Here is a 55,201-nt window from a genome sequence, read left to right on the forward strand (position 1 = left end):
ACACCACCAGCCGCCGGCTGCGGCCACAGCCCAGCGGCCGACTACAGGTACAGCCCCGCGTCCGCGCCTTCGCGCGGCTCGGGGAGGGCCGTGGGAGACGTGCCCCGGCGCAGCGCGTACAGCTCCGCCAGGGTCGCGCCCTCGCGGCCGACGCCCTCCTCGGTGCCCAGCCAGTCCACCGCCTCCCGCCGGGTCAGCCTCCCGACCTCGATACGGGCCAGGCAGCGGCCCGGGCGGACCACGGCCGGGTGCAGACGCTCCAGGTCCTCGTTGGTCGTCACGCCCACCAGGACGTTGCGGCCCTGGCCGAGCAGCCCGTCGGTGAGGTTCAGCAGCCGGGACAGCGCCTGGCCGGCCGTGTGCTTGGCCTCGCCGCGGATCAGTTCGTCGCAGTCCTCCAGCAGCAGCAGCCGCCAGCGGCCCTTGCCCGCCGAGTCGTCCTCGCCGATGGCGATGTCCATCAGATACCCGACGTCGGAGAAGAGGCGCTCGGGGTCCAGGACGCAGTCCACCTGGCACCAGTCGCGCCAGGAGCGGGCCAGCGTGCGCAGCGCGGAGGTCTTGCCGGTGCCCGGTGGGCCGTGCAGCAGGAGCAGCCGGCCCGCGATGTCCTGCGGGGTCGTCTTCATCAGACGCTCCATGGCGTCCGCGACCGGCGCCGTGTAGTTGGCCCGGACCTCGTCCCAGGTGCCCGCCGAGATCTGCCGGGTGGTGCGGTACGGGCCGCGCCGGGGCGAGACGTACCAGAACCCCATCGTCACGTTCTCCGGCTGCGGCTCCGGCTCGTCGGCCGCGCCGTCCGTGGCCTGGTCGAGGACCTTCTTGGCCAGATCGGCGCTGGTCGCCGTGACCGTGACGTCGGCGCCCCGGTTCCAGCGGGAGACCAGCAGGGTCCAGCCGTCGCCCTCCGCGAGGGTCGCGCTGCGGTCGTCGTCCCGGGCCACCCGCAGCACCCGGGCGCCGTCGGGCAGCAGGGTGGCACCCGAGCGCACCCGGTCGATGTTCGCCGCGTGCGAGTACGGCTGCTCGCCCGTCGCGAAGCGGCCGAGGAACAGCGCGTCGACGACGTCGGACGGCGAGTCGGAGTCGTCGACGTTGAGCCGGATCGGCAGAGCGTCGTGTGGGTTCGCAGACATGCCGCCATGATCCGTCACCGGACCGCCGTACGCACCCCGTTTCCGGTGCGTGCCTCACGTGTCGGCGCTCCCGCCGGCACGGGTGCGCCCCGACCCGCGCCACGAGCCTGCGCAAACCCTCCCGGAGGGGCGAATTCCGCCCTTATTGTTGTCCTTGATGGGACGTCATGGGTGGTATTCGGGGGCGGGGCGGTGGCGGCTCACCGCGCTGCTCGGTGTGGGTGCGGCCGTCGTGGCCCTGGTGGTGGCCCTGGTCAACGCGCTGCCCGGCGGCGCGAGCAGCGAGGGCACCACACGTGACGGCGCCAAGGTGCACGGCACGCCCGCGACCCCCCGGGACGCGGACGAGCCGTACGTCGGCTGGGGGTTCACCCACACCCAGTTCAGCGCCGACGAGGGCAGCGCCGCCGCCACGGACCGCGTCGAGGGGCTGCTGTCGAAGGGCGGCGGACCACCGCAGAACCAGGCGATCATGGGCTGGGGCGCCGACAACCCCGAGCCCGTCAAGGGGCGTTACGACTTCGGCGCCCTGGACCGCCGCGTCGACTTCATGCGCAAGTCCGGCGGCGTCCCGGTGATCACCCTGTGCTGCGCCCCCGACTGGATGAAGGGCGGCAAGGCCGGTGTCGGCAACACCGACTGGAGCCAGTCCGCCCTGGAGACCGCCCCGACGCCCGACCACTACAAGGACTACGCCGCGCTCGCCGCGACCGTCGCCAAGCGCTACCCGGACGTGCGGCACTTCCTGGTCTGGAACGAGTTCAAGGGCTTCTGGAACAACGCCCGGGCCCGCTGGGACTACGAGGGCTACACCGAGCTGTACAACCTGGTCTACCGGGCGCTCAAGAAGGTCGACCCCGAGATCATGGTGGGCGGGCCGTACCTCGTCATGGACAGCGTCGACCCACGGCAGAAGGACGACGCCTCCACCGCCCTGCGCGGCCCCTGGGGGGCGATGGACCAGCGGGTCCTGGACGCCTTCGGCTACTGGAACACGCACAAGGCGGGCGCCGACTTCGTGGTGGTGGACGGCTCCAGCTACACCAAGGACGACGAACTGCTGCCGAACGAGTTCGCCGCCACCGACAAGCTGACGGCGGTCGGCCGGTGGGTGCGGCAGCAGACCCACGGACTGCCGCTGTGGTGGGCCGAGTACTACGTCGAGCCCGCCGACGGCAACGACGACCGCAAGGGCTGGTCCGAGGCGCACCGCGTCGCCGTCCAGGCCGCCGGCCTGATCGCCATGGTCGAGGGCGGCGCCTCCTCCGGCTTCTACTGGAACCCCGAGGAGGAGAAGGGCACCGGCTGTCCCGGCTGCCTGTGGACGCCCACCGACAGCGCCGCCGGCGGCCGGGCGCTGCCCATGTACGACCTGCTCTCCCGCTTCGACAAGGCCTTCCCGCCCGGGACGACGTACCAGACGGTCCCGATCGCCTCCGACGACGTGCCCAACGTCCGCGTCCTGGCGAGCGCGAGGACCGTCCTGGTGGTCAACACCCTGAACCGGCCGATCAGCGCCCAGGTCGACGGCAGGCGGTTCGACATGGGGGCCTACGAAGTGAAGTGGCTCGAACGGTAGACCGTCCGAGCCACTTCACCAGCCACCGTGCCGCCCCGCCGCTCAGCCCTTCCCCATCGTCATGAACCGCTGCACCAGCGAGGCGAGCAGCACCGCCAGCAGCGGCAGCGAGAACCAGAAGCTGCCCTGGAGCCACCGCAGTTGGCGCACGCTCGGCCGCATCGCGACCCGGACGACCTCCCGGGCGGTGAGCATCAGGACCAGGGCGAGCGCCGCGAGTCCGCCGACCACCGACCACGGCGTCCAGGTCACCTTCGGCCCGATCGGCCCCGGATCGGGTTTCGGCACCGCCCCCGCGGGCTGCTCGCGCAGCGTGTACAGGGTCGCGTCCTCGTTGGTGAGGACCTTCTTCAGCTCATGCCGGTCGTCCAGGCTCTCGACCAGCCGCGACGGCCAGGCGGCCGAGTAGCCGACGTCCATCTGGAGATAGGTGACCTGGCTCTTGTTCACCATCAGATACGAGTTGGGGCCCGCGTCCTTGAGCGCCTTGACCAGCCCGGACACCAGGACCGGGTCGACCGGCGCCAGGGTCGGCACGTAGTTGACGCGCTCCATGTCCCGCGCGCCCCACGGCATGGCCGGGGTGACGTTGGTGACGGGGTCGTTGCTCAGCCACAGCAGTCGTACGGTCGGCCGGTCGTGGGCGTAGACGTAGTCCATGGCCGCCACCTCGCCGGGCCGGATCCGCTCGAACGGCTCGTTGCCCCAGCGGGCCACCAGGAAGCCGCCCATGAGCAGCAGCCCGGCCAGCAGCGCGGCGACCGGCGCGAGGCTCACCCGGTCCTTCTCGCGTTCCCGGGCGGTGACCCCGGCACGCGGGAACAGCGCGAGGGCGGCGAGCAGACCGGCCCCGGGCAGCGCGAACATGAAGACGCGCAGCGCCATCTCGCCGCCGTAGGACTGCATGCCGAAGCCCAGGAACGGCACGAAGGTCAGCACCAGCAGCGACCGCTCCCGGTACTTGTGCTCGCGCCGCCGCCACCAGCCCCAGCAGGCGAACAGCATGATCGATCCGGCCAGCAGCACCCGTGTGTAGAGCACCAGTTTGTGCGTGGAGTCGCCGCCCTGGATCCGGCCGGAGACGGACGTCGACACATTGCTGCCGACCCCGCCGACCCCGCCGAACAGCTCGTCGAAGTGCCCGGACCAGTACGGCTCGGCCATGAAGCCCAGCCAGAACACCACCAGCACCGCGAACAGGACGGGCAGCCCGCGCAGTTCGGACCGGCCGACCAGGACGAGGACGGCCAGCACGCCCAGCATCACGAACGGCGTGAGCTGGTGGGCCGGGACGCTGGCGGCGAACAGGCCGATCACCACCATGAGCAGCACGGCCCGCTGCCGCCGGTCCGCCGGCTCGACCTCCGCCTCGCCGGGGCGCGCCGTGGCCCACAGCACGCGCGGCGCCCGGAACCAGACCAGCAGGATCGCCACGAAGGCCAGGTAGAGCAGATAGGTGAAGCCCTGCGGGGAGAAGTAGTCCTGGCCCACCCAGCCGCTGAGCACGAAGATCCACACCCCGGTCCACTTGGCCCGCCAGCTCGCCCGCAGCGAGCGGGTGAGCAGGAACATCGGTGCCAGGTACAGGAGCTGGACGGTCAGCGGCCACCAGCGGATGACCTCGGTGAAGTCGCTCAGCCCGCAGGCCCGCGCCACGAACGCGGCCACCGCGAAGAAGCCCGGCCAGCTCCAGCGCGCGTCCAGGTCCGGTACGGCCGCCCCGGTGCGGTCGATGTAGTCGATGAACCCCAGGTGCTGCCAGGCCGTCGCGAACCGTGGTTCGGTCTCGATCACCGCGGGCAGCGCGTGCAGCGACACGACGGTGGCGAGCAGGGTGAGCAGCAGCAGCGCCCGGTGCTCGCGGCGCAGCCAGAGCAGCACGGCGAACACCGTGATCAGCAGGGCCGCGCCGACCAGCGTCGGCAGCGGCAGCACCGAGATCAGGCCCAGCCCGCCCATCCGGTCCAGGGCGGCGTCGTCGAGCCGTAGCGCGGGCACCCAGTACAGCAGCAGCGCGGCGGCCAGCAGACAGCCGAGAACGACCCCGGACCGGGTGGGCGCCAGGCGCTCCCGCCAGGAGCGCGGCGGCGCGTCGGCCGCCGGTGCCTGTGCCCGCGGCCCCGGGCTCGGGGCCTTCACCGGCTCGGCCGCCGCCGGGACCCCCGTCGCCGGTCCGGCCGCCTCCGTCACTTCTTCCTCGGACACGGCGGCCGGCTCCCCGGCGGTGAGCGGCAGCGCGTCCGGCACCACCGCGCGCTCCTCGGCCGCGAACGGCGCGTCCACCTCCCGGTCGGCCGGTCCCAGCGAGGCCTCCGAACCGGGTTCCCGGTCCTCGACGGGCAGCCCGAGCGGATCCGGGCGCCGTGGCCCGAGCGTCCACTGGGCCGGCCCGCCCACTCCCGTCACGGCGGTGCCCGCGGGCGGGGTGCCCGGTCCGGGACGTACGTCGGGCCGGCGTTCCACGTGGTCGAAGTCGACGTGGACGCCCAGGGCGAGGGTGTCGGACTCCAGCGCCCAGGCGGGCCGCGGGTGCGGTGCGGTCCGGGCGGGGACCTCGCGCGCCCCCAGGTCGGCGAGGTCCCCGTCGGGTGCCGCGTCCTCGGGGACGGCGGCGGCCGGTGCGGCCCGGACGGTCCGGAACAGCTTGGGCGCGGCGATCGCGACGATCACGGCGAGGCTGGAGATCTCCGCGACGCCCGCACCGGTCAGCCCCATCCGGGGGAGCAGCAGCAGTGTCAGCCCGAGCACCAGCACGCACAGCAGGCCCTGCAGCCAGGCCAGTCCGGCGGTGCGGCTCTGCGCGCGCAGCACCGCGAAGTAGGTCTCCATCACCACCCGAAGCAGCGCGCCCACCGCGAACCAGCGCAGCAGCGGGGTGGCGGCGTGGGCGTAGCCCTCGCCGAAGACGTGCAGGATCTGCGGCGCCAGCAGGAACAGCAGACCGCAGATCGGCACCATGATCCGGGCCATCCGCCTGAGCGCCGCCCGGGTGTTGGCGGCCAGCCGCGCCGGGTCGTGGGAGCCTTCCACGGTCAGCGAGGCGCCCATGTTGATGGCGAGCAGGTTGACCGTGCCGCCGATGGTGGTGGTGATGTAGAAGTAGGCGTTGTCCTCGGAGCTGACCTGCGAGGCGATGATCACCGGCACCAGGTAGACCACGGCGAGCGAGAACAGCGAGCCGGTGTAGTCGCCCGCGAGGAAGTGCCCGAGTTCCCTCGCCGACGGCGGCTTGGCGTGCTCCTCGGTGGCCGTCACATGCCGGGGCACCAGCCGCCGGAACACCAGCCAGCCCAGCGGCACGATCGAGGTGGCGATCGCCAGGCCCCAGGAGACGAACACACCGGTCGTCGGGATCGCGGCGGCCAGCCCCACCAGCAGGGCCAGCTTCACCGCCGAGAACACGGTGTTGCCCACCGGCACCCAGGGTGCGCTGCGCAGCCCGGTCAGCACCCCGTCCTGGAGGGTGAGCAGGTTCCAGGCCATCACGACCAGGATGAAGCCGAGCCCGTTGACCGTCCCGTGCAGGAAGCGGTACGACGGCCCCCAGGTGTCCAGGGTGAGCAGGAAGACCGCCGCGGCGCACGCCACGATCAGCGAACTGCCCGCGTACGTACGGGCGATCAGCCGCCCGGTGGCACGGCCGGAGACCGGGATGAAGCGGGCCAGGGCGCCGGTGAGCGTCACCGCGGTGAGCCCGGCGAGGAACTTCATGGCGGCGATCGCGGCCGAGCCCTGGCCGACGGCGGATTCGGAGTAGTAGCGGGCGGCGACCAGCCAGAAGCCGAGGCCCAGCACCGCGGAGATCCCGGTGTTGAGCATCAGCGCGTAGGCGTTGCGGAACAGCTGGTTGCCGCCGCCGGACCGGCCGCGTCCGGGCAGCCGCAGCCGGCGCCGCGGTTGCCCGGGCGCCTCGGGTCCGGTGGCCGATGCCTCGGTGGTGGTCGTCGTGTCAGACACGGGTACGGATGGCCTTCCGGCGGACCTGTCGGGCTCTGCGGACCATGGCGTAGCCCTTGGTGAGGGCGCGGTCCCTGGCGAAGTTCCGGGCGATCGCGCGGCCCTGGACGAGCCGCCCGAACTCCTCGGGGGTGGTGGAGCGGCGCACGGTGAGGCGTTGCAGGGCGTACGGGCCCTGGGCGCGGCGGGCCAGGCCGTTGCCGACGGCGAGCGCCTGTGCGAACCCGGCCGCCCGCACCCGCGCCCGCACCCGTCGGCTGGAGTAGCCGTAGGGGTAGGCGAACGAGGCGGGCACGGCGCCCAGTTCCCCGGCGACGATCTCCTTGCAGCGGATCAGCTCCGACCACAGCGTGTCGTCGTCGAGCTGGTCGAGCTGCGGATGGGTGTGGCTGTGCCCGCCGATCTCGACGCCGCCGGCCGCCAGTTCGCGCACCTGGTCCCAGTCGAGCATGGTGTCCAGGCCGCCGCCCGTGTCGTGCTCGCCCCGGATCCAACCGGTGGAGACGAACAGCGTGGCCGCGAAGCCGTGCTTGGCGAGCGCCGGCAGGGCGTGCCGGTGCACGCCCTCGTAGCCGTCGTCGAAGGTGATCAGCACCGGGTCCGGCGGCAGCGGCGCGGCGTCCGGCGCACGCCAGTGCGCCGCCAGTTCCGCGGTGGTGACCGGGCGGCGGCCCAGGTCCTCCAGCACCGCCATCTGCTCCGCGAACGCCTCCGGTGACACCGACAGGCCCCGCGTGGCCTCGTTCGGTTCCCGGGCGACCGCGTGGTACATGAGCACCGGCACGGGTGTGTTCATACGGCTCCTCCCCCCTTCGTTGCCCCCTCGCCGTCCTCGATCCCCACGACCCGGAAGCGGGCGCCGCCCCGGCGCGCCCGGACGCTGCCGACGGCGTAGCCGCCCGCGGCCGTGAGCACCCCGGCGACGATCGCGCCGGCCCGGCCCGCGCCGCCCGGCCGGGCCAGCAGCGCGTCGCGCAGTCCGCGGGCCACCCCGGCGGGCAGCACCCGGGTGGTGTAGCGGCGTTCGGACTCCAGCCCCTTGTCCGCGCCGACGCTGCGCGCCACCAGCGCCTTGGACAGGCCCTCGGCGTAGGTGCGGGTGCGGAAGTAGCGGAAGCGCTCGCGGGCGCCGGGCACCCGGTGGTGGATGACCGCGCGGTCGTCGATCAGCAGGACCGCGTCCGGCCGGGCCCGGGTCAGCCGGATGCACAGCTCCGTCTCCTCGCAGCCCAGCGGGCGTTTGTCGCCGTCGCGGCCGATGCCGGTGGCGAAACCGCCGGCCGCGTCGAACGCCGTACGCCGGAAGGAGGCGTTGCCGCCGAGGACGTTGCGCACCCGGACCCGGCCCGGTGGCAGGCCCTTGTAGGTGCAGCCCACCACCCAGTCGAACTCCTCCGGGAACCAGGCGGGCCGGCGGCCCGACGCCCAGACCGGCATGGTCCGGCCGCCCACCGCCATCACCCGCGGGTCCGCGTACCCCTCGGCGAAGCGGCGCAGCCAGTCCCGTTCGGCCACGGCGTCGTCGTCGAGGAAGGCGATGACCTCGCCGCGGGAGGCGGCGATGCCGGTGTTGCGGCCGGCGGACAGGCCGCGCGGGCCCGCGTTGGCGAGCACCCGCACGTCCCCGGCCTCCTTGTACTCCCCGGCCAGACGCTCCAGCAGCGCGGGGTTGTGGTCGACGACCAGCAGTGTCTCCAGGGCCGTCCGGGACTGCGCCCGCACCGAGGAGACCGCCGCGAGGATGTCCTCCCAGCGGTCCTCGGTGTAGACGCAGATCACGACGGAGATGCCGGGACCGCTCAAGACACCTCTCCCGGGTAGGAGCCGAGCAGCGGGGAGTGGCGTTCCTGCCGGCGCAGCTCACGCCGGTTGGAGCGTTCCTTCAGGATCACCTTCAGCACCCGTAATCCGTCCCGCACGGCGCGCAGATTGCTGGCGCCGTGGATGCGCAGGTACTCGTAGCTGGGGATCTCCTGCACCTTCAGTCCGGCCTTGACCACTCTGATGTTCATCAGCGTCTCGACCTCGAAGCCGGTGCAGTCCAGCTCGATCTTGTCCAGGCAGTGCCGCCAGAACGCGTTGTACCCGTAGCACAGGTCGGTGTAGCGGGCGCCGAACTTGCGGTTGACCACCGCGCACAGCGCCCGGTTGCCGAGCTTGCGGATGAAGGTCATGTCGTCGGTGCCGCCGCCGTTGGCGAACCGGGAGCCCTTGGCGAAGTCGGCGCCCGAGACCAGTGCGGAGACGTAGGAGACGATCTCGCCGCCGTCGGCCGAGCCGTCCGCGTCGACCATCACGATGATGTCGCCGCTGCACGCCTCGAATCCGGTGATCAGGGCGTCGCCCTTGCCCTTTCCCTGCTGCGGGACGACCTTGACATTCGGCCACAGTTCACGGGCGACATCGACGGTGTTGTCGGTGGAATTTCCGTCGACAAGAACGACTTCGTGTATCCAGTCCGGAAGTGTCTTGAAGACGTAGGGGAGATTCTCCGCCTCATTCATGGCGGGAATCACCACGCTCACCGGCGGCGCGATGGCCAGGTGAGAGGAGATCGGCCGGTACTGGGCGTCGACGAACGGATCTCGGTCCGAGGACGGCGGATGGAGAACGGAGCTCATGAGTCTGGTCCCTCTCGTCCGGCGGGACCGCCCGCCCCCGGGCGGTCCGGCTGTGTGTCCGGTTCGAAAGGGGGGTTCTCACGCGGAGCGCGCGGAAATCGGATCTCCGTGCACGCCGGGTGAGCTGGCAAAGCTGCCGGAATGCCGAAGAACGGCAGCCGGTCGCGCGGCACGGCCCGGTGATTCCTTAGGTCACCGGGCACGGCACCCCCCTACCGCGCTCCGCTCGGGAACGTCCCGGTTCAAAGCCCTCCCCTGGAACCGAGTGCGGACGTCGCCGATGCGGTGAGATGTACGACGGTATTGATGATTGAACCAGTATGGCAAGGCCCGGAACGATGCCTCACGTTTTTGTTGGTTTTTCCGTTACGCAGATTTGTACCGGCTGTTCACCGCTTGGAACGGATCTTTCCCATCTGTTTGAGAATTCTGTCCGCGGGTTCGAACAGTTCCGGCCGGGACTGCACCGCGTTGCGCAGCGCCCGGATCGGGGCGCGGCGCGCCCGGTGTCCGGCCGCGATCGGGTGACGCCGGGTCACCCACCCCTCGGAGACGGCGAGTTCCCGTGTCTTGAGGGAATCCTTGTATTCCTTCTGACCCCGGCCGAGATCGAGATACGCGATGCCGTCGGCCGCGGCCGCCTCGGCCATGCGCAGATGCAGGATCAGCCCGGGGGAGTACTTGGCGTACGCCGGGTCGTAGGCCGGGAACCAGCACGCCAGCACCCGCTCGGTGCGCAGTCCGAAGTGCGCGGCGATCGGCCGGCCGTCCGCGTGGAGCACGGACAGGATTCCGGCGAACGGCTCGGAGCGGGTGTGGAACAGCCGGGTGACGAGTGCGGTGATCCACTCGTGCGCGAAGCGGTCGCTGCGCCCGGTCCGCCGGTACTGCGCGGACTTCCAGGCCATCAGCGTCTCCAGCACGGCCGGGTCGCGCTCGTCGTGGACGTACGTCACCTCTCCCGCGTCCCGCCCGAGCCTGCGTTCCTTGGCGAGCGTGGTCCGGGTGAACTTGGGCGAGCGGGCGCGCAGTTCGCGCAGATAGGCGTCGTACCCCTGGTCGACGTCCATGACCGGGGACGGGAAGGTGCCGGAGGCCGCCGCCTCGAACGGCCGCTGGCCCGCCACCAGGTGGTCGAACTCCCACACGGCGAGCCGGCAGGCCCGCAGCAGCCCGTGGGCGTCCCAGGTGAAGCCGGGGCGGTGCACCAGGCCCTGGCAGTCGGAGACACCGAGCCCGATGGCCCGGCCGACGCCGACGGCGGATCTGTGGAACGGGAAGAACGCGGCCGGCTCCCCGTCCTCGCGGACCACCGCGATCCGCACCCCGCGTCTGCACCTGCCGACCGCGAGCGCGAACTCGGGCGAGAGAAAAGGGTTCGCCAGCTCCTCCGAGCCGTGCAGGTGGGCCTTGGACTGCATCGCCGTCCAGGCCGCCCGGTCGGCCTCGCTCAGCTCGCCGGGGCGGTACACGCTGATGTCCACGTCAGGAGCCCTGTCTTCTCGCCGTACGGCCGCGCCGCCGCCGTACGGACACCAGCAGGAGAACGAGGGAGCTGAACACGGTGACGGCCACGACTCCGCCGTGGACGGACCACCGGTGCACGGCCAGCATTCCCTGGGCCACCAGCATGTCGAGGACGACCGCGCCCGCCAGTGCGGCGAGCGTGCGGCCGAACGGATCCAGCCCGGCGAGCCCGGCCGCGATGGCGGCGGCCGGCGCCGCGAGCAGGAAGAAAAGCGTCAGCGGGCCCCGCAGCGGGGAGCCCGAGTCGGTGAGCGAGAGCAGCGCGCCGGTCCCCGCGACGGCCGTCGCGGCACCCGCGAGCAGCGGCGACAGGTCCCTCCCCGGCCCTGGCCGCGCCCGCTCGGCACCGTCTGTCGAAGCATCTGTTGAAGCTGTCTTGATGCGGATGGTCTGCATTGGCGACTTTGCCCCCCGAAGCGCCGGATGCCGGGCTTCAATGTCGCGCAGCCTCCAGGGGGCCGTCAAGACGCGGAAGCCCCACATACGGGTTCTTGTCCGACTTTGAACCGGCCTTCACCGAATCTGACCTCGCACGTTCGGCTGACGGTCCGTCGGTGTCCGATCTCCCTTTGCCGCAGGACTGGTTGAGGACCGGAAAAGTTCTTGGCATGAACACTTCCAGTCAACACGCGTAGCTGCTACCACGGGTGGAGCAGAGATCCTGCTAAAGGGAGGTTCCATGAGACGTTCCCGAATTGCCGCATACGTCGGCTCCCTCCTCCTCACCGTCGGTCTGGCCCTCACCGGGGCGGCCTCCGCGCAGGCCTCCGAACAGGCCTTCAATGGCGGCTACGTGGCCCTCGGCGACTCCTACTCCTCCGGAGTCGGAGCCGGCAGCTACATCGGCTCCAGCGGCGACTGCGACCGCAGCACGAAGGCGTACCCCTACCTCTGGAACGCCGCCCACTCACCCTCGTCGTTCGCCTTCACCGCCTGCTCGGGCGCCCGAACGGATGATGTTCTGGCGAACCAGCTCGGCCCGCTCAGCTCCGCCACGTCCCTCGTCTCGATCACCATCGGCGGCAACGACGCCGGGTTCGCCGACGTCATGACGACCTGTGTGCTCCAGTCCGACAGCAGCTGCCTGTCCCGCATCGACACCGCCGAGGCCTACGTCGACACGACCCTGCCCGGCAAGCTCGACAACCTCTACTCCGTGATCCGCGGCAAGGCGCCGAACGCCCACGTCGTCGTGATCGGCTACCCCCGCTTCTACCTGCTCGGACGGTTCTGCCTCGGCCTCTCCGACACCAAGCGCTCCGCCATCAACGGCGCCGCCGACCACCTCGACGCCGCCATCGCCAAGATCGCCTCGAACCACGGCTTCACCTTCGGCGACGTCCGCACCACCTTCAGCGGCCACGAGATCTGCTCCGGCAGCTCCTGGCTGCACAGTGTCAACTGGCTCGACATCGGCGAGTCCTACCACCCGACGGCCTCCGGCCAGTCGGGTGGCTATCTGCCGGTGCTCACCAACGCGGCCTGAGAGCCTGTGACACAGGCTCTGAGCCCTCACGGCGACGCCGAAGGCGAAGGGGAGGCCCCGCCCGTCGGGGTCTCCGTCGTCGCGCAGCTCACCGAGAACGGCACCGCGTCGGACGTCGTACGCACCGGAGCGCGTACCTCCACACTGATCGCGTTCTCGATCGTCCCGCTCTCGGAGTACGTCGTCACGATCAACCGGTCCTGCCGGGTCCTTCCCCCGCCCGCCGGGAACGACAGCGTCTTCCACCCCGGGTCGGAGACCGAACCTCTCGCCGCCACCCAACGGTAGGTCACCTGCGCGGGCAGCCTCCCCACCGTGAACTCCGCCGTGAAGGCGGGCGCCTGGCCGGCCGGCGGCGGACACGTCCCGGAGTACGAGGTGTGCGTCCCGGTCAGTGTGACGTGCACGGTCTGGGCGGGCGTGCCGTCGGCCGGGGTGCTGTCCGAGGCGGGCGGGGGAGCGCCGGTGCGCGAGTCGGTGGTGCGCGAGGGGGACGGGGAGCTCGGGCCGCTCGCCGTCCGGCTGTTGCTTCCGCTCGCGGCCGCGCCGCCTCCGCCGCCGTGGTCGCGGCCGAGCAGCGCGTACGTCAGCCCCGCGAGCGCGAGAGCGACGGCGACCAGGCCCGCGACGAGCACGGCGGCGGCACGTCGGTCGCGCCGTGGTGGGCCGGACCGGGTCCGTGGTGCCGTGGGCGGTACCGGGACGGGCATCGGCGGTGTGGCGGAGGGTCCTTGGCGCTGGGCCGCGACCGTCGGGGCGTACGACGACATGGGCACCGTGCCGGGGCGTGGCGCGCCGCCCGCCGCGACGAGCCGCAGGTCCCGCTCGGCCAGGTCGGCCGGCGGCCGATCGGCGGGGTCCTTGCGCAGCAGGCCCTCGATGACGGGCGCGAGCGGCCCGGCCCGGCGCGGCGGCGGCAGCTCCTCGTCGACGACCGCGCGCAGCGTGCTGAGCGGGGTGTTCTGCCGGAACGGGGAGCTGCCCTCGACGGTCGCGTACAGCAGCACGCCGAGCGACCACAGGTCGGACTCGGGGCCGGGCGTGCGCCCGAGCGCCCGCTCCGGGGCCAGGAACTCGGGCGAACCGATCACCTCGCCGGTCATGGTCAGCGCGGAACTGCCCTCCACCATGGCGATGCCGAAGTCGGTGAGCACGACCCGGCCGTCGTTCGCCATCAGCACGTTGCCCGGCTTCACGTCCCGGTGCAGCACCCCGGCCTCGTGCGCGGAGCGCAGCGCGGCCAGCACCTCGGCACCGATGTGCGCGGCGCGCTGCGGGGGCAGCGGGCCCTCCGCCTCCAGCAGGTCCGCCAGGGACAGGCCGCGGATCAGCTCCATGACGATCCACGGCCGGCCGCCCTCCATCGCCACGTCGTACACCGTCACCACGTTGCGGCTCGCGACCCGGGCCGCCGCCCACGCCTCCCGCTCCAGGCGGGCGTACATCCGCTCGACGTCCGGGCCCGGCAGCCCGGCGGGCGCCCGCACCTCCTTGACGGCGACCTCGCGGTGCAGCACCTCGTCGCGGGCCCGCCACACGGTCCCCATGCCGCCCTCGCCGAGCGGGGACAGCAGGCGGTAGCGGCCCGCGATCACACGTTCACGGCCCGGTTGTTCGGACACGGGCGCCCCCCACGGCATCTCGCGTGAATTCTCCCCAAAGTAGCTCAGCCGAGTGCGGATGCCGCCCCCCTGAACACCAGTCCGGCACCCAGGGCCACGACGACCAGCGCGGAGGCCAAGGGCATGGTCCGGCGCACCAGGGTCGTCACCGGGTGGGTGGTCCACCGCGGGCCCCTGCCCATCACCCGGGTCACTCCGCTGCCCAGCTTGACCACGGCGAACCCGGCGGCGGTCAGGGTGAGCGCGAGCCCCGCGCCGTACGCGACGACGAGCAGCAGCCCGAACCAGGCCTGCCCGAGCGCCGCCGCCCCGACCAGCACGACCACGGCGGAGGGGCTGGGCACGAGCCCCCCGGCGAATCCCAGCAGGATCGTGCCGCGCAGGGTGGGCGCGGTGGGATGGGTGTGGGTGAGGCCGCCGTGCGTGTGCTCCACGGCGTGCGCGTGACCGCTGTGACGGTGGTCGTGGTGACGGTGGTCGTGGTGACGGTGGAGGCGGTGGGTGTGCCCGTGCACGCGGTGGCGCCAGGCCCGTCGTGCGAGGCTCGCGCCCGCGAGGATCACCAGGGCGCCGCTGGCCGTGCCCAGCCAGGCGATCACCGAGGGCGTCGCCGCCGAGCCCGCGGTGACGAGCAGCCCCAGGGCGACCACGCCCAGGGTGTGAGTGACCGTCACCGAGGCGGCCAGCGGCAGCACGTCCCTCAGTCGGGCCCGGCCGCCGCGGGCGGCCGCCGTGGCGGCCATCAGGGTCTTGCCGTGGCCGGGGGCGAGGGCGTGCGCCGCACCCAGTCCGATCGCGAGGACCAGCGCGAGGGCGGCGAAGCCGAGCGTGAGGTCGTGGCGGGCGACGAGGCCGTCCAGGGCACGGGTCCAGCGGTCGGCGCCGCGGGGCAGCACGGAGGCGGCCGGGGCGGTCCGGCGGTCCTCGGTGAGGGCGGAGCCGCCGGGGCGCACGCGCACGGACGCGGTGGCGGTGTCGGCCGGTGAGGCGAGCAACTCCTTCGGATAGACGGTGAGTTCGTGTGAGACGGACTCCTTCGGCACGTCCGTGGCGATGAGCGTCATCCGGTCGCCGCGCGCGGTGATCTCCCGCCAGCCCGGACCGGAGGACGCGCCCGCGCCGTGGAAGCGCAGCACCACGGTGTCGCCGTCGGGCAGCGGGGCGGTGAACCGGCACTCCACGCGGAGGGTGCTCAGCCCGGCCTGCCCGGGACGCGTGAGCGCGTGGCTGTCGCGGACGGACAGGACGGTCGTGCGCCCGTCGACGGCGAGCCTGCTGCCCCCGGCGGCCGAGGCGCACCGCCGCCGGGCCCACTCGGACATGCCCAGCCGCTCGATGCCGGGCCGGGCCTGGGTGGCCGGGATCTCCGCGAGGTCCTCGACATGGTCGACGCGCAGCTGCCCCGGGGCGGCCACGAGTCCGTCGTAGCGATTGACGGTGAAGTTGCCGAGGGGGTGCGCCCCGGCGTTCGCGGCGGGGACGAGCACGAGCGCGCAGGCGGCCGTGAGCACGGCGGCGGCACCGGCGAGCGATCGGCGGAGCGTCACTTCGCGGCCTCCAGCGCCGTGCGGGCCCGCCTCGCGCCCAGGGGCGAGAAGCCGGGGTTCAGCTTCAGGGCCGCCGTGAGCAGGGCGCGGCCCTCCTCGCGGTGGCCGGTGGCGAGCTCGATCGTGCCGCGGTGGTAGAGGAAGGACGCGTTGCGGTATCCGGTGGCCGTGGCCCGACGGGCGTAGGGGAGCGCCTCCCGGTCCCTGCCGCTCACGTGCAGGGCCCAGCCGAGGGCGTCCGCCGTGTGCACGGTGTGGCGCCGGGCCCACTCGGCGCGGGCCGCGCGCAGCGCGTCGCTCCTGTTCCCGTGGTCGGCCGCGGCGAGCGCGGTGTCGAGGTCGGCGTCGACGCCGTTGGCCCGCGCGAGGGCGATCCAGGCGTCGACCAGGGCGTACTGGTCACGGGCCCTCGCCCGGTCGCCCTCCGCGCCACGCGCCTCGTACAACTCGCCGAGCTCGACGAGGGGGCCGGGCAGCGGGTAGCGGGAGACGACGAGTTCCATGCCCTTGACGGCGCCGGCCAGGTCGCCGCTCGCGGCCTGCGCGCGGGCGCGGCCCTCCAGCGCGGGGAGATAGGTGTCGTCGGCGGCCAGCGCGCGGCCGTAGCAGCTCAGCGCGGTCTTGTGGTCGCCCTGGTTCCAGGCGAGCTGGCCGAGCTGGGAGGCCACGTACGCCACGTCGCCGGGCGAGGTCGCGCTCGACAGCGCCCGCTCCAGCACGCGCCGGGCGGCGCCGGTCTCTCCGCGCAGTTCGTGGACGTAGGCGTACCGCGTGAAGACCGGCACCCCGGGGCGCCGGGTGTCGGCCGTGTCGGCGGCCTTCGACGCCTCGTCGTACCGGCCCAGTTCGACCAGGGCGTCGATGCGGGAGGACAGGGCGCGTTCGCTGTAGGGGTTCTGTTCCAGGGCCCGGTCCGCGTAGGTCAGGGCGCCCTTGAAGTCGTGCCGGGCGGCGGCCAGCGCGGCGCGGCCGGCCAGGGCCTGGTCGTCGTCCGGGGCCAGCCGGAGCGCGTGCTCGAGCGCCTGCTCCGCCTGCGGGTACCGGGACGGGTCCCCCTTGGTCCGCGCCTGCTCCACGTAGGCCAGCCCCAGGGTGGCCCAGCCGCCGACGTCGCGCGGCTGCGACCGGAGATGGGCCTGGAGGGCGGCGACGCTCGCGTCGAGGTCCCCGCCGTTCAGCAGGGCCGGGGAGACGGTACCGGCCGCGGCGGCGGCCGCGGGCGCCCCGTCTCGCGCGGCCCCGGCCGCGATGGCCCCGCCGGTGAGGGCGACGGCCAGCAGGGCCGCACAACCGGCGAGCCGGGCGGCCCGCCATCGGCGCCCGGCGACGCCGAGCCGGCGCACCGCGGCGACGCGCTCATCGGGCTCCGGGGCGACGCGCTCGTGGGGCTCCGGGGCGATGCGCTTGCCGGGCTTCGGGGTGTCGTGGTCGTGGGGCTCCGGGGCGATGCGCTTGCCGGGCTTCGGGGTGTCGTGGTCGTGGGGCTCCGGGGCGACGCGCTTGCCGGGCTTCGGGGTGTCGTGGTCGTCGTGCTCCGCGCCGACGCGCTCGTCGGGCCGCGGGCCGTCGTGCCCGGTGGCCGAGGGTGCCGGAGCCGGACCGGTCTGCGGCGGATCGCCCCCGTCCGTGTTTGCCGGGTGCCCGGTGGGCTCGCTGTCGTTCGTACGCGGGGACATGCCCTCTCCTCGGTGGCCGGGTGGTGTCGCGTGAGGCGGCGCGGCCCGCGCCGTGGGGGATGGGAGGTACGGGCCGCGCCGGTCGGTGGGGTGCGGTCGCGGGTCAGTACGGGCGCTGCATCCGGCGGCGCCACCACGCGAGGGCGGTGCCGATCAGCAGGATCCCGGCCGCGCCCGAGGCCGCCGAGGCGGCGATCAGGACCGTGTCGCCGGAGCCGCCGGACGTCGAGCCGGCCGGCTCGAGCGCGTCACCGATCTGGCTGCGCACGTCCGCGCCGCCGGTCGTGCCCTTGGCGAGCGGACCGCGCGAGCCGGACGTCGGCTCGGCGACGTAGGGGAAGGTCTTCTCGAACTTCTTGTCGTTCGCGTCGACCGCGTCGCCCAGGTCGTTCTTGGAGCCGACCAGTTCACCCTCGACCACCTGGAGGGAGGCGTCGATCACGTCGTCCGTGAGGCGACGGCCGTTCGGGAAGCCCGCGTTGTCGCCGTCCAGGACACCCAGCCGCTTCGGGTGCATGCTCGGCTTGATCGAGGTGTTCAGGCGCAGCTCCTCCGCCGGACGCACGTGCGGCGGCTGGTTGAGGCCCTTGACGCCCTTGAGGAACACGTCGACCAGGTCGTTGCGCGGCTCGGCCGGTGCCTTGATCTTGTAGATCGCCTCGATGAGCTTGGGCAGCTCCGGGTCGGTGACGTTCTTCAGGAACTGAGCGTCGTTCCAGGGCGCGGACGCGTTGAACTCGTCCTTGTCCTTCTGCGGGTTCACGACCTCGTTGACCAGCGGGTTGCCCAGGCGTGAGACCTGCGTGTAGTACCCCTGCGCGTTCCGGCGCTGGGTGGTGGACCAGATGCCGACCACCGGCTGCCGCGCCGACTCGCGGATCAGGTCGTTCGGCACCTGGAGGGCGATCGTGTTGACGTTGTAGCCCTTGAGCGTGTCGTTGCCTACCTCGGAGAGGTTCCCGCCGTACAGCAGATCGAAGACCCGCAGGTCGAGGAAGAAGGGGTCGTCCGCCTGGCCGGCGAAGGTCTGGGCGCCGCCCGCCGTCCGGTGGACGGCCTGGTAACGCAGCTTGGCGTAGTCCGGCATCGACGCCTTGCCGACGTTCGACGGCGCGACCGGCACGTCGTCCGCCAGCTTCGTCCTCGACATCACGTGCTGGTTCCTCAGCCGGATCAGATCGATGTCGTACGTCTGCGTGATGTTGAGGTCGGGGTCGTCGAGGCTGGTCACCGGGCCCGTGTTGAAGAGGAAGGTGTCCCCGTTCTTCCGGTGCGTGGTGAAGGTGTAGCGGAAGAGCAGCTCGCCCTGCGCGTCACCGTTGCTGTCGACGTGGATGTCGTACTGCGCGTCGTCCGCGAACGTGTAGAAGTTCGGCCCGCCGGCCGGCTCCTCGAAGGGGATCCAGTTCGCCACGATCGTCGTGGTGTCGGGCCTGTCCGGGCTCACGAACGCGTACACGTCCGTGTTGTCGTACTGCGGGGTCCCCGAGATCAGCGGGGCCTCCCGGTGGGAGGAGGCGGAGGCCGCCCCCGGTTCCAGCGTGGCCACACCGGCGGCTGCGAGCCCCCCGGCGGCCAGCGCACCACAGACGAGGGTGACGAGGCCCTTGCGCCCCGCACCGCTCCTGGAGATAAGAGGTGTCATGCCGTCCGTCCTCGGTGCCAACTTGCCTGACGTCCGGGATTCGGAGACGGCGGCGGGGCGGATTGGTCGCGGGGGAGTTTTCTTTTTCCGCCTGCTCGACCCGCGTTTCGGGGCCGCAGATCCGTAACTCCGTCGGGAGGTGCGTTCCTTGCGAGTGCCGGATGTGACGGGACGGCCGGGATGCGGCCGAAGAGAGGGGGACCGCGTGGAGGCGGACGAACTTCTGGTGCTCGTGGCGGGCGGTGACCAGAAGGCCTTCGAGGAGCTGTACGGGCTGGTGTCCGGGCCCGTGTACGGGCTGGTGCGGCGCGTGGTCCGCGACCAGGCGCAGTCCGAGGAGGTGACCCAGGAGGTGCTGCTCGAACTGTGGCGCTCCGCCGCGAGGTTCGACCCCGCGCGCGGCAGCGCCCTGTCCTGGGTCCTCACCCTCGCCCACCGCCGCGCCGTCGACCGGGTGCGCAGCGCCCGCGCCGCCGGCGAGCGCGAGGAGCGCGAGGCGCTGCGCGCCGGGCTCCCGGCCTTCGACCAGGTCACCGAGGAGGTGGAGGCCGGCCTGGAACGCGAGTGGGTGCGCCGCTGCCTGGACCGCCTCACCGCCCTGCAACGCCAGTCCGTCACCCTGGCCTACTACGACGGCTACACCTACCGTGAAGTGGCCGAGCGGCTCTCCCTGCCGCTGGGCACCGTCAAGACCCGCATGCGCGACGGGCTGACCCGGCTGCGCCAGTGCCTGGGAGGTGTCGCGTGAGCCTTCTCGACCGCCTCCTGCGCCGCGAGGACCCGCACTCCCTGGCCGCGCCCTACGCCCTCGACGCGCTGGAACGGGCCGAGCGGATCCGCTTCGAGCGGCACCTGGCGCGCTGCGCGCGCTGCGCCGCCGAGGTGCGCGCGCTCTCCGAGGACGCCGTGCGGCTGGCCTGGTCCGCCGCCGCCCCGCCGCCGCCCGCGCTGCGCGACCGGGTGCTGGCCGCCGTACGCGACACCCCGCAGGACCCCGCACCCGCCGGACGGGACGCCCCGGGCGCCGGACGGAACGCCTCGCGGGAGCCGGCTCCCGCCCGCGGGCACAGCCCCCAACTGCCGCCGCACGTCTGGGGCGCCGAGCCGCCGCCCGTACGCACCCGTGCGCCGCGGCCGCGCCCCCTGTTCGTCCCCTTCGCCACGGCGACCGCCGCCGCGGCCCTCGTCGTCGCCGCCCTCTTCGCCGTGCAGGCGGAGCGGACCCAGGACCGGCTGGATGCCCAGCGGGACCGGGCGCGTGAGATCGCCCACGTTCTGGGCGCGCCCGACGCACGCGCCACCACCGGCCACGACGCCGGGGGACACGGAATCGGAGTGATCGCTTCCGCCGCTGAGGGCCGAGCCGTCGTCACCCTGAGCGGATACTCCTCCCCGCCCACGGGCCGGGTACGCCAGCTGTGGCTCATGCGCCCCGGCGCACAGCCGCGGTCCCTCGGGCTCTTCGCGGGTGACACGCCCTTGGTCGTCTCCGGTCTCGACCGGTCCGCGACATCACTGGCCGTGACCGTCGAACCCGACGGTGGCTCGGCTCAGCCCACTGGCCAGCCCATTGTCCAACTCGCCTTGGAATCGGTCGGATTCGGAGAGTAGCCGTCAACACCCTTACGGGGAAGGTGAATCCTGTGACCGTGATACACGCATGCCCGGTTGGGGCGATAGGGTTACTCTGCCTGGGCCGGGTGGACTCGTACGGGTGGGGAGTGACATGGAGCAGATAACAGTGCGCAGCAGGGCCAGGGTCCCTGCGATCACCTGCGGGAGCAGTGCGACCAGCTCGCGCCTCGACCGCCATCTGGCGGTGCTGGGCGGCCCCGCCGTCCCCCAGCGCGAGGCGGCCGAGGCGACGTCGCTGATGCGCGAGCTGATCGCGCGTGACGCGCACGACCGCACGGGCCGGGGCGACCGGATGCGCCGGGTGTCGCTGTTCGCGCCGCTGCGCCGGCTGCGCCGCTCGCTGTTCGGCGGCCGCTGAGCACGGCCGGCGTCCCCGCACGGCCCGCGACCGTCGTCCCCTGACGGCCGAGGGCGCCACCGGCGTCCCCGGAACCGCTCGCCAGCTCACCGGCTCACCAGGCCCCGCGCTCAGGCCACCACACCGTCCCGGCGCAGCGCTGCGATCTCGTCCTCCGCCATCCCCACGGCTCGCAGCAGCATTCCGGTGTGCTGTCCGAGCGCGGGCACCTCTCCCATGCGCGGCTCGGCCCCGCCCGGCAGGGTGATCGCCGGCAGCAGCGCCCTGAGCGGCCCGACCGGCGTTCCCACCTCCCGCCACCGCTCCCGCGCCGCCAGCTGCGGATGCTCCGCCACCTCGTGCACGTCCCGCAGCCGCGCACACGCGATGCCGGCGCCCTCCAGCCGCGCCACCGCCTCGTCGGCGTCCAGCGCGCCCAGGGCCTTCGCGACCAGTGCGTCGGTACGCTCACGGTTCGCGACCCGGGCGGCATTGGTGGCGAACGCCGGATCCGACCCCAGCGCGGGCTGGTCCAGGACTTCTTCGGCCAGCCGCCGCCACTCCCGGTCGTTCTGCACCGACAGCAGCACCCGTCCGCCGTCGGCCGTCCCGTAGGCGTCGTAGGGCGCGATGACGGCGTGCGCGAGACCGGTGCGCGCCGGGGCGGTCCCGCCGTGCATCGCATGGTGCAGCGGATGCCCCATCCACTCCGCGAGCGCCTCCAGCATCGACACCTCCACCGGCCCGCCGCGCCCGGTCGTGGCGCGCCGCAGCAGGGCCGCCAGGACGCCCGAGAAGGCGTACATGGCCGCCGCGATGTCCGCCGCCGGGATCCCCGCCTTCACCGGCTGCTCCGGCGTCCCGGTCACCGACACCAGCCCCGCCTCGCACTGCACGAGCATGTCGTACGCCCGCTTGCCGGCGTACGGGCCGGCGGAGCCGTACCCCGAGATGTCGACGGCGATCAGCCGCGGGTGCGCGGCGCACAGCGTGGCCGCGTCCAGGCCGAGCCGGGCCGCCGCGCCATGGGCGAGGTTCTGCACGAACACGTCCGCGTCCGCCACCAGCCGCCGCACCACGGCCAGCCCCCGGGGGTCCTTCAGGTCCACCGCTATGGACTCCTTGCCCCGGTTGCACCACACGAAGTGGGAGGCGAGCCCTCCGGCGGCGGTGTCGTAGCCGCGGGCGAAGTCGCCGCCGTCGATCCGCTCCACCTTGACGACCCGCGCGCCGAGGTCGGCGAGCTGCCGGGTCGCGAACGGCGCCGAGACGGCCTGCTCGACGGCGACGACGGTGATGCCCTCCAGGGGCAGGGGAAGCTGGTCCATGACGTGGATCATGACCCGCCGGCGGCCGCCTTGTCAGCACCGCCGCCCGCTCATCGCCCGCGGTGCGGGTCGCCCGCCGTGCGCGGACCCGTCGCAGGGCGAGGGGCGCGCATGCCGGGGTCGGCACCGTGCGACGCCCGCCGTGCGGGTCGCCCGACGACGGCGGGCCGGACGCGGGGAGCGTGCGGTGGAGTGGTGCCGGGCGGTGGGGTGGTGCCGGGCTGTGGGTGGTGCCTGGCGGAGGGGCGGACGCGGGGCGTCGGGAGCGAGTGGGGGCGGGACGCGGTGAGCGGGTGGGGGCGGGCGCCGGACGTGTGCGCGTGCCGGGTCCGAGGAGCCTCGGCGGGGCTCAGAGCAGGGCGAACTGGCCCTCAGGGCCCTCCTCGTGGTGGTCGAGGACGGAGGCCGGGCGGCGGGCCGCGCCCGGGACCGGCAGGACTCCCGCGGACCGCAGCTCGGTCGCGGTGACCGGGTCCGTGACCATCAACCCCTCCCGCCGGGGCCGCAGTTCGGCCAGCAGCGCCAGAACGGTGATCAGCTCCAGCAGCTCCGAGGTCCACGCCTGCGGCCAGGCCGCCGGGCGGATCGCCGCGAGCGTGCCCGGTTCGCCCTCCCCGGTCCGGGCCGCGAACCACTGCTCCAGGACCCGGACCGAGCCGGACTCGAAGTCCCAGGCCTCGGGGGGCACCGGCGCGATCCGTCCCTCGTCGAGGTGGAGGGCCTCCTCGTCGCGGTCGTAGTGGAGGGTGAGCGGGCGGGCCGGCAGCGGCGCGCGGACGTAGGGGCGGCGGCCCCCGGGCAGCTTGGGCCGCTCGCCGTCGCGGCGCATCAGCCACAGCATCCGGCGGCCCGACTCCACACCCTCCGCCCAGAGGCCCGCGTCCCCGGTGAGCGGGACGGCGAGGCCGTGCGGCCCGTAACGCGCCGCCGCCAGGATCCAGGCGAGCACGTCCAGCGGGTCGGGGGCGCTCCCGAGACGGGCGGCCAGATGGTCCGGCAGGCCGGGAGCCAGGTTGGGTTCCTCGCCGCCGGGACGGCGGTAGAGGGGGCGTATGCGGCCCGGCCGGAACAGCGGCAGCAGGGACGTCGCCAGCAGCGGAGGCTCCGGGGAGTCGGCGGCGGCGGCCGTCTCCACCGTGAAGACCTGCCGGGCGTCCGCCACCCGCCACAGCTCCGGACGGGCCGCGTCGATCAGCCGGTGGTCGGGGATCAGCCACTGCTCGTCGAAGGGGGCCGCCAGCACCCGGACCGGCTCCGGGCACGGCCCCGAGGCGCGCACCAGCTTCTCCGTGCCGCCGGACCCGCCCGGCAGCTGCCCGACCGCCGTGTGCGGCGTACGCGCACGCGTCGGTTCGAACAACGCCTCCCGGTCAGGGCCCTCGGCCTTGAGCAGCGCGTCCCAACGGGCCTTCAGACAGGCCGCGTCGGGGGCCGCCGGCCACCCGCGGCCGAGCCGCGGCGGTGCGACGGACCACGGCATGAGGTCCGCGAGCAGCGGAGCGTCGTCGAGCGTCACGCCCGGCATCGTACGACGGCGTACGGGCCCCCTGGGGCCGTGCACGGGCGGCTCAGGTGGCATCCAGCGTCACCGTGAAGGAGAAGCGGTCGCCGCGGTAGTGGATGACCGCCACGTCCAGGGGGCGTCCCGCCGTGTCGTAGGTGATGCCCGTGTAGTGCAGGATCGGGCTGAGCAGGGGCACGTCGAGCAGGCGTGCCGTCTCGGGGTCGGCCAGCCGCGCCTCCACCGTGTCCGTGATCCGGCTGATGTCCGCGCCCACCACGTCCCGCAGCACCTTCGTCATGGGCCAGCGCGCCAGGTCGTCCGGTGATATGCGCGCGGCCAGCTCCGGGCGGACGTAGTTGCGGGCGTGGTTGGTCGGCTCGCCGCTCTTCTCGTCGCTGCGCAGCCGGTGGTACGACGCCACCTCGTCCAGATCCGGGAAGAACTCGGCGAGCTCGGCGGGTACGGACGCCGTGCCGTGGTCCAGCAGTTCGGTCGTCATCCCGGACTGCTGGGCCACGATCGCGTCCACCGAGCCGAGCAGCCGGACCGGGGAACTCCGGGTGGCCGCGGGCTCGATGAACGTGCCGCGCCGCCGGTGACGGGTGATCAGCCCCTCGTCCTCCAGCTCCTTCAGCGCCTGCCGCATGGTCAGCACGCTCACCCCGTAGTGCCCCGCCAACTGCTCCTCGGTGGGCAGCCGCAGCGGGTCGCGGGGCGAGCGGCCGAGGATCGAGGCGCGCAGCGACTGCGACACCTGGTACCACAGCGGCAGCTTGCGGTTCAGGACGATCGAATCCGGAGCGAAGGAGGTCACGGGCCATCCGTACCTGGCGGGAATCGTCAGTGCAAGGGGCGGCGGAAGTGCCCCTGAAGCCCCTGCCAGACGTCGTCGTAGCGCTGTTGCAGGTGCTCGGCGCGCATCGCGTGCGGCGTGAGCGTCACCGGCCAGCGGGTCTCGAACATGAACGCCAGCCCGTCGTCGATCTTCTGCGGCTTCAGCTCGGCCGCGCTCGCCCGGTCGAAGGTCTCCCGGTCCGGGCCGTGCGCCGACATCATGTTGTGCAGCGAGCCGCCGCCCGGCACGAAGCCCTCGGCCTTGGCGTCGTACGCGCCCTCGATCAGGCCCATGTACTCGCTCATCACGTTCCGGTGGAAGTACGGCGGCCGGAAGGTGTCCTCGCCCACCAGCCAGCGCGGCGCGAAGACGACGAAGTCCACGCCCGCCAGGCCGGGGGTGTCGGAGGGCGAGGTCAGCACCGTGAAGATCGACGGGTCCGGGTGGTCGTAGGAGACCGTCCCGATCACGTTGAAGCGGCGCAGGTCGTAGACGTACGGCACATGGTTGCCGTGCCAGGCCACGACGTCGAGCGGGGAGTGGTCGTAGGTCGCCGTCCAGAGGTTGCCGCAGAACTTGTTCACCACCTCCACCGGGCCCTCGACGTCCTCGTAGGCGGCGACGGGCGCGCGGAAGTCACGGGCGTTGGCCAGCCCGTTGGCGCCGATGGGGCCGAGGTCGGGCAGGCGGAAGGGGGCGCCGTAGTTCTCGCAGACGTAGCCGCGGGCCGTCGGGCTCTGCCCGCCGTCGGACTCGGCGTCGAGGAGTTCGACGCGGAAGCGCACCCCGCGCGGGATCAGCGCCACATGGCCCGGCTCGGCGTGCAGCAGCCCGAACTCCGTGTGCAGCAGCAGACCGCCGCGCTCCGGCACGATGAGCAGCTCGCCGTCCGCGTCGCTGAAGACGCGCTCCATCGAGCGGTTGGCGTGGTACAGGTGCACGGCCATGCCGGTGCGCTGGGTGGCGTCGCCGTTGCCGCCGAGGGTCCACAGGCCGGCCAGGAAGTCCGTGTCCGGACCGGGCTCCGGCAGCGGGTTCCAGCGCAGCCGGTTGGGGTCGGGCACCGCTTGGGTGAAGGGCGCCGTGCGCAGCGAGCCGTTGCCGGTGCGGGTGAACGCCGGGTGCGCGGCCGAGGGGCGGATGCGGTACAGCCACGAGCGGCGGTTGTGCGCCCGCGGCTCGGTGAACGCCGTACCGCTGAGCTGCTCCGCGTACAGCCCGAGGGGGGCGCGCTGCGGCGAGTTGCGGCCCTCGGGCAGCGCGCCGGGCACCGCCTCCGAACTGTGCTCGTTGCCGAAACCGTGGAGGTAGGTCAGTCCTTCGGCGGTCTTGCGTGCGTCCCCGCTGCTCATCGTCGCTCCCTTGCGCACCAGCTCTGATTCCTATGCAACACCGTAGGATTGCGTTTTCCCGGGCGCAAGAGGGCCTGAGGACCTCCTTCCGGGGGAGGGGCGAGAACCAGACCTGAGGGGGATCCGGCTGTCGGAGGGCTGCTCTACGCTCCGCACCATGACGTCGTGGACGCGCCGAACTCGCGCTGCGCTCGCGGTCTGTGTCCTGGTGCTCGTCGCGTCGGCGGGCTGCGGTGGGAACGGTGCGCGGGGGAGTACACAGGGGGAGTCGCCCACACCCGTGGGCAAGCTCATCGACCATACGGACGAGGAGGGCCGGCCCTACCGTGAGGTGGACAAGAAGGCCGCGCCCGAGGTGGGCGTCGAGGTGCGGCCCGACTCGGGCGGCAGCTGGGACGTACGCCTGACCGTCCGCCGCTTCCGCTTCTCGCCGGCCGGCACGGCGGCGCACGCCACGGTCGGCCGGGGCGTGGCCCACGTGCTGGTGGACGGCCGGCTCGTCGGCCGCCTGCACGCCCCCGAGTTCCGTCTCTCCGCCCGCCTGGTCCCGCGCGGCACCCACCATGTCACCGCCCGGCTGTACGCCGACGACGGCACGGTCTGGGCGGTCGCCGGCAAGCCGGTCCAGAGCACCGCCGACATAACGGCGTCACCCCCGACCCCCGGAACACCGGCCGCGACCCCCGACCTGCCGGGCACCCCCTGTCCGACGGGCACGGCGAGCGCGGCGGGCGGCGCCGGTACGGCAACTGTGGCGGGCCGGGCGGGCGGCGTCGGTGCGGCGGGCGCGGTGGGTCGCGTGGGCACCACGGGAACGGCGAGCACGGGGCGTCCGGCGGGCGGCACCGGTACCGCGACCGGGGTGGCTTCGGCGGACCGAGCGGGCACCACCGCCTCCGGCACGACGACACCCGGCCTCCCCTGTCCGACCGGGACCGCGAGCGTGGCGAGCGCGTCGGGTCCGGTGGGCGCGGCCGGGGCGGACACCGTGACCGGCGCGGTCCGTACCGTCGGCTCCGCCGTCCCGGCCGCCGTGAGCGGCGCTACGGCCGCCACCGCCGCCACCGCCGGCACGGCGAGCGCCGGGAGCCTTGTCGTCAGGGCGTCCGCGGTCACCGCCACGACCGTCACGGGTGATGCCGCCGACGCGGTCCGGGTGGCCGCATCGTGACGCACCGGACGGGCTCCGGACCCGGTGGGGGAGGGCGCGCTTCACCGGATCGGCGCGGAGCGGCATCATGACGTCCGTGCACCACGCGACCTCGCTCCGCCGCGCACCCGTGCAGCAGCGCAGCGCCGAACGGCTGACCAGGATTCTCGACGCCTGCGCCGATCTCCTCGACGAGATCGGCTACGACGCCCTGAGCACACGTGCCGTCGCCCAGCGCGCCGGCGTGCCCATCGGCTCCGTCTACCGCTTCTTCGGCAACAAGCGCGCGATGGCCGACGCGCTCGCCCAGCGCAACCTCGAGCGGTACACCGAGCGCGTCAAGGAGCGTCTGAAGGAGCGCCTGAGGGAGACGCCCGCCGAGACGGCGAAAGGGCCGGCGAAAGGGCAGGCGGAAGGGCAGGCGGCGGGGCCCGCCGAGGGCTCCGCCGGCGGCGGCTGGCGCGTGGCCATGGACGCCGTGCTCGACGAGTACCTGGAGATGAAGCGGACCGCCCCCGGCTTCTCCCTCGTCGACTTCGGCAACCAGATCCCCCTCGGCGCCCGTCAGGCCGGGCCCAACCACCGCGTCGCCGACCGCCTCGTCCACCTGCTCTCCGGCCACCTGCGCCGCGAACCGGACGACGACCTGCGCCGCGTCTTCCTGGTGGCCGTCGAAACCGCCGACACCCTCGTCCAACTCGCCTTCCGCGTCGACCCGCAGGGCGACGAGAAGATCATCGAGGAGGCGCGGGAGCTGCTGCGGGCGTATCTGGGCCGCGTGCTCGAGTCAACTACTCGCCGCTAGAGCGGCAGGCTTGCGCAACGAAACACCACCGGCTGTGGCACTGCGTTTGCGTCCAGCCCCGCCCCGCTGGCGCGGTGGTGGGGCAGGGGCCGTTGACGGGGCCCCGCATCGCCACAACTTCCACGCGCGGGCGCGGATGTTGCGGGAGCTGTTCCGGTCCGCGTGATCAACGAATCCGCAGTTCCGGCACGCGAACCAGGCCTGCGAGACCCGGTTCGCCCTGTCGATGTGCCCACACTCGGCACAGGTGCGCGAGGTGTACGCCGGATCGACGTACACCACCGGCACCCCCGCCCGGCGAGCCTTGTGCGCGATGAACTGCCCCAGCTGCGCGAACGCCCAGCTGGAATGGGTGGCCCGTTGGGGCTTGCGAAGCCGTACCCGCTCGCGGATCCCCGTCAGGTCTTCCAGGGCGATCCCACGACCGGTGCGTTCAGCCTCGGCCACCACATGCTTCGCGATCTTGTGATTGATGTCCCGCGCCCGCCGCGCCTCCTTGCGCCGTCGCTTCTTCAGCCGACGCCTGGCGGACGGGGTGTTCTTCTTCTGCAGCTTGGCGCGCAGCCCGCGTTCGCGGGCCCGGATCCGGTTGAGCTCGCGCCCGGCCATGATCTCGCCGTCGGAGGTGGTGGCGATGTTGGCGATGCCCAGGTCGATGCCGAGGAAGTCCACCGGATCCGTGTTCAGCGGCGCTTCGGGGACCTCGCAGGTGGCGTTGAGGAACCACATGCCGTCCCGGCGCACCAGGTCGGACTCGCCCTTGCGATACAGGGCCAGGGTTGCCAGCTGCTCCGGCGAGGCGGTGAACGCCACGCCCTTCACCCGGCCCGACACTGTCCAGATGGAGATCCGCCGCTCGGGGATCTGCCAGGACAGCATCCGGTCGTCGTAGGGCTGCGCGCTGTCGGGCCGGAAGGCGACCGCCTTCCCGGCGGCCTTCCGGTGGCGCTGCGAGCCGGGCCTGCCCAGGTTCCCGGCCCGAAGGTTCGCCTTCAGTACGGCGTACGCGTCGCACGTCTTCTTGATCACGTGCTGGGCGGCCTGCGCACCCAAGCCCCATCGGGCCTTCGCCTGGTCGTAGGTGAGTCTGCGCAGCGCGAAGTTGTTCTTCACATCCGTTTCGAAGGCGACTTCACTCACCCATGAAGCGGCCTCGTTGCAGGCGTGCAGAGTTGCCTCAAGTGCAGCCGCCTGCACGGGCGTCGGCAGCAGCTTCACCTGCACCACCAGCTTCACAGCCGCGACGCTACCCCGCCGCTCCAGGTCCCCGCATTCGAACACCGCAAAGTTCCCGACCCAGCTCCCGGGAGCTCCACGCCCCGAACGAGACCTCGCGCCACGCGCACGTCGTGCTGCCGCCGCCCCCGCCCGCGCAGAGCCCGCACCACGACTTCGCCTTCAACACGCTCGCCGTGCGCAACCAGGTCCGCTACACCCGCCCCGCCGTCCCCCTGGAACCCGGCAGGATGGCCGAGACCGAGATCCTCGCCCGGCTGACCCTCGCCGCCACCGGCATGCACGGCACCGACCCCGCCGCCGTCGACGACATGGTCATCGGGCAGACGCTGGCCAAGGCGGTCAAGGAGCCGTACTCGCCCGTGCACGGCCGCGACTCGCGGGAACTCGCCGGGCAGCTCACCGGCGAGACCGGCCCGGAACGGCGCCTGGACATGATGCTGCGTCTCGGCCCCTACGGCGACGGCTTCGGCGTCCGGCCCGACGGGCTGAGTCTGGAGAAGCTGCTCGCCCACCCGCACGGCATCGACCTCGGCCCGCTGCGGCCCCGGCTGCCCCAGCCGCTGAAGACCGTCTCCGGCAAGGTCGAGCTGCTGCCGCGGCCCATCGCCGACGATCTGCCGCGGCTGCGCGCGGCCCTGCGCGAGCGCCCGGCCGCCGGGCTGGTCCTGGTCGGCCGCCGCCATCTGCGCTCCAACAACAGCTGGATGCTCCCCCACGCTCGAATACGCTCGCGCGGGGGGACCCCCATCGTGCCCGCCCTCACCGGCGGTTCGAACCGCTGCACCCTGCACATCCACCCCGAGGACGCCGAGCGGCTCGGCGTGACCCAGGGGGCGCCCGTGCGGGTGAAGGGCGCCGGGGGAGAGGTGACCGCCCCGGCGGAGGTCACGGACGCCGTACGGCCCGGAGTGGTGAGCCTGCCGCACGGCTGGGGCCACGACCGCCCCGGCACCCGGCTGGCGCACGCCGCCACGGTCCCCGGCGTCAACGTCAACCAGCTGCTGGACGGCAGCATGCTGGACCCGCTCAGCGGCAACGCCGTCCTCAACGGAGTGCCCGTCGAGCTGACGGCAACGCCGTGACCTGGAATTTTGCGCTTATTGCTCGCGCGTCAACCACTTGTTAACCGTTCTTTACGCCACCTAGCGTCGACGCCGACCCCGGCCCTGGCCGGAAGTTCAAGGGCGAACGTTAGGTATCCACTCATGCTGACCATCCTCGGCTTCACCATGATCGCGACCTTCCTGGTCCTGATCATGATGAAGAAGATGTCGCCGATCGCGGCGCTCGTGCTGATCCCCGCGCTGTTCTGCGTGTTCGTCGGCAAGGGCGCCAAGCTCGGCGACTACGTCGTCGACGGCGTCACCGGCCTCGCCCCCACCGCGGCGATGCTCATGTTCGCGATCGTCTACTTCGGTGTGATGATCGACGTCGGCCTCTTCGACCCGGTCGTCCGGGGCATCCTGAGGTTCTGCAAGGCCGACCCGCTGCGGATCGTCGTCGGCACGGCCCTGCTCGCCGCGATCGTCTCGCTGGACGGCGACGGCTCGACCACCTTCATGATCACCGTCTCGGCGATGTACCCGCTCTACAAGCGCCTGAAGATGAGCCTGGTCGTGATGACCGGTGTCGCCGCGATGGCCAACGGCGTGATGAACACCCTGCCCTGGGGCGGCCCCACCGCCCGCGCCGCCACCGCCCTGAAGCTGGACGCGAGCGACATCTTCGTGCCGATGATCCCGGCCCTCGCGGTCGGTCTGCTCGGTGTCCTCGCCCTCGCCTACGTCCTCGGCCGGCGCGAGCGCAGGCGGCTCGGCGTGCTGACCCTGGACGACGTGCTGGTGGAGGAGAAGGAGACCGTCCTGGTCGGCGCGGGCTCCGCGACCGGGCCCGGCACGGGCCGGGGAAAGGGCCGCAGCGGGGGCGGCGACGGCAGTGCGGGGACCGGCACCGGCGCCCCCGCGGAGGACACCCGCGCCCCCGAGGACGAGGGTTTCCGAGGGCTCGACCCGGACCGTCCCACCCTGCGGCCGAGGCTCTACTGGTTCAACGCGCTGCTCACGGTCGCCCTGCTCACCGCCATGATCATGGAGTGGCTGCCGATCCCGGTGCTGTTCCTGCTCGGCGCGGCCCTCGCCCTGACCGTCAACTTCCCGCACATGCCGGACCAGAAGGCCAGGATCGCCGCGCACGCCGAGAACGTCCTCAACGTCTCCGGCATGGTCTTCGCCGCCGCCGTCTTCACCGGCGTGCTCCAGGGCACCGGCATGGTCGACCACATGGCCGCGTGGCTGGTCGGCAACATCCCCGACGCCCTGGGCCCGCACATGGCGCTCGTGACGGGCGTGCTGAGCGTCCCGCTCACGTACTTCATGTCCAACGACGGCTTCTACTTCGGCATCCTGCCGGTGCTCGCCGAGGCCGGCCAGGCCCACGGGGTCTCCGCCGTCGAGATCGCCCGCGCCTCGATCGTGGGCCAGCCGCTGCACATGTCCAGCCCGCTCGTGCCCGCCGTGTACGTGCTGGTCGGCATGGCCAAGGTGGAGTTCGGGGACCACACCAGGTTCGTGGTGAAGTGGGCCGCGCTGACCTCGCTGGTCGTCCTGGGCGCCGCGGTGCTGTTCGGCATCGTCTGACCCTCCTCCGTCCGGGGCGCGCCGCCCGCCGCTCCCGGGCGGCGACAGGCGGCGCGCCCCCTGAACGGCGGCGTGGGGTTGACCCGGACGAGGGACACCTGACGGCGCGTCGGGCGGGGGTACGGCGCTCGTGGGAGAGGGCGTGAAAGAGAGTCAGATGAAAGTGCGATTTGTATGAAAATCGTCTGACTCGGAGGAACGCGCATGCCCACTCTGACACTCCCACGCACCCTCGGCTCCCGCGTCGGCGCCGCCGCGGCCGTGGCGGCCCTGACGCTGGCGGGTGCCCCGTGGCTGGCGGCGCCGTCCGCCGTGGCACAGACCAACGGCGACATCAGGATCCACCGGCTGGGTGTCCCCTTCGGGGTCGCGAAGGACGACCCTGTGGTCTGCCGGTTCTATCTGGACGCCACCAACTTCGGTATCGACACGAGCATCGCGTACCGGATCGAACCGCAGCCCCCGCTGCCCACGGGGGACGGCTACAACGGCTCCATCACTCTCGCGGGCGGTGTCGGCCAGACCGAGCCGCTGGGACTGGCCAATGGACAGTACCGGCTGACCTTCCCCGCCAGCCCGACGGCGACGGTGCCCGCCCCCAGGGAGAAGATCTTCCGCGTCAACTGCCACGAGGACAACCGCCACGAGGGCGGACAGGGCCCGAACCAGATCGACGACGGTGGCCGCGACGACCAGCGCGGTGAGCACGGCGGCGGGGGAGCCGACCGCGACGACCCGCCGCGTCCGAAGGGCGGCGTGCACGCGGGCGGCGGCGGCCTGGTCGACACGGCCCAGGCCTTCTCCCCGGTGGCCGGGGCAGCGGCCGTCGGGCTGGTCGTGGTCAGCGGGGTCGCGTACGTCCGGCTGGTCCGCCGGCGCCCCCATGGTGCCGCGTAGGCGCAGACGCAGGCCCTGGTACCGGACCCGCGCCTACCGTCTCGCCCGCACGGCCGTGCTCGCGTCCGTCCTGGTCACGGTCGGGGTCCGGTGCGAGGGACACCACGGGCACCCCGCCGCGGACAAGGCGGCCGGCGCCCGGGCGACGGCCGGCTCGGCCGACCGCGGGGCGGAGGGCGAGGCGGACGGCGAGGCGGACGGCGGCGGCTCCGGCGACAGCCCGGACGACCACGGTTCCGGCGACGGCCCGCACGGCGACGGCCCGCACGGCGACGGCCCGCACGGCGGCGGCCCCGGCGGCGAGGCGTCCTCCGCGCCCCCGCCCACGCCGCTGCCCCGCTCCCGCGCGACCTCCCTGCGCATCCCCTCGCTCGGGATCGACGCGCCCGTCGTCGGCATCGGCCTGGGCGCCGACCGGCAGCTTCAGACTCCGCCGGTCGACAAGCCGAAGCTGGTCGGCTGGTACGAGGACGGTCCCTCACCGGGGGAGTCCGGCACCGCGATCGCGGTCGGGCACCGCGACACGAAGACGGGCGCCGCCGTCTTCGCCGCGCTCGGCCAGGTCGAACGGGGCCGCCCCATCGAGGTGCGGCGCGCGGACGGCCGTACCGCCGTCTACACCGTCGACAAGGTGCGGATCTTCGACAAGGACCGCTTCCCCGACAAGGAGGTGTACGGCACCGCCCGCCGCCCCGAGCTGCACGTCATCACCTGCGGCGGCCTCTACACCCGCCGTGCCGGCTACTCCAGCAACGTGGTGGTCTTCGCCCATCTGACGTCGACGAAGTGAGGCGGGCGGGGCAGCGGCGGCGGCCCGGCCGCGGGGCGGCGGCTCCGGGTCGGCCGCCCCGCCGGTGAATGCGGCCGTCCGCTTTCTCGCCCGCTGGACGAAAATATTCGAAGGTGTCGGATGTCTTCCCCCGGGTGCGTACATTCCGTTAACTTCCGTGACTCACAAGGCCCGTACGACCCGCACGAGGCTTCGACACGCGCAGTACCAGCGCTCCGGTGAGTCCCCGAAGGCATCACATGACACGCGCCATCTCTCTGCACGACGTGAGCAAGACGTACTCCAGCAAGGGCCCCCGTGTGGTGGACCGGCTCTCGCTCGACATAGCGCCCGGCGAGTTCCTGGTACTGCTCGGGCCCTCGGGCTGCGGCAAGTCGACCGTGCTGCGGATGATCGCGGGCCTGGAGGAGATCACCGAGGGGCAGCTGCTGCTCGACGGCGAGTACGCCAACGATCTGCCGCCCGCCGGCCGGGACATGGCGATGGTCTTCCAGAACTTCGCGCTCTACCCGAACATGACCAGCCGCGACAACATCGGCTTCCCGCTGCGCATCGAGTCCCCCGGTGTCGACCCCGGCGGCCGGGTGGACGCCACCGCCCGGATGCTGGGCATCGAGGACCTGCTCGACCGTTTTCCGGGACAACTCTCCGGCGGCGAACGCCAGCGCGTCGCCATGGGCCGGGCGATCGCCCGACACCCCTCCGCCTTCCTGATGGACGAGCCGCTGTCGAACCTCGACGCCAAGCTCCGCAACCATCTGCGCGCCGAGATATCCCAGCTCACCAGGGAACTCGGCGTCACCACGGTCTACGTCACCCACGACCAGTCCGAGGCCATGTCCCTGGGTGACCGGGTCGCCGTCCTGCGCGGCGGCGTCCTGCAACAGGTCGGCTCCCCGCGCGCCGTCTACGCCCTGCCCCGCAACGTCTTCGTCGCCGCCTTCATCGGCACCCCGCGCATCAACCTGCTGCGCGGCCTGGTCCGCGCCCCGCTCGGCGGGGCCATGACCATCACCCTCGGCAAGCAGTTCCTGCGCCTGCCCGAACCCCTGTCCCTGGACCATCAGATGCTGCGCGTGCAGCAGGGCCGCGAGGTGATCGTGGGCCTGCGCTCGGAGGCCGTACGGATCGCCAAGCCCGCCGCCGCCCGGCCCGGCGAGGTGCCGATCACCGGACTGGTGGAGCACCTGGAGTTCCAGGGCCACGAAGTCCTCGTCCACTTCAACACCGGCTCCCAGCCCGCCGTCGTACCGGACCTGGAGGCGCCGCGCCCCGCCGGCCGCCCGGACCGGCGCCGCCGCCGCGACGGCACGGTGCTGGACCGCCTGCGCGAACGGGCCGTCGCGCTGCGCGCCGGCTCCGTGGGCGTGCTCGAGCGCCCCACCGGCACCATCGCCGCACCGGAACTCGCCTCCGCCACCGAACCGCGCCTGCCCGGCGACCTGGTGGTCCGCACCACCCCCGACATCCAGCTCCGCCACGGCATGCAGGTCCCCCTCCTCGTCGACCTCGCCCACCTGTTCGTCTTCGACCAGCACGGCGACCGCATCTGCCCGGCCCCCGACCGCGTCCCCGACCTGGAGGAGTGAGCCGGGGCGGGTCGGCGCTTCGGCGGTCGGCGGGCCGTGGCCTCCGGCGCGGGCCGGGGTGTCCGGCACGGGTCGCCGCGCCCGCTGCCGGCCGGGGTGTCTGGTGCGGGAAAACTATCGGCGCTAGTTTATGTGGCTGTCGGTAGGTTGTGACGCGCGACGCCGCGCCCCCGGACCACACGCCCGTGGCCCGCGGGGACGCGGCGGACGCCCCCGCCCCGGAGGAGCACCAGCACGATGAAGGCACACGACGGCATCTACATCGGCGGCGCCTGGCGCCCCGCCGCCGGCCCGGACGTCATCGAGGTGGTGAACCCGGCCGACGAACAGGTCATCGCCACCGTCCCGGCCGGCACCGCCGAGGACGTCGACACGGCGGTGCGCGCCGCCCGCGCCGCCTTCCCCGCCTGGGCCGCCACCCCGCCCGCCGAGCGCGCCGCCCGGCTGGCCGCCCTCCGGGACGTACTGGTGGCCCGCAAGGACGAGATCGCCGAGACGGTCACCGCCGAACTGGGCTCCCCGCTCGCCTTCTCGCAGACCGTGCACGCGGGCGTGCCCATCGCGGTCGCCGGCTCCTACGCCGACCTGGCGGCCACGTACGCCTTCGAGGAACGGGTCGGCAACTCCACCGTCCTGCACGAGCCGGTCGGCGTGGTCGGCGCCATCACCCCCTGGAACTACCCCCTGCACCAGATCGTCGCCAAGGTCGCCCCGGCGCTCGCCGCGGGCTGCACCGTCGTCCTCAAGCCCGCCGAGGACACCCCGCTCACCGCCCAGCTCTTCGCCGAGGCGGTGCACGAGGCCGGGATCCCGGCCGGCGTCTTCAACCTGGTCACCGGGCTCGGCCCGGTCGCCGGACAGGCGCTCGCCGAGCACCCGGACGTCGACCTGGTCTCCTTCACCGGCTCCACCGCCGTGGGCAAGCAGATCGGCGCCGTCGCGGGCGCCGCCGTCAAGAGGGTCGCCCTGGAACTCGGCGGCAAGTCGGCGAACGTCATCCTGCCGAGCGCCGACCTCGCCAAGGCGGTGAACGTCGGCGTCGCCAACGTCATGTCCAACTCCGGCCAGACGTGCAGCGCCTGGACCCGCATGCTGGTCCACCGCGACCAGTACGACGAGGCGGTCCGGCTGGCCGCGGCGGCCGCCGCCAAGTACGGCGAGCGCATCGGCCCGGTGGTCAACGCGCGGCAGCAGGCGCGCGTGCGCGGCTACATCGAGAAGGGCATCGCCGAGGGGGCGCGGCTGGTCGCGGGCGGCCCCGGATCCCCGCGCGAGCAGGGCTACTTCGTCAGCCCCACCGTCTTCGCCGACGTCACCCCCGACATGACCGTCGCCCAGGAGGAGATCTTCGGTCCCGTCCTGTCCGTCCTGCGCTACGAGGACGAGGAGGACGCCCTGCGCATCGCCAACGGCACGGTCTACGGCCTCGCCGGCGCCGTCTGGGCGGGCGACGAGGCGGAGGCGGTGGCCTTCGCCCGCCGGATGGACACCGGCCAGGTCGACATCAACGGCGGCCGGTTCAACCCCCTCGCCCCCTTCGGCGGCTACAAGCAGTCCGGCGTCGGCCGCGAACTCGGCACGCACGGTCTCGCCGAGTACCTCCAGACCAAGTCCCTCCAGTTCTAAGGGAGTCACGAGCCATGGCCGTACGTGCCGCCGTCCTGCCCGCCGTGGGCGCCCCGCTGGAGATCACCGGGATCGAGCTGCCCGAGCCCGGCCCCGGCCAGGTCCGCGTGCGCCTCGCCGCGGCCGGGGTCTGCCACTCCGACCTGTCGCTGACCAACGGCACCATGCGGCTGCCGGTGCCGGCCGTCCTCGGCCACGAGGGTGCCGGGACCGTCGTCGCCGTCGGGGACGGAGTCACCCACGTCTCGCCCGGCGACGCCGTCGTCCTCAACTGGGCCCCGTCCTGCGGCGGCTGCCACGCCTGCTCGCTGGGCGAGGTCTGGCTGTGCGCCAACGCCCTGAACGGCGCCGCCGGCGTCCACGCCCGCACCGTCGACGGCACCGAGGTCCACCCCGGCCTGAACGTCGCCGCCTTCGCCGAGGAGACGGTCGTCGCCGCCCCCTGCGTGCTGCCCCTCCCGGACGGCGTCCCGCTCACCGACGCCGCCCTCCTCGGCTGCGCCGTCCTCACCGGCTACGGCGCCGTCCACCACTCGGCGCGGGTCCGGCGGGGGGAGACGGTGGCGGTGTTCGGCGTCGGCGGAGTGGGCCTGGCCACCCTCCAGGCGGCGCGGATCGCGGGCGCCGCGCGGATCGTGGCCGTCGACGTCTCCCCGGAGAAGGAGGATCTCGCACGCCGGGCGGGCGCCACCGACTACGTCGTCGCCTCCGAGAACACCCCCCGCGAGATCCGCGCCCTCACCGGCAAGCAGGGCGTCGACGTCTCCGTGGAGTGCGTGGGCCGCGCGGTCACCATCCGCGCCGCCTGGGAGTCCACCCGCCGCGGCGGCCGTACGACGGTGGTGGGCATCGGCGGCAAGGAGGAGCAGGTCACCTTCAACGCCCTGGAGATCTTCCACTGGGGCCGCACCCTCTCCGGCTGCGTGTACGGCAACTCCGACCCGGCCGAGGACCTGCCCGTGCTCGCCGAACACGTCCGCGCCGGACGCCTGGACCTGGGCGCGCTGGTGACCGAGCGGATCGCCCTGGACGGCATCCCGACGGCCTTCGAGAACATGACGGCCGGGAAGGGCGGCCGGGCGCTGGTGGTCTTCTAGAGCCGCCGTCTTCCGGCACTCCAGGCACGTCCAGGGGTGCCGGCGGCGCATCCGGCCCGTCCCCGCGGCGGGCCGGATCCCAGGCATGCCCGCACGACATCCGCGCGCCCGCCACCGTCACCGACTCGGTGCTCCATACAGGCAAAACTCCTGTGCGCGACCCGTTGACGCCCATACCGTCCGGTCAGTACGGTCCCGGCCCAAGCCGCCCCCCGTCCCGTCCCCGCACCCCCGGAGTGTGCACGCATGGACACGGCACCTTCCGCTCAGCCACTGACCACCACCGCTCCCACCATCCGCAGCCGCCGCCGGGTGGCCACCGCCGCCGCCCTCGCCTCCGCCGTCGAGTGGTACGACTACTTCGTCTTCGGCATCGCGGCCGCCCTGGTCCTCGGCGACCTGTACTTCCCGGCCGGCAGCCCCACCGCCGGAGTCCTCGCCGCCTTCGCCACCTTCGCCGTCGGCTTCCTGGCCCGTCCGATCGGCGGCATCATCGCCGGCCACCTCGGGGACAAGCGCGGCCGCAAGCCGATGCTGGTCCTCGCCCTCACCCTGATGGGCACGGCCACCACCGGCATCGGCCTGCTGCCGACGTACGCCACCATCGGCGTCGCCGCCCCGGTCCTGCTCGTCGTGCTCCGAGTGGTGCAGGGCCTGGCGGTCGGCGCCCAGTGGGGCGGCGCGGTGCTGCTGGCCACCGAGTACGCGCCCGAGGGCCGGCGCGGTGTCTACGGCAGCTTCGTCCAGCTCGGTGTGCCCATCGGCGTGGTGACGGCCAACACCGTCTTCCTCCTCGCCGGCGCCTTCACCACCGACTCGGCGTTCGCCGCCTGGGCCTGGCGGCTGCCCTTCCTGGTCGGCCTCCTCGTCCTCGTCCTCGCCTGGTACATCCACACCAGGGTCGAGGAGACCCCCGAGTTCCGGGCGGCCGAGCGGGCGCTCGCCGAGCGTGAGCGGGCCGAGCGGGAGCGGGTGGAGCGCGGCTCGCCGCTGCGCACCGTGCTGCGCGGCCACCTCGGCACGGTCTTCCTCGCCGGCGGCTCCTTCGCGGTGAATACGGCGACCTTCTACATCCTGATCACCGGCGTGCTGGAGTACACCACCCACAACCTCGGCATGGAGCAGAGCGCCGTACTCACCGTCTCGCTCTGCGTCAGCCTCACCCAGCTGGTGCTGATCCCGGCCGCCGCCGCGCTCTCCGACCGTGTCGGCCGCATCCGCGTCTACGCGCTCGGCGCGGCCGGGATCGCGCTGTGGGCCGTACCGCTGTTCCTGCTGATCGACACCGGCTCGCTGCTGTGGCTGGCGGTGGCGACCTTCGTGGCGAGCTGCTTCCTCAGCATCATGTACGGCCCCCAGGCCGCGCTGTTCGCCGAGCTGTTCACCCCGGAGATGCGCTACACCGGGGCGTCCCTCGGCTACCAGATCGCCGCTGTCCTCGGCGGCGGTCTGGCGCCCTTCCTGATGGTGCTGCTGCTCAAGGCCACGGGGACGTCGATGGCCGTGTCCGGCTACATCGTCGCCCTCGCCGTCGTCGCCCTGGTCTCCATCAGGATCCTCGCGGGCAGAGCCCGTTCCCGCTGAACCGTCAGGTCCGCTCGGGCCGCGGCTCCGGAACCGTCTCCGGGACCGCGGCGCCGGGTCCGGCCGCCCCCGTCCCCTCGGCCGCCCCCGTCCCCGCGGCCGACCCCGGCCGCGTACGGGCCCGCGACCTCGACACCGCCACGCCGGCCAGGCACAGCACCCCGCCCGCCAGCGTCAGCAGCCCCGGCACCTCGCCCAGCGCCAGCCACGACATCAGCACGACCAGCGCGGGCACGGCGTACGTCGTCGCGCCCATCCGGCTCGCGGTGGTGCGGGCGAGGGCGTACGCCCACGTGGTGAAGGCGAGCGCGGTCGGGAACACGCCGAGATAGACCATGTTCAGCGTCGCCGACAGCGGGGCGCCTGCGGCCTCGTGGACCAGCTGCCCGGCGAACGGCAGACAGGCCACCGCCCCGACCAGGCAGCCGAACGTCGTCACCTGCAACGCGCTCGCCCGGCTCAGCGCCGGCTTCTGCGCGACGACCCCGGAGGCGTACGCGACGGCGGCGAGCAGGCAGAGCGCCACCCCGAGCACGGAGGAGCCGCCCTCGCCGGACATCGACAGGCCCACGGTCACCGCGCCCGCGAACGACACCGCCATGCCCGCCAGCAGCCGCGGCGGCATCGGATCGCCCAGCAGCCGCGCCCCCAGCAGGGCGATGAGCAGCGGGCCGACGTTCACGACCAGGGCGGCGGTACCGGCGTCCACCTCCTGCTCGCCCCAGTTCAGGGCGACCATGTAGAAGCCGAACCACAGCAGCCCGGATATCGCGATCCCGCGCCAGGCCGCCCGCGGCGGCCACCCCTCCCGCCGTACGAGCCAGATCACGCCGAGCGCCAGGGCCCCGGCCAGCAGCCGCCCCAGCGCGAGCGCGCCGGGCGAGTACGCGGCGCCCGCACTGCGGATGGACACGAAGGCGGAGGCCCACAACACCACGGTCACCGTGGCAGCAGCGGTGGCCGGTCGGGACTGGGGAACGTTCATCATGTTTCCCAAGGCTAGGCGGGGCAGAGACAAAGAGCTCGCGGATTTCGGACACGAAGCCGCGAAGGTCCCGGCACACCGGGACCGGACCGAACGGCCGCTGGACCGGAGGGACCAGAGGGCTCGCGCGGACTGGCGAACGAGACGGCCCGGCGGCCCGGGCGGCCGGGCGGACCGGGCGATCCGGCGGTCGGACCGGACGGGACGGACCGATCGGCCCGGCGGTCAGGAGCGACTGGGTGGTCAGGAGCGACCGGACGGACCGGACGGACCGAACGGACCGGACGGACCTGATGGATCGGGTGGACCGGGTGGATCGGACGGGACGGGCCGGGCGGACGCGTGGGTCGGCCGGACCGGTCGTTCGGATGGATCGGGTGGATCGGACGGGCCGGTCGTCCGGATGGACCGGACGGACCTGATGGATCGGGTGGACCGGGTGGATCAGACGGGACGGGCCGGGCGGACGCGTGGGTCGGCCGGGCCGGTCGTTCGGATGGACCGGAGGGACCTGATGGATCGGAGGGACCTGATGGATCGGAGGGACCGGGTGGACCGGGTGGACCGGGTGGACCGGATGGGGCGGGCCGGGCCGACGCGCGGGTCGGTCGGACCGGTCGTTCGGACGGGCCGAGTGGATGGATGGTGCCCGGCCGGACGGGACCGGAGCGGGTTCAGCGCAGGGCCGATGGCTCGATGCCCAGCAGGTCGGAGAGGGCGCGTTCGCCGGTCGGCGTGACCTTGACGGCGCGCTCCGAGCCGATGCGTACGCACCAGCCGGTGTCGAGGGAGTGCCGGCACAGGGCCGCGCCCGCGACGCCCGCCAGGTGCGGGCGGCGTTCCGTCCAGTCGAGGCAGGCGCGGGCGAGCGGACGGCGGCCCCCGCGGTCGAGGCCGATACCGGCGGAGTCGAACCAGGCCAGCCCGGCCTGAGTGAGCGCGAACCCGGTGTCCTGCCGCAGCAGTCCGCGCACGGTCAGCGCGTCCGTCACCGTGATGCCGAGCCGCCCCGCGAGATGGTCGTAGCACGTGCGGCCCCGGGCCATCGCCGACCCGGCGCTCGACTCCCGCAGCGAGCGGGGGCGGCGCGCGGCCTGCGGGGAGACCTGCGCGGCCAGGTCCTCGACCAGCTGGGCCACCCGGGCGTCGGCCAGCCGCACGTACCGGTGCCGGCCCTGGCGCTCCTCGCTGAGCAGGCCGCCCGCGACGAGCTTGCCCAGGTGTTCGCTGAGGGTCGACGCGGCCACGCCCGCGTGCCGGGCCAGCTCGCCCGCGGTCCAGGCTCGCCCGTCGAGCAGCGCCAGCAGACAGGCCGCCCGGGTCTCGTCGGCGATCAGCCCGGCGAGCGCCGCCAGTCCGGGCGCCTGCGGGTCGTGGGTACGGTCCCTGGTGGTCATGCGTCCAGCATGCGGCACGGACGGTTCGGCGGTCGCCGAAGTGTGCCGCCACCGTGTGGCTACGTCGCCTGCGCGGTCCGCCCGACCTGCTCGTACTGCTGTGCAAGGCCGTCCAGCAGGGCGGTCAGCCCCGTCTCGAAGGCCCGCTCGTCGATCTTCTCCTGCTGGTCGGCCAGCAGGTGGGCCTGGCCGAGGTGCGGATAGTCGGCGGGGTCGTAGGCGCCGGCGTCGCCCACGAAGCCCCCGGCGAAGGAGCCGAGCGCGGAGCCCATGACGAAGTACCGCATCAGCGCGCCGATCGAGGTGGCCTGGGCCGGCGGCCACCCCGCGTCGACCATCGCGCCGTAGACGGCGTCGGCCAGCCGCAGCGCGGCGGGGCGGCGGCCGGGGCCGCGGGCCAGGACGGGGACGATGTTCGGATGGTCGCGCAGGGCGGCCCGGTAGGAGACGGCCCAGTCGTGCAGCGCGCTGCGCCAGTCGCGGCCGTCCTCGAACATCGACAGGTCGACCTGGGCGCTCACCGAGTCCGCGACCGCCTCCAGGATCTCGTCCTTGGTGCGGAAGTGGTTGTAGAGCGAGGGTCCGCTGACGCCGAGTTCGGCGGCGAGCCGGCGTGTGGAGACGGCCGCCAGGCCCTCCCCGTCCACGAGGTCCCGTGCCGTCGCGACGATGCGGTCGGTGCTGAGGAGGGGCTTGCGTGGTCGGGCCATGGCGCACATAGTAGGGCTGCGGCATTAAACTAGCAGTGCTAATTTAAATGTACGGCTTTCAAGATCTGTCATCTGGCGTCCGTCCGACGTCCGTCCGGCGTCGTCCGACGTCGTCTGTGGGGTGATCTCGTGGTGAATCTGGAACTCAGCGAGGAGCAGACCGCCGTCCGGCGGCTCGCCCGGGACTTCGTGGAGCGCGAGATCGCACCCGACGTGGTCGCCTGGGACCGCGCCGAGGAAGTGGACCGCGCCATCGTGAAGAAGCTCGGCGAGGTCGGCTTCCTGGGCCTGACCATCGACGAGGAGTACGGCGGCTCGGGCGGGGACCACCTGGCGTACTGCCTGGTCACCGAGGAGCTGGGCCGAGGCGACTCCTCCGTGCGCGGCATCGTGTCCGTCTCGCTGGGCCTCGTCGCCAAGACGATCGCCGCCTGGGGGAGCGAGGAGCACAAGCGCCGCTGGCTGCCGGGTCTGACCTCCGGCGAGTACGTCGGCTGCTTCGGCCTCACCGAGCCCGGCACCGGCTCCGACGCGGGCAACCTGACCACCCGCGCGGTGCGCGACGGCGACGACTACGTCATCAACGGCACCAAGATGTTCATCACCAACGGCACCTGGGCCGATGTCGTGCTGCTCTTCGCCCGCTCCACCGACGCGCCGGGCCACAAGGGCGTGACCGCCTTCCTCGTCCCCACCGACACCCCCGGCCTGACCCGCCGCACCATCCACGGCAAGCTGGGCCTGCGCGGCCAGGCGACCGCCGAACTGGTGCTCGAGGACGTGCGCGTCCCCGCCTCCGCGATGCTGGCGCCCGAGGGCAAGGGCTTCTCGGTCGCCATGTCCGCCCTGGCCAAGGGCCGGATGTCGGTGGCCGCCGGCTGCGTCGGCATAGCCCAGGCCGCGCTGGACGCGGCCGTGAGGTACGCGGGCGAGCGCGAGCAGTTCGGCAGGACCATCGCCCATCACCAGCTCGTCCAGGAGCTGATCAGCGACATCGCCGTGGACGTGGACGCCGCACGCCTGCTGACCTGGCGGGTCGCCGACCTCGTCGACCGGGGGCAGCCGTTCGCCGTGGAGTCCTCCAAGGCCAAGCTGTTCGCCTCCGAGGCCGCCGTACGGGCCGCCAACAACGCCCTCCAGGTCTTCGGCGGCTACGGCTACATCGACGAGTACCCGGCGGGCAAGCTGCTGCGGGACGCCCGCGTGATGACCCTCTACGAGGGCACCAGCCAGATCCAGAAGCTGGTCATCGGGCGCGCGCTGACGGGTGTCTCGGCGTTCTGAGTACGTTCTGAGTATCTCGGCGGATGTGGCGCGGGCCACGTTCGCCGATGCTCTGTGGCATGAGTGACACACCCGTCAAGCAGCAGAACACGGCCGCCTTCTACGGCCAGGCCGTCGCGTCCTTCGCCGTCGCCATGTCGGCCACCGCCGTCGGCATCTACCAGCTGAACACCGACGCCTGGGTGCGGGCCTTCCTCGCCATCGCCGTCCTCTACCTCGTCACCTCCGCCTTCACCCTCGCCAAGGTGATCCGGGACCGGCAGGAGGCCGGGCAGATCGTCAGCCGGGTCGACCAGGCCCGCCTGGAGAAGCTGCTCGCCGAGCACGACCCCTTCGAGAAGCTGTGAACCCCCTCCGCCAGCCGCACTAAGCGCCCGCTCACCGTCGGCGGTATGGTGGTGCTCCTGTCACCGAGAGGGGCGAGCGAGCGATGAGTACGGCGGAGGAGACGACCGGCGGCGAAGCGGAGCCGTGGGACGAGGTCACCCCGGACGCGGCCCGGCGGCTGCTGGTCGCCGCCGTGGAGGCCTTCGCCGAGCGCGGCTACCACGCGACGACGACCCGCGACATCGCCGGGCGCGCCGGCATGAGCCCGGCCGCGCTCTACATCCACTACAAGACCAAGGAAGAGCTGCTCCACCGGATCAGCCGGATCGGCCACGACAAGGCCCTCGACATCCTGCGCACCGCGGCGCAGCGCGAGGGCAGCGCCAAGGAGCGGCTGGCCGACGCCGTCAGCTCCTTCGTCCGCTGGCACGCGGGGCGGCGCACCACCGCGCGGATCGTGCAGTACGAACTCGACGCGCTCGGCCCCGAGGCCCGCGCCGAGATCGTCGCCCTGCGCCGCCGGGTCGACGCCGAGGTGCGCGGGATCATCGAGGACGGCGTCGCGGCGGGCGAGTTCGACGTGCTCGACGTGCAGGGCACGACGCTCGCCGTGCTGTCGCTGTGCATCGACGTGGCCCGCTGGTTCAGTGTGAACGGCCCGCGCACCCCCGAGGAGGTCGGCGCGCTCTACGCCGACCTCGTGCTGCGCATGGTCGGGGCGAAGTAGCCCCGCGCAGTCCTACAGGTAGTACCGGGACACCGACTCCGCCACGCACACCGGCTTGTCCCCGCCCTCGCGCTCCACGGTGAACGCGACGGTCACCTGCACCCCGCCCGGCACGTCGTCCACGCCGCTGATCGTCGCGGTGGCGCGCAGTCGCGAGCCGACCGGGACGGGGGCGGGGAAGCGCACCTTGTTGGTGCCGTAGTTGACGCCCATCCTCACGCCCTCGACCGTGATCAGCTGCGGCCCGAACAGGGGGAGCAGCGACAGGGTCAGATAGCCGTGGGCGATGGTGGTGCCGAACGGGCCGGCGGCGGCCTTCTCCGGGTCCACGTGGATCCACTGGTGGTCGCCGGTCGCCTCGGCGAACAGGTCGATCCGCTTCTGGTCGATCTCCAGCCAGTCGGTGTACCCCAGCTGCTCGCCCACCGCCGCCTTCAGGTCGTCGGCGGAGGTGAAGATCCTCGGCTCTGCCATGTCCCGGCCTCTCACGTCGCACATCAAGTCTAAGCAACTGCTTAGCATGCTCGGGTCCACGGCCCATGTCAACGGAAACGGAGTGCGACACGGTGGGTAGGCTCTGAGGAGTGCCCCAGATTCCCGAGAAGATCCACGAGCTGACCGTCGGGCAGGTGTCCGCGCGCAGCGGCGCCGCGGTCTCCGCCCTGCACTTCTACGAGTCCAAGGGCCTGATCAGGAGCCGCCGCACCGCCGGCAACCAGCGCCGCTACAGCCGAGACACCCTGCGCCGGGTCGCCTTCGTCCGCGCCGCGCAACGCGTGGGCATCCCGCTGGCCACGATCCGCGAGGCGCTCGCCGAACTCCCCGAGGAACGCACCCCCACCCGGGAGGACTGGGCCCGCCTGTCCGAGGTCTGGCGCACCGAGCTCGACGAGCGCATCAAGCAGCTCAACCGCCTGCGCGACCATCTCACCGACTGCATCGGCTGCGGCTGCCTGTCCCTGGACACCTGCGTGCTCTCCAACCCCGACGACGCGATCGGCCAACGCCAGGTGGGCTCCCGCCTGATGGTGGAACGCCGGACGCCCTAGGGGTGTCTGGCCCCCCCGGGGGAGTCCGGCGCCGCTCCGCCGGTCACTCGTACTCCGTCCCGCCCTTCCGTGTCAGGTACGCCGGACTGACCGCCTTGGCGATCGCCCGCCCTCCGGTCACCGGGCTGTGGCGCTCCACGGCGGGACGGATCACCACGCCCTCGCGCAGATGCAGCCCGCGCCCGGACACCGTCTCGCGCCCGGTCGCGAACTCCAGCACCCGCCCGATGTCGTACGGCCCCTCGTACAGCCGCGGCACCGACGGCAGCTCCCCGGCCGGCAGCTCCGCCGCGTCCAGCCACCGCACGGCCCCGTCGATCTCCGCGGACACGTCGAACACGGCGTACCCCAGCGTGTCCCGTCGCCCGTCGGCGCCGTACGTCAGGTCCTGCACGCCCGCCCCGTACACCTCGCCGAAGATCCCGACGCGACGTGCCCCCAGCCGTTCGGCGAGCCGGGCCGCCGCCTCCGGCACGCCGTGCGCCCGCACCGCCCGCCAGTACAGGTTCCGCGGGTCCTCCTTCAGCGCCAGCGACCTCGCGCCGAAGCCCTTGGAGGAGACCTGCACACGGCCGTCGTCGGCGAAAAAGGTGAGCAGGCAGGCCGTGCCGTGCAGCTTCTCGGTCAGGACCACCAGCTCACCGGCGGTGAAGACGTCCGGGTAGCGCTGGATGTTCTCGATGTCGACCCAGGGCAGCAGATCCGGCGCCGGCTCCACCTCGCCGCTCATCGTGGGCGGCACGGGCGGCACCCACTTGGTGATGCCGAGCAGCTCGGCGAAGTCCGTCCCCTCGACCGCCGCACGCGCCAGGTCGACGCCCGCCAGCGCCTTCGGCCGGCACACGATGCCCTGCGACAGCTCGCCGCGCAGTCGCACCGCCCTGACCCGGTCCTGGTTGCCGCCCGCCAGCCGCCCGGTCAGCCCCAGCTCCTCGATCAGCGCGGCCGGGAGCACCGACTGCTCGGGGATGTACACGGCCCTCTCGCCGGTGCGGTACACGCCCTTGGCGACGACGGCCCGGTACAGGCCCACCTGGGCCAGCTCCAGCGCGTCGGCGTTCGGATGCGGGTGGACGGTCAGCACTTCGGCGGTGACGCGCAGCGTCGACATCGGGACTCTCCTCACGGTCCTCACGCGGGTCTCATCGCCTCCAACTGTCCGGACCGCAAAGGGGTGGAGCGAGCGGATTAGCCGCTGATAGCCTGCCGATCCCCGCTTCCCGGCCGGGGCCGGCCGTACGGGGCCCGGCGGGACCGACTCCCGTGCCGCCGCCCTGCGCCAAAGACGAGCGAGGGCACGCCGGCCGCTACGACGAGCGCCGGGCCGACCCGTACTGAACGAGTCCCTCGGCCACCAACCGGGCGTTGGAGTAGGCCCGCTCCCCGTCCGGCAGGACCAACGTGTCCTCCAGGCCGATACGGGTGGCCAGACCGAGCCGGCCGGCCAGCCGCAGCACCGGCCACGCGCCGCCCTCCTCGCCGTGCAGCAGCACCGGGCGGCCGTGCGCGTCACCCAGCTCGGCGAGCAGCGCACGGGCGGACTCCGCGGCCGTCTCCGGGGCCGGGTCCGTCACCTCCGCCAGTACGCGCAGCACGCGCGGCGCCAGCGGCGAGGCCGCGAACCGGGCCGCGCCGTCCGTGCCGGACCAGACGCCCGCCTCCACGCCGACGCCCCGGGCGAGCAGCGCCGCGGCCAGTTCCTCCGCCCCCGGCTCGTGCCAGTTGACCGAGGCGACGTCGGGCAGCACCGGCCAGTCGCGCACGCGCGCCGGGCGGGCCGCCGGATCGGGCTCGGTCCAGGCGCCCGTGGTCACCCCGACCGGCACCGGCACCCGTGCCCGGATCGCCTCCACCGCCGCCGCGACCACGCGTGGCGACATGCTCTCGCGTCCGCACGGCGTCCTGGGGTGGACATGGACCTCCGTGGCCCCGGCCGCGACGGCGCCGGCCGCCGACTCGGCCATCGCCTCCGGCGTCAGCGGCACCACCGCGCCGTCCGCCGCCGTGCGGGACCCGTTGAGACAGACCTGCATCACCGGACGGTTCCCCCGTTTCCGGAGGGGTGCGGCACCCCCTGCGCACCCCTCGCCGTGTTCCTCAGGCCGACACCAGCAGTCTGCCCCGCCTGGCGCACCCCAGCGCCTCGGGGGTGAGGACGGGCCGCGGCACCAGGATGCCGCAGTCCGCGCACACCGGCCCGGTCGACGGCTCGTGGTCCAGGCCGTACTTCCAGACCAGCCGCTCCCCGGCGCACACCGGGCAGGCCGCACCCGGTTCGCGCTCCAGCGCGGCGATCAGCCGGCGCAGCACCTCGGCCAGCGGTTCGGCGGGGTGCACCCGCGGGTCGTCGCACCAGGCGACCCCGAAACCACCCCAGGTCAGCCGGTGCCAGTCGTCCACGCTGCCCGGCCTGCGCAGCCCGTCGTGCTTCTCCTTCCTGCGGCGGCGGGCGAACTCGACCTCGTAGTCGAGCCACACCGTACGCGCCTCCTCCAGCTCCTCCAGCGCGGCCACGAGCCGCACCGGGTCGGGGGAGCGGTCCTCGGGGCCGAACCCGGCCCGGGAGCAAAGATGGTCCCAGGTCGCCCTGTGCCCGTAGGGAGCGAACCGCTCAAGGCACTTGCGCAGTGAGTAGCGTCGCAGCGCCAGATCGCACCGCGGGTCCCTCACCTGTCTCGCCAGACTCCGGAAACCGGCCATCGCCCTGCACCTCCGTCACACCTGCACCTGCACTTCGGTCACTTCGGCGTCGTCGTACGGCCCGTCGCACGGTCCGTCGTACGGAGTCGTCGTACGGACGTCGCCGAGTAGACGTGCCGACCGGCGATCCGGCTCCATCCGATTTCCGATGTCCGCCATAACTTCGCCCTGGTTGACCGTCATGTCCGCCACGAGACGACTCCAAAAAGTGACGCATGCTCATCTTCCAACTCGGGGATACCGCCGGTAACGTCCCTCCCCACCCCCGTCGGGAGGAGCTGCTGCCATGCCACGGCGCACCCCACACTTCGCGCTCGACACAGTGAGAACTCCCCGCAGATTCCACGGGTTCCTGAAGACGGCATCCGTATGCGTCCTCATTACCGGTCTTTTGTCACCGTTTTCCCCTGCGGTGGCGGCCGAGGCGAGACCCGCGGCGACGGCCGCGAACGACTACTGCGGCGGCCGGTGCTCGGACATCCTGCCGCCCGGCGAGAACGGCAACGCCACGCTCGCCCAGATCCTCCTCAACCAGGCCTTCGGCACCCAGCCCGACCACGCCGAGGACCAGCTCGGCCCCTACGCGGACCTGGCCAAGGGCTACCCGGCACTCACCGACGACAAGGTGAACGCCTTCTTCGACGACGCCTCGTTCGGAGTCCCCGCCGACCAGGTCGCCTCCACCGAGAAACCCGCCGGACGCGGTGACGTCACCATCGTCCGGGACAAGAAGACCGGTGTGCCGCACATCACGGGCACCACCCGCTACGGCACCGAGTTCGGCGCCGGGTACGCCGCAGCCGAGGACCGGCTGTGGCTCATGGACGTCTTCCGGCACGTCGGCCGCGGCCAGTTGACCTCGTTCGCGGGCGGCGCCCCCGCCAACCAGGGCCTCGAGCAGCAGTTCTACCGGAACGCCCCGTACACCGAGGCCGACCTCCAGGCGCAGATCGACAACGCCGTGGCGAACAACGGCGCCCGCGGGCAGCAGGCCCTCGCCGACGTCAATGCCTACCTCGCGGGCGTCAACGCCTACATCGACGCCTCCGACTCCGGCCGCTACTTCCCCGGCGAGTACGTCCTGACCGGCCACAAGGACGCCATCACCAACGCCGGCACCATCGAGCACTTCAAGGTCACCGACCTGGTCGCGCTGGCCTCCGTGGTCGGCTCGCTGTTCGGCTCCGGCGGCGGCGGCGAGGTGAACAACGCCCTGTCCCTGCTGGCCGCCCAGGCCAAGTACGGCGTCGAGGAGGGCACCAGGGTCTGGGAGTCCTTCCGTGAGCGCAACGATCCCGAGGCCGTCCTCACCGTCCACGACGGCCGCAGTTTCCCGTACGCGACGAAACCGGACAGCCCCCAGGGCGAGGCACTGCCCGACGCCGGCTCCGTGACCCAGGAGCCGCTCGTGTACGACCGCACCGGCAGCGCGGCGACCACCGCCGCCAGGAGCGCCGCCACCACGGCTGCGAAGACGACCCTCTCCTCCGCCCGGCGCGGCATGTCCAACGCCCTCGTCGTCAGCGGAGAGCACACCGCCAGCGGCCACCCGGTCGCCGTCTTCGGCCCGCAGACCGGCTACTTCGCGCCGCAGCTGCTGCTGCTCCAGGAGATCCAGGGGCCGGGCATCAGCGCCCGGGGCGCCTCCTTCGCGGGCCTGAGCATGTACGTCGAGCTCGGCCGCGGCCAGGACTACGCGTGGAGCGCCACGACCTCCGGCCAGGACATCATCGACACCTACGCCGTCGAGCTGTGCCAGGACGACCACCACTACCTCTACCACGGCACCTGCACGGCCATGGACCAGGTCGAGCGGAAGAACGCCTGGAAGCCCACCGTCGCCGACGGCACGGCCGCCGGCTCGTACACCATGCGCGTGTGGCGCACCGAGTACGGCCCGGTCCAGTACCGCGCGACGGTCGGCGGCAAGAAGGTCGCCTACACCACCCTGCGCTCCTCCTATCTGCACGAGGCCGACTCCATCATCGGCTTCCAGATGCTCAACGACCCCGGCTTCGTCAAGGGCCCGCAGGACTTCCAGCAGGCCGCGCAGCACATCAACTACACGTTCAACTGGTTCTACGCCGACTCCCGGCACACCGCCTACTACAACAGCGGCGACAACCCGGTGCGGGCGAGCGGCGTCGACGCCGAGTTCCCGGTGTGGGCGCGGCCGGCGTACGAGTGGCGGAACTGGGACCCGGCCACCAACACCGCCGAGTACACCCCGCCCTCCGCGCACCCCAACTCGATCGACCAGGACTACTACATCTCCTGGAACAACAAGCAGGCCGAGGACTACACGGCCGCGCCCTGGGGTGAGGGGTCGGTGCACCGGGGGAACCTGCTGGAGGACCGGGTGAAGAAACTGGCCGCGTCCGGCGGCGTGACAAGAGCGGCGCTCACCAAGGCGATGGCGGACGCGGCGCTGGCCGATCTGCGGGCCGAGGACGTGCTGCCGAAGCTGCTGAAGGTGATCGACAGCGCGCAGGTCACCGACCCGGCGACCGCGACGGCGGTGAGTGAACTGCGGGCCTGGGTGTCCGCGGGCGCCCGGCGCACCGAGACCTCGGCCGGCTCGAAGACGTACGCCGACGCGGACGCGATCCGGATCCTGGACGCCTGGTGGCCGCTGCTGGTGAAGGCCGAGTTCGAACCGGGCCTCGGCAGCGACCTGTACACCGCCTTCACCGGCAACCTGCCCGTCGACGAGGCCCCGTCCGCCGGACACGGCCCGACCGGCGCGCACGCCGGAAGCTCCTTCCAGTACGGCTGGTGGAGCTATGTCGACAAGGACATCCGGGCGGTGCTCGGTGAGCCGGTGCGGGGACCGCTCGCACAGAAGTACTGCGGCGGCGGCAGCCTCTCCGGCTGCCGGGACGTCCTGCTCGGCACCCTGAAGCAGGCGGCGGGCATGACGGCGGCCCAGGTCTACCCGGGTGACGACCAGTGCTCGGCGGGCGACCAGTGGTGCGCCGACTCGATCGCCCAGCGTCCCCTGGGCGGCATCAAGCACTACCGGATCAGCTGGCAGAACCGGCCCACCTATCAGCAGGTGGTGGAGTTCACCTCCCACCGGTGACGCCCGCCCGAGTCCGATGACAGGGTCTGGCGGCGGGTCAGCGGACGCGGCCCGCCGCCAGCACCAGCCGCGCCAGTTCCGGGTGCACGATGTCGCTGTGCGCGCCGCTCGGCGGCCCGCCGCGCCGGACCACCTCGGCCGCGTCGACGTTCACACACCCGGACGCCGGCAGCGGCGCGCCCAGCGCGGCGGCGAGCGTGCACGCGCGCGTGCCCGGCACCGCCTGCACCCCGTCGTGCCCCATCGCGCCCCACCTGGCCCCCAGCGCAGCGCCCACGTCGACGCCCAGCACCGACCGGTCGTCGTCCGCCATGCGCGAGGCCAGCGGATAGAACGTGCCGAGGGCCGAGTCGTAGCGGGAGTGACAGCACACCAACGGCCCGTCGATCCGGTGCTCCTGGCCCTGGAGCACCCCGCCCGCGCGCGGGTCGTCCGGCAGCCGGGCGGCGAACGCGTAGTGCGAGAAGGCGCCTTGCAGCAGGGTCACGGACTTCACCGCGCGCACCCCCGCGGGCAGCCCGCGCAGCGCGAACGACACCAGCCGCCCGCCGAAGCTGTGCCCGACCAGATGGATCCGCAGGTCCGGCGCCGCCTGTGCGAGCCGGCCGACCGCCGGGCCGAGCCCGCGCTCGCCGACCGTGCCCGCCCGGCGCTTCATCGCGTAGTACGTCGCCTGCCGCAGCAGTTCCTTGGCGCCGTCCCACGGGTTCGGCAGCGAGAAGGACTCCCGTCCCTCCGGTGCCTCGAGCCGGGCGAGGGCCTGCGCGAACTCGGCGCAGACGTCCGCCGTGGGCCGCGAGAAGATACCCGGCTCGCTCTGCGGCACGCCCTCCGCCTCCGTGTCCGCCGCGAACAGGCCCTGCGGCCCCGGCGGCACCACCTCGACCAGCAGCCGCACCAGCCGCCCGAACTCCTCGAGCCCCTCCTCGTCGCGCGGATGCTGGTCCAGAATCCGCGCGAGCCGGTCGACCACCGTGGCCCGCCCCGGGAAGGTCTCCAGGAGCGCGTGCCGGGTGTCCTTGTCCAGAGCCGGACGGGGCACCGGCCCGGCGACGGTGGGGCGCGGGAAGTCGGGGATCGGCTCGTCGCTGAAGCGCATCGACGGCCACACCACGCCCACGTACCCGATCCGCGCGGCCGGCGCGAGCCGCGGGACGGGGGCGAAGAAGGCGCTGTAGAGGCGGGTGGCGCCGGAACGGTCGTTGTTCCAGCCGTGTGCGAAGACGATCAGGTCGCGCACGCCCCGGGCGGTGACCCCGGCGAGCAGCCGGTCCCGCTCGGGGCCGTCCACGTCCCCGTCCGCGTCGAAGGTCAGCTCCCAGTAGGGAGCCACGCTCATCCCCGGATCCGCCATGGCTGCCGACCCCCTCGTGCCCCGAAGCGGTGCGATGTGTGGTGCATCGTCCTGCCGACAGGGGGAGTTGGCCATACGTCACGGCTCATCCGGGACAGGAATCGCCTCCCGGCTCATCGGTAGAGGAGATACTCCGCGCGTACCCTGCGGAACGCGGCCAGTTCGTCCCGCCAGCCGGCGACCACCTCGTCGGTGTCCGCCCCGGCGTCGATCATCGTGCGGACCCGCGTGGAGCCGGTGAGCTTGTCGATCCAGTTGTCCGAGCGCCAGGCGAAGCCGCTCCAGACCTGCTTGGCGGTCACCAGCAGCGCGATCCCGGTCCGCACGGGGTCGTAGGCCTCCCGGTCGTGGACGTGGATCTGGACGCCGCCGACCGTCTTGCCCTGGAACTTGGAGAAGGTCGGCGCGAAGTAGGCCTCCCGGAAGCGCACACCCGGCAGCCCGAGCGCGTTCGCCGCGTCCGCCCAGCGCCCGTCGACGCCCTCCGCGCCGAGCAGTTCGAAGGGGCGGGTGGTGCCGCGGCCCTCCGACAGGTTGGTGCCCTCGAACAGACAGGTCCCGGAGTACACGAGGGCGGTGTCCGGGGTGGGCATGTTCGGGCTCGGCGGCACCCAGGGCAGCTCGGAGGCGTCGTAGAACTCCGACCGTTTCCAGCCGGTCATCAGGACCGTCTCCAGCGGCACCGGCGTGGCCAGGAACTCCCCGTTGAACAGCCGCGCCAGCTCCGCGACCGTCATGCCGTGCGCCTGGGAGATGGGCTGGCGTCCCACGAAGGTCGCGAACTCCTTGTGCAGCACCGGGCCCAGCGCCTCCCGCCCGGTCACCGGGTTGGGCCGGTCCAGCACCACGAACCGCTTTCCCGCCAGCGCGGCGGCCTCCATGCAGTCGTACAGCGTCCAGATGTACGTGTAGAAGCGCGCGCCCACGTCCTGGATGTCGAAGACGACCGTGTCCACGCCGGAGGCGGTGAAGACGTCGGCGAGCGGCTGCCCGCTCTTCAGGTACGTGTCGTACACCGGCAGTCCGGTGGCCGGGTCGTCGTAGCGTCCCTCGGAGCCGCCCGCCTGCGCGGTGCCGCGGAAGCCGTGCTCCGGGCCGAAGACGGCGACCAGGTTCACCCGGCGGTCGGCGTGCATGACGTCCACGATGTGGCGCACGTCCCGGGTGATGCCGGTCGGGTTGGTGACGATGCCGACCCGCTGCCCGGCGAGCTGCGCGTAGCCGCCCGCCGCGAGCCGCTCGAAGCCGGTGCGCAGCGGCCGGCCGCGCCCCTGCGGGGCCGCCTGGGCCTGTGCGGCCGGGACGGTCGAGGCCGCGACGGCGGCGGTGGTGGCGAGCAGACTCCGCCTGGACAGCTTCATGCGGTGACCTCCGTGATCGCTGCACGTGTCATGGTCACGCACGCTAGCGCGCGCCCCGGGTGGCTGGGAACGAACCGTCGGCACCGTCTATGGTCCACACCACTGGAGGAGCCCGGGCGTCGTTCGCCTCTTCCCTGGCACATACCGACCGGTTAGTGTGGCGCGGCAGAGCCGCTGCGTCGGTGCGTCGCAGCCGTGTCGAAGGAGACCGATGGTGCAAGCCGTTCAGGGTGCGGGAGTGGTCGTCACCGGGGCCGGAGGGGGCATCGGGGCCGCGCTGGCCCGCCGGTTCGCCGCGGAGGGCGCGAGGGTCGTCGTCAACGACCTCGACGCCGCGCGGGCCGAGGCCGTCGCCGGGGAGATCGGAGGCATCGCGCTGCCGGGCGACGCCTCCGCGGTCATCGGCGAGGCCCGCGACGCGCTCGGCGGAACGGTCGACGTCTACTGCGCCAACGCCGGCGTCGCCTCCGGCGGTTCCGAGGCCTGCGGCGAGGACGTCTGGGCGCGCGCCTGGGACGTCAACGTCATGGCCCACGTCCGCGCCGCCGAGGCCCTGCTCCCGGCCTGGCTGGAACGCGGCAGCGGCCGGTTCGTCGCCACCGTCTCCGCGGCGGACTGCTCACCATGATCGGCGCCGCCCCCTACAGCGTCACCAAGCACGGCGCCTACGCCTTCGCCGAGTGGCTGTCGCTGACGTACCGGCACCGCGGGATCAAGGTCCACGCGATCTGCCCGCAGGGCGTGCGCACCGACATGCTCGCCGCCACCGGCAGCGCCGGCGACCTGGTGCTCCAGCCGACCGCCATCGAACCCGAGGACGTGGCCGACGCCCTGTTCAAGGGCATCGACGAGGACCGCTTCCTGATCCTGCCGCACCCCGAGGTCGCCGGCTTCTACCAGGCCCGCGCCGCCGACCCCGACCGCTGGCTGACGAACATGAACCGCATCCAGCTCAGGTGGGAGGAGACCCGGTGACCGGCACGAGTGCCTCCCGCTACGCGGCCAAGCCCTGGCTCCACCTGCTC

At 73.0% G+C, this 55,201-nt stretch carries 44 protein-coding genes and 3 pseudogenes; 21 read left to right on the top strand and 26 right to left on the bottom strand.

Annotation, left to right across the window (positions count from 1 at the left end; translation table 11 throughout):
- Positions 1–41 precede the first annotated feature (41 nt).
- Complete coding sequence (locus ABZ484_RS19950) at positions 42–1,136, bottom strand: DUF5925 domain-containing protein (protein WP_358867221.1); 1,095 nt, start codon at positions 1,134–1,136, stop codon at positions 42–44.
- Between the two features lie 157 nt (positions 1,137–1,293).
- Between ABZ484_RS19950 and ABZ484_RS19955 the strand changes: the two genes are divergently transcribed.
- On the top strand, positions 1,294–2,715 hold the full coding sequence (locus ABZ484_RS19955; protein ID WP_358867222.1) for a xylan 1,4-beta-xylosidase: 1,422 nt from the start codon (positions 1,294–1,296) through the stop codon (positions 2,713–2,715).
- A gap of 42 nt (positions 2,716–2,757) precedes the next feature.
- On the opposite strand, the gene ABZ484_RS19960 is transcribed toward ABZ484_RS19955, so the two are convergent.
- The 6 genes from ABZ484_RS19960 to ABZ484_RS19985 all read right to left on the bottom strand — a co-directional run bounded on the left by ABZ484_RS19960 (position 2,758) and on the right by ABZ484_RS19985 (position 11,216).
- Positions 2,758–6,672, bottom strand: coding sequence for a lipopolysaccharide biosynthesis protein (locus ABZ484_RS19960; RefSeq protein ID WP_358867223.1), 3,915 nt, complete (start codon positions 6,670–6,672; stop codon positions 2,758–2,760).
- The gene (locus ABZ484_RS19965) at positions 6,665–7,468 is read right to left on the bottom strand and encodes a polysaccharide deacetylase family protein (RefSeq protein WP_358867224.1); all 804 of its coding nucleotides are present in this window, start codon (positions 7,466–7,468) and stop codon (positions 6,665–6,667) included. Before ABZ484_RS19965 ends, ABZ484_RS19960 begins: the two co-directional genes overlap by 8 nt.
- Entirely contained in the window at positions 7,465–8,475 is a 1,011-nt protein-coding gene (locus tag ABZ484_RS19970; RefSeq protein WP_358867225.1) for a glycosyltransferase family 2 protein, read from the bottom strand. Before ABZ484_RS19970 ends, ABZ484_RS19965 begins: the two co-directional genes overlap by 4 nt.
- Positions 8,472–9,293 (bottom strand): glycosyltransferase family 2 protein, encoded by an 822-nt coding sequence (locus tag ABZ484_RS19975; RefSeq protein ID WP_358867226.1) that lies wholly within the window; start codon positions 9,291–9,293, stop codon positions 8,472–8,474. The genes ABZ484_RS19970 and ABZ484_RS19975 overlap by 4 nt, the downstream gene beginning before the upstream one ends.
- A 389-nt stretch (positions 9,294–9,682) precedes the next feature.
- Positions 9,683–10,777: a GNAT family N-acetyltransferase gene (locus tag ABZ484_RS19980; protein WP_358867227.1), complete on the bottom strand. Its 1,095-nt coding sequence runs from the start codon at positions 10,775–10,777 to the stop codon at positions 9,683–9,685.
- 1 nt (position 10,778) lies between these two features.
- On the bottom strand, positions 10,779–11,216 hold the full coding sequence (locus tag ABZ484_RS19985) for a hypothetical protein (RefSeq protein ID WP_358867228.1): 438 nt from the start codon (positions 11,214–11,216) through the stop codon (positions 10,779–10,781).
- Positions 11,217–11,499: 283 nt separating this feature from the next.
- Between ABZ484_RS19985 and ABZ484_RS19990 the strand changes: the two genes are divergently transcribed.
- Positions 11,500–12,306 (top strand): SGNH/GDSL hydrolase family protein, encoded by an 807-nt coding sequence (locus ABZ484_RS19990; protein ID WP_358867229.1) that lies wholly within the window; start codon positions 11,500–11,502, stop codon positions 12,304–12,306.
- A 26-nt stretch (positions 12,307–12,332) separates the two neighbouring features.
- On the opposite strand, the gene ABZ484_RS19995 is transcribed toward ABZ484_RS19990, so the two are convergent.
- From ABZ484_RS19995 to ABZ484_RS20010, 4 genes are all read right to left on the bottom strand, one after another.
- A complete protein-coding gene (locus ABZ484_RS19995) occupies positions 12,333–13,928 on the bottom strand; it encodes a protein kinase (protein ID WP_358867230.1) in 1,596 nt (531 codons plus the stop codon).
- A 44-nt stretch (positions 13,929–13,972) separates the two neighbouring features.
- Complete coding sequence (locus tag ABZ484_RS20000) at positions 13,973–15,475, bottom strand: nickel transporter (RefSeq protein ID WP_358867231.1); 1,503 nt, start codon at positions 15,473–15,475, stop codon at positions 13,973–13,975.
- Complete coding sequence (locus tag ABZ484_RS20005) at positions 15,472–17,151, bottom strand: hypothetical protein (protein WP_358867232.1); 1,680 nt, start codon at positions 17,149–17,151, stop codon at positions 15,472–15,474. Before ABZ484_RS20005 ends, ABZ484_RS20000 begins: the two co-directional genes overlap by 4 nt.
- A gap of 103 nt (positions 17,152–17,254) precedes the next feature.
- On the bottom strand, positions 17,255–18,796 hold the full coding sequence (locus ABZ484_RS20010) for a DUF4331 domain-containing protein (RefSeq protein ID WP_358867233.1): 1,542 nt from the start codon (positions 18,794–18,796) through the stop codon (positions 17,255–17,257).
- A 205-nt stretch (positions 18,797–19,001) separates the two neighbouring features.
- On the opposite strand from ABZ484_RS20010, the gene ABZ484_RS20015 reads away from it, so the two are divergent.
- The 3 genes from ABZ484_RS20015 to ABZ484_RS20025 all read left to right on the top strand — a co-directional run bounded on the left by ABZ484_RS20015 (position 19,002) and on the right by ABZ484_RS20025 (position 20,789).
- Entirely contained in the window at positions 19,002–19,544 is a 543-nt protein-coding gene (locus tag ABZ484_RS20015) for a sigma-70 family RNA polymerase sigma factor (RefSeq protein ID WP_358867234.1), read from the top strand.
- A complete protein-coding gene (locus ABZ484_RS20020; RefSeq protein ID WP_358867235.1) occupies positions 19,541–20,407 on the top strand; it encodes an anti-sigma factor in 867 nt (288 codons plus the stop codon). Before ABZ484_RS20015 ends, ABZ484_RS20020 begins: the two co-directional genes overlap by 4 nt.
- A gap of 115 nt (positions 20,408–20,522) precedes the next feature.
- Positions 20,523–20,789 carry a hypothetical protein gene (locus ABZ484_RS20025; RefSeq protein WP_030178883.1) on the top strand — a complete coding sequence of 89 codons (267 nt, stop codon included), beginning with the start codon at positions 20,523–20,525 and terminating at the stop codon, positions 20,787–20,789.
- Positions 20,790–20,899: 110 nt separating this feature from the next.
- Here ABZ484_RS20025 and ABZ484_RS20030 read toward each other — a convergent pair whose 3' ends face one another.
- From ABZ484_RS20030 to hmgA, 4 genes are all read right to left on the bottom strand, one after another.
- Entirely contained in the window at positions 20,900–22,096 is a 1,197-nt protein-coding gene (locus ABZ484_RS20030) for a CaiB/BaiF CoA-transferase family protein (protein ID WP_358867236.1), read from the bottom strand.
- Positions 22,097–22,445: 349 nt separating this feature from the next.
- Complete coding sequence (locus ABZ484_RS20035) at positions 22,446–23,621, bottom strand: type ISP restriction/modification enzyme (RefSeq protein WP_358867237.1); 1,176 nt, start codon at positions 23,619–23,621, stop codon at positions 22,446–22,448.
- Positions 23,622–23,664: 43 nt separating this feature from the next.
- Positions 23,665–24,414: a GntR family transcriptional regulator gene (locus ABZ484_RS20040; protein ID WP_358867238.1), complete on the bottom strand. Its 750-nt coding sequence runs from the start codon at positions 24,412–24,414 to the stop codon at positions 23,665–23,667.
- 26 nt (positions 24,415–24,440) lie between these two features.
- Positions 24,441–25,787, bottom strand: coding sequence for a homogentisate 1,2-dioxygenase (hmgA, locus tag ABZ484_RS20045; protein ID WP_358867239.1), 1,347 nt, complete (start codon positions 25,785–25,787; stop codon positions 24,441–24,443).
- A 157-nt stretch (positions 25,788–25,944) separates the two neighbouring features.
- Here hmgA and ABZ484_RS20050 point away from each other — a divergent pair.
- Positions 25,945–26,439 (top strand): annotated as a pseudogene (locus ABZ484_RS20050) (hypothetical protein); the annotation flags it as partial.
- 586 nt (positions 26,440–27,025) lie between these two features.
- Positions 27,026–27,742 (top strand): TetR/AcrR family transcriptional regulator, encoded by a 717-nt coding sequence (locus ABZ484_RS20055; RefSeq protein WP_358867240.1) that lies wholly within the window; start codon positions 27,026–27,028, stop codon positions 27,740–27,742.
- Here ABZ484_RS20055 and ABZ484_RS20060 read toward each other — a convergent pair.
- Positions 27,725–28,978: a transposase gene (locus tag ABZ484_RS20060; protein WP_358867241.1), complete on the bottom strand. Its 1,254-nt coding sequence runs from the start codon at positions 28,976–28,978 to the stop codon at positions 27,725–27,727. The genes ABZ484_RS20055 and ABZ484_RS20060 overlap by 18 nt on opposite strands.
- An 86-nt stretch (positions 28,979–29,064) precedes the next feature.
- Here ABZ484_RS20060 and ABZ484_RS20065 point away from each other — a divergent pair.
- From ABZ484_RS20065 to ABZ484_RS20100, 8 genes and pseudogenes are all read left to right on the top strand, one after another.
- Positions 29,065–30,063 (top strand): annotated as a pseudogene (locus ABZ484_RS20065) (molybdopterin dinucleotide binding domain-containing protein); the annotation flags it as partial.
- Positions 30,064–30,186: 123 nt separating this feature from the next.
- Entirely contained in the window at positions 30,187–31,617 is a 1,431-nt protein-coding gene (locus tag ABZ484_RS20070; protein WP_358867242.1) for a citrate:proton symporter, read from the top strand.
- 204 nt (positions 31,618–31,821) lie between these two features.
- Positions 31,822–32,514, top strand: coding sequence for a hypothetical protein (locus ABZ484_RS20075; RefSeq protein ID WP_358867243.1), 693 nt, complete (start codon positions 31,822–31,824; stop codon positions 32,512–32,514).
- The gene (locus ABZ484_RS20080; RefSeq protein ID WP_358867244.1) at positions 32,501–33,304 is read left to right on the top strand and encodes a class F sortase; all 804 of its coding nucleotides are present in this window, start codon (positions 32,501–32,503) and stop codon (positions 33,302–33,304) included. The genes ABZ484_RS20075 and ABZ484_RS20080 overlap by 14 nt, the downstream gene beginning before the upstream one ends.
- A 239-nt stretch (positions 33,305–33,543) precedes the next feature.
- Positions 33,544–34,893 (top strand): ABC transporter ATP-binding protein, encoded by a 1,350-nt coding sequence (locus tag ABZ484_RS20085; protein ID WP_358867245.1) that lies wholly within the window; start codon positions 33,544–33,546, stop codon positions 34,891–34,893.
- Between the two features lie 237 nt (positions 34,894–35,130).
- Positions 35,131–36,519, top strand: coding sequence for an aldehyde dehydrogenase family protein (locus ABZ484_RS20090; protein ID WP_358867246.1), 1,389 nt, complete (start codon positions 35,131–35,133; stop codon positions 36,517–36,519).
- A gap of 14 nt (positions 36,520–36,533) precedes the next feature.
- The gene (locus ABZ484_RS20095) at positions 36,534–37,616 is read left to right on the top strand and encodes a zinc-binding dehydrogenase (RefSeq protein WP_358867247.1); all 1,083 of its coding nucleotides are present in this window, start codon (positions 36,534–36,536) and stop codon (positions 37,614–37,616) included.
- Between the two features lie 246 nt (positions 37,617–37,862).
- Entirely contained in the window at positions 37,863–39,200 is a 1,338-nt protein-coding gene (locus ABZ484_RS20100) for an MFS transporter (protein ID WP_358867248.1), read from the top strand.
- A 4-nt stretch (positions 39,201–39,204) separates the two neighbouring features.
- On the opposite strand, the gene ABZ484_RS20105 is transcribed toward ABZ484_RS20100, so the two are convergent.
- The 3 genes from ABZ484_RS20105 to ABZ484_RS20115 all read right to left on the bottom strand — a co-directional run bounded on the left by ABZ484_RS20105 (position 39,205) and on the right by ABZ484_RS20115 (position 42,292).
- Entirely contained in the window at positions 39,205–40,185 is a 981-nt protein-coding gene (locus ABZ484_RS20105) for a DMT family transporter (protein WP_358867259.1), read from the bottom strand.
- 674 nt (positions 40,186–40,859) lie between these two features.
- Positions 40,860–41,582 (bottom strand): winged helix-turn-helix domain-containing protein, encoded by a 723-nt coding sequence (locus tag ABZ484_RS20110; RefSeq protein ID WP_358867249.1) that lies wholly within the window; start codon positions 41,580–41,582, stop codon positions 40,860–40,862.
- Between the two features lie 59 nt (positions 41,583–41,641).
- Complete coding sequence (locus ABZ484_RS20115; protein WP_030186592.1) at positions 41,642–42,292, bottom strand: TetR/AcrR family transcriptional regulator; 651 nt, start codon at positions 42,290–42,292, stop codon at positions 41,642–41,644.
- 132 nt (positions 42,293–42,424) lie between these two features.
- On the opposite strand from ABZ484_RS20115, the gene ABZ484_RS20120 reads away from it, so the two are divergent.
- The 3 genes from ABZ484_RS20120 to ABZ484_RS20130 all read left to right on the top strand — a co-directional run bounded on the left by ABZ484_RS20120 (position 42,425) and on the right by ABZ484_RS20130 (position 44,630).
- The gene (locus ABZ484_RS20120; protein WP_358867260.1) at positions 42,425–43,576 is read left to right on the top strand and encodes an acyl-CoA dehydrogenase family protein; all 1,152 of its coding nucleotides are present in this window, start codon (positions 42,425–42,427) and stop codon (positions 43,574–43,576) included.
- 59 nt (positions 43,577–43,635) lie between these two features.
- On the top strand, positions 43,636–43,923 hold the full coding sequence (locus ABZ484_RS20125) for a YiaA/YiaB family inner membrane protein (RefSeq protein ID WP_030186598.1): 288 nt from the start codon (positions 43,636–43,638) through the stop codon (positions 43,921–43,923).
- Between the two features lie 83 nt (positions 43,924–44,006).
- Positions 44,007–44,630 carry a TetR/AcrR family transcriptional regulator gene (locus tag ABZ484_RS20130; RefSeq protein ID WP_358867250.1) on the top strand — a complete coding sequence of 208 codons (624 nt, stop codon included), beginning with the start codon at positions 44,007–44,009 and terminating at the stop codon, positions 44,628–44,630.
- A 12-nt stretch (positions 44,631–44,642) separates the two neighbouring features.
- Here the strand turns inward: ABZ484_RS20130 and ABZ484_RS20135 are convergent, their stop codons facing one another.
- Complete coding sequence (locus ABZ484_RS20135) at positions 44,643–45,104, bottom strand: MaoC family dehydratase (protein WP_358867251.1); 462 nt, start codon at positions 45,102–45,104, stop codon at positions 44,643–44,645.
- 110 nt (positions 45,105–45,214) lie between these two features.
- On the opposite strand from ABZ484_RS20135, the gene soxR reads away from it, so the two are divergent.
- The gene (gene soxR / locus ABZ484_RS20140) at positions 45,215–45,679 is read left to right on the top strand and encodes a redox-sensitive transcriptional activator SoxR (RefSeq protein ID WP_358867252.1); all 465 of its coding nucleotides are present in this window, start codon (positions 45,215–45,217) and stop codon (positions 45,677–45,679) included.
- Positions 45,680–45,722: 43 nt separating this feature from the next.
- Here soxR and ABZ484_RS20145 read toward each other — a convergent pair whose 3' ends face one another.
- From ABZ484_RS20145 to ABZ484_RS20160, 4 genes are all read right to left on the bottom strand, one after another.
- Positions 45,723–46,790: an RNA ligase (ATP) gene (locus tag ABZ484_RS20145; protein WP_358867253.1), complete on the bottom strand. Its 1,068-nt coding sequence runs from the start codon at positions 46,788–46,790 to the stop codon at positions 45,723–45,725.
- Positions 46,791–46,986: 196 nt separating this feature from the next.
- Positions 46,987–47,715 carry a 3-keto-5-aminohexanoate cleavage protein gene (locus ABZ484_RS20150; RefSeq protein ID WP_358867254.1) on the bottom strand — a complete coding sequence of 243 codons (729 nt, stop codon included), beginning with the start codon at positions 47,713–47,715 and terminating at the stop codon, positions 46,987–46,989.
- A 61-nt stretch (positions 47,716–47,776) separates the two neighbouring features.
- Positions 47,777–48,379, bottom strand: coding sequence for a hypothetical protein (locus tag ABZ484_RS20155; RefSeq protein WP_358867255.1), 603 nt, complete (start codon positions 48,377–48,379; stop codon positions 47,777–47,779).
- A 15-nt stretch (positions 48,380–48,394) separates the two neighbouring features.
- Positions 48,395–48,562 carry a hypothetical protein gene (locus tag ABZ484_RS20160; RefSeq protein WP_159007133.1) on the bottom strand — a complete coding sequence of 56 codons (168 nt, stop codon included), beginning with the start codon at positions 48,560–48,562 and terminating at the stop codon, positions 48,395–48,397.
- 103 nt (positions 48,563–48,665) lie between these two features.
- Between ABZ484_RS20160 and ABZ484_RS20165 the strand changes: the two genes are divergently transcribed.
- A complete protein-coding gene (locus tag ABZ484_RS20165; protein WP_358867256.1) occupies positions 48,666–51,461 on the top strand; it encodes a penicillin acylase family protein in 2,796 nt (931 codons plus the stop codon).
- 37 nt (positions 51,462–51,498) lie between these two features.
- On the opposite strand, the gene ABZ484_RS20170 is transcribed toward ABZ484_RS20165, so the two are convergent.
- The gene (locus tag ABZ484_RS20170) at positions 51,499–52,815 is read right to left on the bottom strand and encodes a serine-threonine protein kinase (RefSeq protein ID WP_358867257.1); all 1,317 of its coding nucleotides are present in this window, start codon (positions 52,813–52,815) and stop codon (positions 51,499–51,501) included.
- Between the two features lie 113 nt (positions 52,816–52,928).
- Positions 52,929–54,176 carry a DUF1343 domain-containing protein gene (locus ABZ484_RS20175; protein ID WP_358867258.1) on the bottom strand — a complete coding sequence of 416 codons (1,248 nt, stop codon included), beginning with the start codon at positions 54,174–54,176 and terminating at the stop codon, positions 52,929–52,931.
- A 211-nt stretch (positions 54,177–54,387) separates the two neighbouring features.
- On the opposite strand from ABZ484_RS20175, the pseudogene ABZ484_RS20180 reads away from it, so the two are divergent.
- Positions 54,388–55,151, top strand: a pseudogene (locus ABZ484_RS20180) (SDR family oxidoreductase).
- Positions 55,152–55,201 lie beyond the last annotated feature (50 nt).

This window comes from Streptomyces sp. NPDC006393, from assembly GCF_040628575.1.
Lineage (GTDB): Bacteria > Actinomycetota > Actinomycetes > Streptomycetales > Streptomycetaceae > Streptomyces.

What these genes read in the sequence shown, in the direction of transcription:
- ABZ484_RS20125 (WP_030186598.1), top strand. Translation starts at nt 43,636, where the DNA reads ATGAGTGACACACCCGTCAAGCAGCAGAACACGGCCGCCTTCTACGGC.
- ABZ484_RS20135 (WP_358867251.1), bottom strand. Translation starts at nt 45,104, where the DNA reads ATGGCAGAGCCGAGGATCTTCACCTCCGCCGACGACCTGAAGGCGGCG.
- ABZ484_RS19990 (WP_358867229.1), top strand. Translation starts at nt 11,500, where the DNA reads ATGAGACGTTCCCGAATTGCCGCATACGTCGGCTCCCTCCTCCTCACC.
- ABZ484_RS20005 (WP_358867232.1), bottom strand. Translation starts at nt 17,151, where the DNA reads ATGTCCCCGCGTACGAACGACAGCGAGCCCACCGGGCACCCGGCAAAC.
- ABZ484_RS20165 (WP_358867256.1), top strand. Translation starts at nt 48,666, where the DNA reads ATGCCACGGCGCACCCCACACTTCGCGCTCGACACAGTGAGAACTCCC.
- ABZ484_RS20145 (WP_358867253.1), bottom strand. Translation starts at nt 46,790, where the DNA reads ATGTCGACGCTGCGCGTCACCGCCGAAGTGCTGACCGTCCACCCGCAT.
- ABZ484_RS20035 (WP_358867237.1), bottom strand. Translation starts at nt 23,621, where the DNA reads ATGCCGGGCGTGACGCTCGACGACGCTCCGCTGCTCGCGGACCTCATG.
- ABZ484_RS20110 (WP_358867249.1), bottom strand. Translation starts at nt 41,582, where the DNA reads ATGACCACCAGGGACCGTACCCACGACCCGCAGGCGCCCGGACTGGCG.
- ABZ484_RS20010 (WP_358867233.1), bottom strand. Translation starts at nt 18,796, where the DNA reads ATGACACCTCTTATCTCCAGGAGCGGTGCGGGGCGCAAGGGCCTCGTC.
- ABZ484_RS20025 (WP_030178883.1), top strand. Translation starts at nt 20,523, where the DNA reads ATGGAGCAGATAACAGTGCGCAGCAGGGCCAGGGTCCCTGCGATCACC.
- ABZ484_RS19955 (WP_358867222.1), top strand. Translation starts at nt 1,294, where the DNA reads ATGGGACGTCATGGGTGGTATTCGGGGGCGGGGCGGTGGCGGCTCACC.
- ABZ484_RS20170 (WP_358867257.1), bottom strand. Translation starts at nt 52,815, where the DNA reads ATGGCGGATCCGGGGATGAGCGTGGCTCCCTACTGGGAGCTGACCTTC.
- ABZ484_RS20100 (WP_358867248.1), top strand. Translation starts at nt 37,863, where the DNA reads ATGGACACGGCACCTTCCGCTCAGCCACTGACCACCACCGCTCCCACC.
- ABZ484_RS20155 (WP_358867255.1), bottom strand. Translation starts at nt 48,379, where the DNA reads ATGGCCGGTTTCCGGAGTCTGGCGAGACAGGTGAGGGACCCGCGGTGC.
- ABZ484_RS20160 (WP_159007133.1), bottom strand. Translation starts at nt 48,562, where the DNA reads ATGACGGTCAACCAGGGCGAAGTTATGGCGGACATCGGAAATCGGATG.
- ABZ484_RS20095 (WP_358867247.1), top strand. Translation starts at nt 36,534, where the DNA reads ATGGCCGTACGTGCCGCCGTCCTGCCCGCCGTGGGCGCCCCGCTGGAG.
- ABZ484_RS20115 (WP_030186592.1), bottom strand. Translation starts at nt 42,292, where the DNA reads ATGGCCCGACCACGCAAGCCCCTCCTCAGCACCGACCGCATCGTCGCG.
- ABZ484_RS20030 (WP_358867236.1), bottom strand. Translation starts at nt 22,096, where the DNA reads ATGGACCAGCTTCCCCTGCCCCTGGAGGGCATCACCGTCGTCGCCGTC.
- ABZ484_RS20105 (WP_358867259.1), bottom strand. Translation starts at nt 40,185, where the DNA reads ATGAACGTTCCCCAGTCCCGACCGGCCACCGCTGCTGCCACGGTGACC.
- ABZ484_RS19985 (WP_358867228.1), bottom strand. Translation starts at nt 11,216, where the DNA reads ATGCAGACCATCCGCATCAAGACAGCTTCAACAGATGCTTCGACAGAC.
- ABZ484_RS20090 (WP_358867246.1), top strand. Translation starts at nt 35,131, where the DNA reads ATGAAGGCACACGACGGCATCTACATCGGCGGCGCCTGGCGCCCCGCC.
- ABZ484_RS19965 (WP_358867224.1), bottom strand. Translation starts at nt 7,468, where the DNA reads ATGAACACACCCGTGCCGGTGCTCATGTACCACGCGGTCGCCCGGGAA.
- ABZ484_RS19950 (WP_358867221.1), bottom strand. Translation starts at nt 1,136, where the DNA reads ATGTCTGCGAACCCACACGACGCTCTGCCGATCCGGCTCAACGTCGAC.
- ABZ484_RS20070 (WP_358867242.1), top strand. Translation starts at nt 30,187, where the DNA reads ATGCTGACCATCCTCGGCTTCACCATGATCGCGACCTTCCTGGTCCTG.
- ABZ484_RS20085 (WP_358867245.1), top strand. Translation starts at nt 33,544, where the DNA reads ATGACACGCGCCATCTCTCTGCACGACGTGAGCAAGACGTACTCCAGC.
- ABZ484_RS20175 (WP_358867258.1), bottom strand. Translation starts at nt 54,176, where the DNA reads ATGAAGCTGTCCAGGCGGAGTCTGCTCGCCACCACCGCCGCCGTCGCG.
- ABZ484_RS19975 (WP_358867226.1), bottom strand. Translation starts at nt 9,293, where the DNA reads ATGAGCTCCGTTCTCCATCCGCCGTCCTCGGACCGAGATCCGTTCGTC.
- hmgA (WP_358867239.1), bottom strand. Translation starts at nt 25,787, where the DNA reads ATGAGCAGCGGGGACGCACGCAAGACCGCCGAAGGACTGACCTACCTC.
- ABZ484_RS20055 (WP_358867240.1), top strand. Translation starts at nt 27,026, where the DNA reads ATGACGTCCGTGCACCACGCGACCTCGCTCCGCCGCGCACCCGTGCAG.
- ABZ484_RS20080 (WP_358867244.1), top strand. Translation starts at nt 32,501, where the DNA reads ATGGTGCCGCGTAGGCGCAGACGCAGGCCCTGGTACCGGACCCGCGCC.
- ABZ484_RS20075 (WP_358867243.1), top strand. Translation starts at nt 31,822, where the DNA reads ATGCCCACTCTGACACTCCCACGCACCCTCGGCTCCCGCGTCGGCGCC.
- ABZ484_RS20130 (WP_358867250.1), top strand. Translation starts at nt 44,007, where the DNA reads ATGAGTACGGCGGAGGAGACGACCGGCGGCGAAGCGGAGCCGTGGGAC.